The organism is Thermotoga sp. Mc24, assembly GCF_000784835.1.
Taxonomy (GTDB): domain Bacteria; phylum Thermotogota; class Thermotogae; order Thermotogales; family Thermotogaceae; genus Thermotoga.
In genome coordinates this window covers 1-57,671 of the sequence record NZ_JSFH01000002.1, presented here as the reverse complement: position 1 = coordinate 57,671, position 57,671 = coordinate 1, and the positions used below count along the sequence as shown (strand labels likewise).

General features: G+C 45.3%; 50 protein-coding genes, 1 tRNA gene and 2 CRISPR repeat arrays (1 of these 53 running past the window's edge). Of the genes, 22 read left to right on the top strand and 29 right to left on the bottom strand.

What is annotated here, in order from left to right; genetic code table 11:
- Positions 1-1,374, top strand: partial view of a methyl-accepting chemotaxis protein gene (locus MC24_RS00265; protein WP_038051468.1) — the 3' portion only. The gene continues 609 nt to the left of window position 1, outside the view; the window shows 1,374 of its 1,983 coding nt (coding positions 610-1,983); the start codon falls outside the window, past its left edge; the stop codon is at positions 1,372-1,374.
- 139 nt (positions 1,375-1,513) lie between these two features.
- Positions 1,514-2,623, top strand: coding sequence for an MFS transporter (locus MC24_RS00260; protein ID WP_011943172.1), 1,110 nt, complete (start codon positions 1,514-1,516; stop codon positions 2,621-2,623).
- Positions 2,624-2,632: 9 nt separating this feature from the next.
- On the opposite strand, the gene MC24_RS00255 is transcribed toward MC24_RS00260, so the two are convergent.
- Positions 2,633-3,076: a transcriptional regulator gene (locus MC24_RS00255; protein ID WP_012310618.1), complete on the bottom strand. Its 444-nt coding sequence runs from the start codon at positions 3,074-3,076 to the stop codon at positions 2,633-2,635.
- Positions 3,073-3,801 carry a KaiC domain-containing protein gene (locus MC24_RS00250; protein ID WP_011943170.1) on the bottom strand — a complete coding sequence of 243 codons (729 nt, stop codon included), beginning with the start codon at positions 3,799-3,801 and terminating at the stop codon, positions 3,073-3,075. The genes MC24_RS00255 and MC24_RS00250 overlap by 4 nt, the downstream gene beginning before the upstream one ends.
- A gap of 171 nt (positions 3,802-3,972) precedes the next feature.
- On the opposite strand from MC24_RS00250, the gene argR reads away from it, so the two are divergent.
- Positions 3,973-4,431 (top strand): arginine repressor, encoded by a 459-nt coding sequence (argR, locus tag MC24_RS00245; RefSeq protein WP_004083185.1) that lies wholly within the window; start codon positions 3,973-3,975, stop codon positions 4,429-4,431.
- On the opposite strand, the gene MC24_RS00240 is transcribed toward argR, so the two are convergent.
- On the bottom strand, positions 4,421-7,423 hold the full coding sequence (locus tag MC24_RS00240) for an efflux RND transporter permease subunit (RefSeq protein WP_012310617.1): 3,003 nt from the start codon (positions 7,421-7,423) through the stop codon (positions 4,421-4,423). The genes argR and MC24_RS00240 overlap by 11 nt on opposite strands.
- A gap of 233 nt (positions 7,424-7,656) precedes the next feature.
- Here MC24_RS00240 and dnaK point away from each other — a divergent pair, with 233 nt between their 5' ends.
- Both dnaK and MC24_RS00230 read left to right on the top strand, forming a co-directional pair.
- The gene (dnaK, locus tag MC24_RS00235) at positions 7,657-9,447 is read left to right on the top strand and encodes a molecular chaperone DnaK (protein ID WP_004083187.1); all 1,791 of its coding nucleotides are present in this window, start codon (positions 7,657-7,659) and stop codon (positions 9,445-9,447) included.
- A gap of 15 nt (positions 9,448-9,462) precedes the next feature.
- Entirely contained in the window at positions 9,463-9,906 is a 444-nt protein-coding gene (locus MC24_RS00230; protein WP_004083188.1) for an Hsp20/alpha crystallin family protein, read from the top strand.
- Between the two features lie 29 nt (positions 9,907-9,935).
- On the opposite strand, the gene MC24_RS00225 is transcribed toward MC24_RS00230, so the two are convergent.
- Together MC24_RS00225 and MC24_RS00220 are read right to left on the bottom strand one after the other, a co-directional pair.
- Positions 9,936-10,523, bottom strand: a complete 588-nt coding sequence (locus MC24_RS00225; RefSeq protein ID WP_008193527.1) for a phosphate propanoyltransferase — start codon at positions 10,521-10,523, stop codon at positions 9,936-9,938.
- Between the two features lie 74 nt (positions 10,524-10,597).
- Positions 10,598-11,326: a sulfite exporter TauE/SafE family protein gene (locus MC24_RS00220; protein ID WP_038051465.1), complete on the bottom strand. Its 729-nt coding sequence runs from the start codon at positions 11,324-11,326 to the stop codon at positions 10,598-10,600.
- Between the two features lie 626 nt (positions 11,327-11,952).
- Positions 11,953-13,051: a CRISPR direct-repeat array (repeat unit 30 nt; unit sequence GTTTCAATAGTTCCTTAGAGGTATGGAAAC).
- Positions 13,052-13,145: 94 nt separating this feature from the next.
- On the opposite strand from MC24_RS00220, the gene MC24_RS00215 reads away from it, so the two are divergent.
- The 3 genes from MC24_RS00215 to MC24_RS00205 are packed head-to-tail and all read left to right on the top strand — an operon-like array spanning position 13,146 to position 16,137.
- Positions 13,146-14,051, top strand: a complete 906-nt coding sequence (locus tag MC24_RS00215) for an ABC transporter ATP-binding protein (RefSeq protein WP_011943166.1) — start codon at positions 13,146-13,148, stop codon at positions 14,049-14,051.
- Positions 14,048-15,130 (top strand): ABC transporter permease, encoded by a 1,083-nt coding sequence (locus tag MC24_RS00210; protein ID WP_235280263.1) that lies wholly within the window; start codon positions 14,048-14,050, stop codon positions 15,128-15,130. Before MC24_RS00215 ends, MC24_RS00210 begins: the two co-directional genes overlap by 4 nt.
- Positions 15,127-16,137, top strand: coding sequence for an ABC transporter permease (locus tag MC24_RS00205; RefSeq protein ID WP_038051462.1), 1,011 nt, complete (start codon positions 15,127-15,129; stop codon positions 16,135-16,137). The genes MC24_RS00210 and MC24_RS00205 overlap by 4 nt, the downstream gene beginning before the upstream one ends.
- On the opposite strand, the gene MC24_RS00200 is transcribed toward MC24_RS00205, so the two are convergent.
- From MC24_RS00200 to MC24_RS00185, 4 genes are all read right to left on the bottom strand, one after another.
- A complete protein-coding gene (locus tag MC24_RS00200; protein ID WP_038051460.1) occupies positions 16,134-17,099 on the bottom strand; it encodes a nitroreductase family protein in 966 nt (321 codons plus the stop codon). The two genes, MC24_RS00205 and MC24_RS00200, sit on opposite strands and share 4 nt — an antisense overlap.
- 81 nt (positions 17,100-17,180) lie before the next feature.
- A complete protein-coding gene (locus MC24_RS00195; protein ID WP_011943163.1) occupies positions 17,181-19,136 on the bottom strand; it encodes an anaerobic ribonucleoside-triphosphate reductase in 1,956 nt (651 codons plus the stop codon).
- On the bottom strand, positions 19,102-19,647 hold the full coding sequence (gene nrdG / locus MC24_RS00190; RefSeq protein ID WP_235280267.1) for an anaerobic ribonucleoside-triphosphate reductase activating protein: 546 nt from the start codon (positions 19,645-19,647) through the stop codon (positions 19,102-19,104). Before nrdG ends, MC24_RS00195 begins: the two co-directional genes overlap by 35 nt.
- 131 nt (positions 19,648-19,778) lie before the next feature.
- A complete protein-coding gene (locus tag MC24_RS00185; RefSeq protein ID WP_011943161.1) occupies positions 19,779-20,279 on the bottom strand; it encodes a nitroreductase family protein in 501 nt (166 codons plus the stop codon).
- 28 nt (positions 20,280-20,307) lie between these two features.
- Here MC24_RS00185 and MC24_RS00180 point away from each other — a divergent pair, with 28 nt between their 5' ends.
- Positions 20,308-20,970: an endonuclease III domain-containing protein gene (locus tag MC24_RS00180; RefSeq protein WP_011943160.1), complete on the top strand. Its 663-nt coding sequence runs from the start codon at positions 20,308-20,310 to the stop codon at positions 20,968-20,970.
- Here MC24_RS00180 and lpdA read toward each other — a convergent pair.
- The 4 genes from lpdA to MC24_RS00160 form a co-directional block, all read right to left on the bottom strand.
- Positions 20,947-22,296: a dihydrolipoyl dehydrogenase gene (gene lpdA, locus MC24_RS00175; RefSeq protein ID WP_011943159.1), complete on the bottom strand. Its 1,350-nt coding sequence runs from the start codon at positions 22,294-22,296 to the stop codon at positions 20,947-20,949. The two genes, MC24_RS00180 and lpdA, sit on opposite strands and share 24 nt — an antisense overlap.
- A 45-nt stretch (positions 22,297-22,341) precedes the next feature.
- Positions 22,342-22,677 carry a carboxymuconolactone decarboxylase family protein gene (locus MC24_RS00170; protein ID WP_012310610.1) on the bottom strand — a complete coding sequence of 112 codons (336 nt, stop codon included), beginning with the start codon at positions 22,675-22,677 and terminating at the stop codon, positions 22,342-22,344.
- A gap of 24 nt (positions 22,678-22,701) precedes the next feature.
- Positions 22,702-24,033, bottom strand: coding sequence for an FAD-dependent oxidoreductase (locus MC24_RS00165; protein ID WP_012310609.1), 1,332 nt, complete (start codon positions 24,031-24,033; stop codon positions 22,702-22,704).
- Positions 24,034-24,140: 107 nt separating this feature from the next.
- Positions 24,141-25,106 carry an NAD(P)H-dependent glycerol-3-phosphate dehydrogenase gene (locus MC24_RS00160; protein WP_038051455.1) on the bottom strand — a complete coding sequence of 322 codons (966 nt, stop codon included), beginning with the start codon at positions 25,104-25,106 and terminating at the stop codon, positions 24,141-24,143.
- Positions 25,107-25,215: 109 nt separating this feature from the next.
- Positions 25,216-28,844: a CRISPR direct-repeat array (repeat unit 30 nt; unit sequence GTTTCCATACCTCTAAGGAAGTATTGAAAC).
- 656 nt (positions 28,845-29,500) lie between these two features.
- Here MC24_RS00160 and MC24_RS00150 point away from each other — a divergent pair.
- Together MC24_RS00150 and MC24_RS00145 are read left to right on the top strand one after the other, a co-directional pair.
- Positions 29,501-30,721, top strand: coding sequence for a glycosyltransferase (locus MC24_RS00150; RefSeq protein WP_008191941.1), 1,221 nt, complete (start codon positions 29,501-29,503; stop codon positions 30,719-30,721).
- Positions 30,722-30,725: 4 nt separating this feature from the next.
- A complete protein-coding gene (locus tag MC24_RS00145) occupies positions 30,726-31,841 on the top strand; it encodes an ROK family transcriptional regulator (protein WP_012310606.1) in 1,116 nt (371 codons plus the stop codon).
- Positions 31,842-31,867: 26 nt separating this feature from the next.
- Here the strand turns inward: MC24_RS00145 and MC24_RS00140 are convergent, their stop codons facing one another.
- The 6 genes from MC24_RS00140 to MC24_RS00115 all read right to left on the bottom strand — a co-directional run bounded on the left by MC24_RS00140 (position 31,868) and on the right by MC24_RS00115 (position 37,259).
- A complete protein-coding gene (locus tag MC24_RS00140) occupies positions 31,868-32,605 on the bottom strand; it encodes a hypothetical protein (protein ID WP_008191950.1) in 738 nt (245 codons plus the stop codon).
- Positions 32,593-33,870, bottom strand: a complete 1,278-nt coding sequence (locus MC24_RS00135) for an NAD(P)/FAD-dependent oxidoreductase (RefSeq protein WP_008191952.1) — start codon at positions 33,868-33,870, stop codon at positions 32,593-32,595. The genes MC24_RS00140 and MC24_RS00135 overlap by 13 nt, the downstream gene beginning before the upstream one ends.
- A complete protein-coding gene (locus MC24_RS00130) occupies positions 33,867-34,313 on the bottom strand; it encodes a 4Fe-4S dicluster domain-containing protein (protein WP_038051554.1) in 447 nt (148 codons plus the stop codon). The genes MC24_RS00135 and MC24_RS00130 overlap by 4 nt, the downstream gene beginning before the upstream one ends.
- Before the next feature lie 5 nt (positions 34,314-34,318).
- Positions 34,319-35,842 (bottom strand): glutamate synthase-related protein, encoded by a 1,524-nt coding sequence (locus MC24_RS00125; protein ID WP_004083229.1) that lies wholly within the window; start codon positions 35,840-35,842, stop codon positions 34,319-34,321.
- Positions 35,835-36,968, bottom strand: a complete 1,134-nt coding sequence (locus MC24_RS00120) for a class II glutamine amidotransferase (protein WP_012895854.1) — start codon at positions 36,966-36,968, stop codon at positions 35,835-35,837. The genes MC24_RS00125 and MC24_RS00120 overlap by 8 nt, the downstream gene beginning before the upstream one ends.
- Positions 36,969-37,185: 217 nt before the next feature.
- A tRNA-Gln gene (locus MC24_RS00115) sits at positions 37,186-37,259 on the bottom strand.
- Positions 37,260-37,374: 115 nt separating this feature from the next.
- On the opposite strand from MC24_RS00115, the gene MC24_RS00110 reads away from it, so the two are divergent.
- Both MC24_RS00110 and MC24_RS00105 read left to right on the top strand, forming a co-directional pair.
- Entirely contained in the window at positions 37,375-38,046 is a 672-nt protein-coding gene (locus tag MC24_RS00110) for a response regulator transcription factor (protein ID WP_011943151.1), read from the top strand.
- Entirely contained in the window at positions 38,027-39,244 is a 1,218-nt protein-coding gene (locus tag MC24_RS00105) for a sensor histidine kinase (protein WP_038051451.1), read from the top strand. Before MC24_RS00110 ends, MC24_RS00105 begins: the two co-directional genes overlap by 20 nt.
- Here the strand turns inward: MC24_RS00105 and MC24_RS00100 are convergent.
- A complete protein-coding gene (locus MC24_RS00100) occupies positions 39,228-39,782 on the bottom strand; it encodes a thymidine kinase (RefSeq protein ID WP_012310602.1) in 555 nt (184 codons plus the stop codon). The two genes, MC24_RS00105 and MC24_RS00100, sit on opposite strands and share 17 nt — an antisense overlap.
- A gap of 306 nt (positions 39,783-40,088) precedes the next feature.
- Between MC24_RS00100 and MC24_RS00095 the strand changes: the two genes are divergently transcribed.
- The 9 genes from MC24_RS00095 to MC24_RS00055 all read left to right on the top strand — a co-directional run bounded on the left by MC24_RS00095 (position 40,089) and on the right by MC24_RS00055 (position 46,535).
- The gene (locus tag MC24_RS00095; protein ID WP_029683380.1) at positions 40,089-41,396 is read left to right on the top strand and encodes an ammonium transporter; all 1,308 of its coding nucleotides are present in this window, start codon (positions 40,089-40,091) and stop codon (positions 41,394-41,396) included.
- Positions 41,397-41,409: 13 nt separating this feature from the next.
- Positions 41,410-41,751 (top strand): P-II family nitrogen regulator, encoded by a 342-nt coding sequence (locus MC24_RS00090; RefSeq protein ID WP_011943147.1) that lies wholly within the window; start codon positions 41,410-41,412, stop codon positions 41,749-41,751.
- A gap of 143 nt (positions 41,752-41,894) precedes the next feature.
- Complete coding sequence (locus tag MC24_RS00085) at positions 41,895-42,404, top strand: deoxycytidylate deaminase (RefSeq protein WP_004083243.1); 510 nt, start codon at positions 41,895-41,897, stop codon at positions 42,402-42,404.
- The gene (locus tag MC24_RS00080; RefSeq protein ID WP_004083245.1) at positions 42,401-43,201 is read left to right on the top strand and encodes a 2-oxoacid:ferredoxin oxidoreductase subunit beta; all 801 of its coding nucleotides are present in this window, start codon (positions 42,401-42,403) and stop codon (positions 43,199-43,201) included. Before MC24_RS00085 ends, MC24_RS00080 begins: the two co-directional genes overlap by 4 nt.
- Complete coding sequence (locus MC24_RS00075) at positions 43,198-43,800, top strand: 2-oxoacid:acceptor oxidoreductase family protein (RefSeq protein WP_004083247.1); 603 nt, start codon at positions 43,198-43,200, stop codon at positions 43,798-43,800. The genes MC24_RS00080 and MC24_RS00075 overlap by 4 nt, the downstream gene beginning before the upstream one ends.
- Positions 43,781-44,263 carry a diacylglycerol kinase family protein gene (locus MC24_RS00070; RefSeq protein WP_011943146.1) on the top strand — a complete coding sequence of 161 codons (483 nt, stop codon included), beginning with the start codon at positions 43,781-43,783 and terminating at the stop codon, positions 44,261-44,263. Before MC24_RS00075 ends, MC24_RS00070 begins: the two co-directional genes overlap by 20 nt.
- A complete protein-coding gene (locus tag MC24_RS00065) occupies positions 44,226-45,260 on the top strand; it encodes a protein-glutamate methylesterase/protein-glutamine glutaminase (RefSeq protein ID WP_008191974.1) in 1,035 nt (344 codons plus the stop codon). Before MC24_RS00070 ends, MC24_RS00065 begins: the two co-directional genes overlap by 38 nt.
- A 13-nt stretch (positions 45,261-45,273) precedes the next feature.
- Complete coding sequence (locus MC24_RS00060) at positions 45,274-46,089, top strand: peptidoglycan DD-metalloendopeptidase family protein (RefSeq protein WP_011943145.1); 816 nt, start codon at positions 45,274-45,276, stop codon at positions 46,087-46,089.
- Positions 46,086-46,535: a DUF523 domain-containing protein gene (locus MC24_RS00055; RefSeq protein WP_008191986.1), complete on the top strand. Its 450-nt coding sequence runs from the start codon at positions 46,086-46,088 to the stop codon at positions 46,533-46,535. Before MC24_RS00060 ends, MC24_RS00055 begins: the two co-directional genes overlap by 4 nt.
- A gap of 139 nt (positions 46,536-46,674) precedes the next feature.
- Here MC24_RS00055 and MC24_RS00050 read toward each other — a convergent pair whose 3' ends face one another.
- The 9 genes from MC24_RS00050 to MC24_RS00015 all read right to left on the bottom strand — a co-directional run.
- A complete protein-coding gene (locus tag MC24_RS00050; RefSeq protein ID WP_038051448.1) occupies positions 46,675-47,769 on the bottom strand; it encodes a glycerol dehydrogenase in 1,095 nt (364 codons plus the stop codon).
- Between the two features lie 368 nt (positions 47,770-48,137).
- On the bottom strand, positions 48,138-49,028 hold the full coding sequence (locus MC24_RS00045) for an AEC family transporter (protein ID WP_012310598.1): 891 nt from the start codon (positions 49,026-49,028) through the stop codon (positions 48,138-48,140).
- A gap of 12 nt (positions 49,029-49,040) precedes the next feature.
- Positions 49,041-50,027, bottom strand: coding sequence for a Gfo/Idh/MocA family protein (locus MC24_RS00040; RefSeq protein ID WP_038051447.1), 987 nt, complete (start codon positions 50,025-50,027; stop codon positions 49,041-49,043).
- On the bottom strand, positions 50,021-51,238 hold the full coding sequence (locus MC24_RS00035) for a Gfo/Idh/MocA family protein (protein ID WP_012310597.1): 1,218 nt from the start codon (positions 51,236-51,238) through the stop codon (positions 50,021-50,023). The genes MC24_RS00040 and MC24_RS00035 overlap by 7 nt, the downstream gene beginning before the upstream one ends.
- Before the next feature lie 17 nt (positions 51,239-51,255).
- Entirely contained in the window at positions 51,256-53,250 is a 1,995-nt protein-coding gene (locus tag MC24_RS00030; protein ID WP_038051444.1) for an FAD-dependent oxidoreductase, read from the bottom strand.
- On the bottom strand, positions 53,247-54,554 hold the full coding sequence (locus MC24_RS00025) for an NADH:flavin oxidoreductase (protein WP_038051441.1): 1,308 nt from the start codon (positions 54,552-54,554) through the stop codon (positions 53,247-53,249). The genes MC24_RS00030 and MC24_RS00025 overlap by 4 nt, the downstream gene beginning before the upstream one ends.
- A 143-nt stretch (positions 54,555-54,697) precedes the next feature.
- Entirely contained in the window at positions 54,698-54,925 is a 228-nt protein-coding gene (locus MC24_RS10015; RefSeq protein WP_416376430.1) for a DJ-1/PfpI family protein, read from the bottom strand.
- Between the two features lie 530 nt (positions 54,926-55,455).
- Positions 55,456-57,150, bottom strand: a complete 1,695-nt coding sequence (locus tag MC24_RS00020) for a glycoside hydrolase family 2 protein (protein ID WP_038051434.1) — start codon at positions 57,148-57,150, stop codon at positions 55,456-55,458.
- A 25-nt stretch (positions 57,151-57,175) separates the two neighbouring features.
- Positions 57,176-57,671, bottom strand: a 496-nt coding sequence (locus MC24_RS00015) for an oligopeptide/dipeptide ABC transporter ATP-binding protein (protein WP_038051432.1), incomplete at its 5' end; no start/stop codon positions are given.

Below are 57,671 nucleotides of genomic sequence, written 5' to 3'. Positions count from 1 at the left end.
GATGAAAATGGTACAATCACTCTTCACAGCAAAAAGGATTACATCGGCGAAAACATAAAAGACACGAATTTCTTCAAAAAGTGGCAAACAGGATCAGAGAGCGGCGTGTTTGGATACGTGTTCGATGGGATCCCAAGAAGAACCGGGTACAAGAAACTACCGAACGGCTGGATATACGCCATCGTAGTACCAGAAGAAGTCGTTTACAGTGAAGTGAAAGAATCCACAGTGGTTCTTATGACCATCACTCTTGTTTCTTTGGTTTTAGCAATATTCTTTGCGTTTTTCATGTCGAGAAGATACGTTTCAGAGCCACTCAAACACCTGGCATCAATCTCGGATAAAATTGCTGAAGGCGATTTGACTGTCGAAATCCAGCTCAATTCAAAGGATGAAATTGGAAAACTTGGAAATGCTCTGACACATATGGTTAAATCCCTTAGGGAGATAGTTTTAAACATAAAGAACAATTCATCTGAAATAAAACAAAACGCAGAAAGTGTGGCTTCCGTAGCTCAGGGAGTCAACTCAACGATCGAGGAAGTAACGGCACAGGTGGAAAGTGTAGAATCGAACGTGAGTAACACATCGGCATCGATTCAGGAAGTGACGAGTGGGGTTGAGGAAGTGGCAGCGAGCGCTCAAAACGTTTCCAGAGCAGCTCAGGATCTCTCAGAAAAATCTACACAGGTCAGCGAATCAGCAAAAGAAGGTGAGAAGGCCATCAAAGAAATAGTCGAGATGATAAAACAGGCAAGAAGCAGGGCAGAACAAACAGCAAGTGTTGTAGAGGAGTTGAACGAACACGCAAGGAACATAGGACAGATACTCGATACGATCAACTCGATAGCAGAGCAGACGAACCTTCTCGCCTTGAACGCGGCAATAGAGGCGGCGAGAGCGGGAGAAGCGGGAAGAGGATTCGCAGTTGTGGCGGATGAAATAAGAAAACTTGCAGAAGAGAGCAAGAGTGCGACGGAAAAAATAGGGCAGATATTGAATCAGATCAGCCAGGAAGTGGTGAAAGCGAACGAAGAGACGAGAGGAACGGTGCAGGCAGTGGAGAACATAAGCAGCAGTGCGGAGGTTGTAGCGAGCCAGTTTGACAAGATAGTTCAAGGAATATCTAGCATAGTGTCGCAGATCCAAAATCTTGCAGCAATAGCTGAGGAGCAGAGCGCGGCGGCGGAGGAGATGAGCAGCGCTATGGACAGCGCAAGCAGATCAATAGTAGAAATAGCAGAGCAAATGAGCGAAATCGTAGAATCGATGAAACAGCAGGCCAAGGCTGTTAACACACTGTCTGAAGTCATGAATAAACTGGATCAGATTGCAGAAAAATTAGAAAAAGGGATGGAAGTATTTAAATTGTAATCTTTAAAATGATCTTCAAATTCATTAGAAACCCGCTTCAGGCGGGTTTCTTCTACACTTCATTTTTCTGATGTTTGATGTTTCTCATTGTTGTGATAAAATAATTCACATGCCGAACTAATTGCTGGAGGGTTGAAGGATGTTCTTTCTCACCAATGTTTTTCGTTCTATGGGCACCATGAGTTTCAATCTTCTGATACAGCTTCGCATGAAAGAAATAGGAGCAACTCTCTTTATGATAGGGCTCCTTTCCAGTTTGCAAGGGGCAATGAACACCTTTTCTAACGTTTTCTGGGGAAGAATTTCGGACAAAATTGGGAAAAGAAAGGTATTCATCATATTGAGCCTCGTTCTAGCATCTGCTTTTTATCCTCTGTACGCGGTCATAAACGTTCCCTCTGCTTTTCTGTTCGTCTCTATGATCATAGCGTTCTTCAACGGAATGTATCCTCCCGCTGCCATGGCGCTCAGCAGCACTGCAAAGAGAATGTCACTTGGATTTTCACTTTACAACTCTTCAAATTCACTTGGGATGCTTCTGAGCAGGATTTCCATAGGTTTTCTGCTGATGTTCATGGATCTGAAACTCGCTTTTGTTTTCTTTTCGATAGTCGTGGCAGTATCCGTGATTCCTGCTCTCGGGTTGAAAGAAGAGAAGATCCAAAAGAAGAAAGAGGAAGACTTTCATTTTGGAAGGAAGGTAATGGAGCATGGAATCTGGGCACTGTACCTGGGGAGTCTCTTGAGGCAGATGGGAACTTCCGGCTCCATGTCACTGATAGCTGTCTATCTAAACGAAAGATTTCATTATAGTGCTTCAACGATAGGTTTCGTCACGGCTGTGAATCCACTCATCCAGATACCATCACATTTTTTCTTTGGAAAACTCGTTGAAAAAACAGATCCGAAATTCATAAGTGTTCTAGGCATTTTCATGTCTTCACTGGTTCCCTTTCTCATGATGATACCTGAGAACTGGGCACCAGTGCTGGCTTATGCCTTTTTGGGAGCGAGTTTTGGAGCTTTCATCAACGGATCGAACAATTTTCTTGGAAGAAGATTCCACTACCTTCAGAGGGGAAGAGCACTTGGTCTTTTGAGCTCTGCCAGATTTCTTGGAGCAACCATCGGACCTTTCCTGGCGGGATTGCTCGCAGAAAAGTCTTACTCTCTTATGTTTTCGACACTGGGTCTTGCTGTGCTTTCAGGAGGAATAGTGGTTCTTCTGTTCACAAAAGACGGGGATTGATTCCCCGCCTCACAGTTTCTGAATCACACTTTCAAGTTTCTGTTTGATTTCTTCGAGCTCTTTCTTGACTTCCTGGAGCTTTTCGTCACTACCAGTAGTAGTAGTGACTACCTTGATACCCTCACCTATCAATCCTTCCACACTCAACTTTCCTTCCTTCAGAAGTTCATAAGTTTCGTTCACCAGCTTTCCGGCTTTGGTTTCTCCCTTGACGTGTTCTCTGATTGTTGCTTCTGTCCTTCCGAGTTCCTCTGCTATTTCGGAAGCTGTCATTCCTGCCTTTGCCCTTGCGAGGGCACCGGCGGCCACCGCCAGGCTGTCAACCCAGGTGAGCCTCTCAGCAGAATTTCTGATCTCCTCGAGCACTTCCTTTCTGAAAAGTGTACCAACGAGCAAAGCGATCTCGAGCTGGTGAATCTCCTCTTTGGTCACGGGATTGAAGTTGAGTTTCATTTTTCTTCACCCCCCTCCGAAGGATGTATGACGATTCCTTTATCGGTTATTTCGAACGGATGCCTCCTCATCGAGTGAGACGTTCCTCTCATCTTCCAGACGATCAAACTTCTTTTGAGCTCTCCATCGATTTCATCAAGATCCAGTCTGATGATACCGTCCACTCCGTGTTCAACACCAGGACCTCCGAATCCCTTCTCAGTGACTGACACCTGACTCACAAAGAGCGATGTACATCCAAGACCGGAGAGTATTCTCTTGAGCTGGAAGATAATACTTCTTGCCATTGCGGGTTTCGTGATATAGAGAGTGGTTACAGAATCGATCACAACTCTTTTTGCCTGTGTTTCCTTCACCGCTCTCTTCAGCACTTCGGCGAGCTCTCTGACATCGTCTATGTCTTTTACGACGTATTTTTCTTTCTCGGCATATTCACCGATTCCACCAGTGAACGCGTCCACTATGGCGAACTTTCCTTCCTTCTCAAAAGGATCAACGTTCCAGCCGAAAACTTCCATGTTTTTCTTCACCTGAACGGGGTGTTCCTCGAGTGCAACATAGATGCCGGGTTCCCCCATCTGAAGTCCGTTCCATATGAACTGCTGAGAGAAGATCGTCTTTCCGGTACCGGGTCCTCCAGAGATGAGCACGATGTTTCTCTCAGGAATTCCGCCGTGAAGGATTTCGTCCATCCCCGGAATTCCCGTCTTGACCTTCTTGATCATATTCCCACCCCCCACAATTATCTTAGCAATCATTTTTTTCGTTTGATAAACCAATACGTTACTTTTTTGATAACAACATCATAAAAATTGAATTTTCTGTTCATATTTTTCATATTTATGCTATATATATAGTTGTATGCTTTCAAAAATGTTCTTCGGAGGTGTTTTCAATTGAAAATTTCAAAGAAGAGAAGACAGGAACTGATAAGGAAGATTATACATGAGAAAAAAATAAGTAATCAATTCCAGATCGTAGAAGAACTGAAAAAATATGGAATAAAAGCTGTTCAACCGACCGTCGCTCGAGATCTGAAAGAGATAGGTGCCGTGAAGATCATGGACGAGAGCGGAAACTACGTGTACAAACTTCTCGATGAAACCCCTGTGATCGATCCATGGAAAGAGCTGAAAAGAAACTTCAAATCCTTCGTTGAGAGTATAGACAGGGCAGGGAATCTCATCGTCATAAAGACGATACCAGGTACCGCAAGCGGTATCGCTCGGGTTATAGACAGACTCGACATAGACGAGATAGTGGGCACTCTCGCAGGAGACGATACCATATTCGTTGCTGTGCGCGATCCAGAAAGCTGTGAGAAGATAGTTGAGAAGCTCTCATCTATACTCTGACTTTTCTTCTGATCGCAGTGTAGATCACAGGGATCACAAACAAAGTGAACAGCATGGATATAAGCATTCCAAAGATCACCACCCACGATATTGGAGACTCTATTTCCGATCCTTCTGCGTGGCTAAGTGCAGTTGGTAGAAGCGCAACGATCGTGGTGAAGGTGGTCATCAGGATGGGTCTCAACCTGCTCTGAGCACCTTCAAGTGTGGCCTCTAAGAGACCTTTTTCCTGTCTTATCTGTTCTATTCTTGTCAGCATCACGATGGCGTTGTTCACAACCGTTCCCGAAAGGGTGAGAAGACCAACAAGAACGGGTACATTCAGTGAGTATCCGTTCACGAAAACCGCGAAGGCAACCCCAACGACAGCGAAGGGTATGGTGAAGAATATAATGAAAGGCAGTGTGAAAGACTCGAACTGCGCAGCGAGAATCATGTATACGAGTGCGATCGCTATGTAAACAACATACTGAAGCTCCGAAAACGCTTCGTCCATGAAACTTTTCTGTCCGGTGATTTCCACTTTTACACCAGAAAGATCAATTTCATTTAGAAGATTTTCTACTTTCTTTGCAACTTCGCCGATCGAACCTTCTATACTCACCAGATCTACGTAAACAACACGTTCTCCATCGGAGTGTTCCACTATAGAAGGAAGTGTTTCCCTCGATATGTTTGAAACTGCACCAAGAGAGACATCCCCTTTGAGACCAGTAAGCGAAATCTTCGATAAGTCTTCGGGAGATAGAGATTTTGCCTTTTTCAAAACGATGGGAAGTGTTCCTTCTTCCGTTCTCAGTGTTCCGATTTTCTTCCCGAGAAGGTAGGTCTGGAGATCCAAAAAGACCTGGCCTGTCACCACACCGTTCATGAGGGCTTTGTTCCGGTCTATTTTCACATGAAGGACTTCCTTTTCAAAGGAATTTCTTATCTGAATCTTTTTGACTTCCTGCAGTTCCCTTAAACGCTCGAAGATTTCTTTTGCTTTTTCCTGTATCAGAGAAAGATCATCTCCTCTCACTTCGATCGTCACAGGATAGCCCAGAATTTCGTATATCTGCTGTGATTGCTCAAGAACTTCTATTTTCGCTTCTGGAATATTCAGCTGGGAGATGGCATTCTTCAGTTTCTCTCTGTTTTTCGCGAATTCCCTCCTGCTTCCTCCGAGGTTCACCATTATTCTTGCTTCGTTCTGTCCCCTTCCCATTATTTGAGAGTAGATATTCGTTATTCCAACTTCCGAGTAGAAAGAAGAGATTTTGTACTCGTTTCTGTGTTTGTTCAGGTAATCTTCTATTTGCTCTACAGCTTCGGTGGTTTTTTCATAAGACGACTGAGAGGGAAGTTTCACATCTATCACCATGAGATTCGTCTGGAAAGACGGGAGAAAACCCAGAGGTTTCGAAAGAAGGTAAATCACGGAGATTGCAACCAGAGCAAAAGAAATCACCAGGACCAGTTTCTTTCTCTTCAAACACCATTCCAATGCCTTCCGATAATGCTTTTGCAGTGCTTCGGTGAGTTTTCCCCTTCTTGGCTTTATCCACCTTGTACCCGCTGGAACGACGACTGTAGATACGAACAGCGAAGAAGAAAGTGCGAAGACGAACGCAATGGCGAAATACTTGAACAGTCTCACTACAAAACCTGTGAAGAACACTATGGGAAGAAAAACAGAAACGGTTGTGAGTGTGGAAGCAAGAATCGCCAGCCACACCTCTCCCGCACCTTTTCTCGCAGCGTCCGGTATTGGATCACCGAGGGAGCGATGGCGGTATATGTTCTCAAACACGACTATGGAATTGTCCACCAGCATTCCCAGTGCCATGATGAGACCGCCCAGCGTGAGCGTGTCGAGGTTCAAGCCGAAGGCGTAAAGAAGAACAAAGGTGATCGTGAGGGACAGCGGAATGGAAAACGAAGTGACGATGGTTGACGTGAAATCCTTCAAAAAGATCAAAACCACCACGAAAGCCGCGATGAAGCCGTAGAGAAGATTCTTGAGAAGATTGTCGATCGCTCTTTCAGTGTAATAAGCCTGGTTCATGGCCTCTATGTAATTTATTTTGGAATCTCTCAGTATCCTCTTTATTTCACGGACAGTTTTGACGGTGTTCGCACCGCTTCTTTTGTAGATAGCGATGAGAGAAGCCTTCTTTCCGTTGACCCTGACTTCTCCCTGAACGCTTTCGTTCGTTATATTAACCTCGGCTATGTTTCTCAATCTCACGGGAACGAGTATGTTCGGTACCTTACCCTGCAGAAGGGACTGGTATTTCACTCCCCTGAAACCAACGATTGTGTTTTTGAGATCTTCTATGTTCTCAAACCGGCCATCGACGGAAACGGGGTAAATGTTTCCTTCAGAATCGCTCACATAGCCGAACGGGTAAACGAGATTCCCTGAAAGGATGGTCTCTATCAACGAAGGATCAACATCGAACCGTTTTATTTTCTCCTGATCAAGTATAACCTCGACGATTTTTTCTGGTTTTCCCATCAATTCTACACTGGCGACTTCCGGCAGTCTTTTGATTTTCGACACGACATCTTCGTAGTCATCTTCCGTTGAGAAAGCATACACGGGAAGTAAGGAAGGATCGAACTCTACGACCACAGGATTCGCACCCTCTGGCAGGTCGCGAGTGGCAAGATCTACGTACCTTGAGAGTCTTCCAACGGCTTCGGAGGTTTTCACATTCCAGTCGAACTCGACGAGGATGAAAGAAACGGAATCCATCGACATGGAGGTGAACCTTCTAACACCCGGAGTTGAGGAAATGTACCCTTCAAGAGGTTTGGTTACGAGTTCTTCGACTTCTTCCGTGCCCGCTCCCATGTACGTGGTTATAACAACAGCGTAAGGGTACTCTATCTGAGGAAGAAGATCCAGCTTGAGATGCTGAAACGAAATGAAACCAAGGAAGACAACAGCTGTCAACAGCATAAAGATGGCTATGGGTCTTCTCGAAGAGATTTCCGCGATCTTCACTTCGATCCCTCCCCGACAGAACAAATTATAGCTCACTTTCGATCTGAATTGTTATTATCATTCAAAAGTTTCATTTGCTATACGATATTGTTTCTAAAAAATTATATATTCGATTTCCATCATTATGAGACGAATATATGTTTGTACAAATTCTCATACGACCCCTTGACATCCCATTCTGTGCCTCACTATAATTTCTCATGGATGAGAAAAGGTTCTGAGGAGGTGGCACAATGGCAGAAAAGAAAGAATTCGTTGTGGGAATAGACCTTGGAACGACAAATTCTGTTATAGCTTGGATGAAACCGGACGGTACAGTTGAAGTGATACCGAACGCTGAAGGAAGCAGGGTCACACCATCCGTGGTTGCGTTCACAAAGAGTGGAGAGATACTCGTAGGAGAACCCGCCAAGAGACAGATGATACTCAATCCTGAACGAACGATAAAATCCATAAAGAGAAAAATGGGAACTGATTACAAAGTGAGAATAGACGATAAAGAATACACTCCTCAGGAGATCAGCGCGTTCATTCTCAAGAAGCTGAAGAACGACGCGGAAGCGTACCTCGGTGGTGAAATAAAGAAAGCCGTCATCACCTGTCCCGCTTACTTCAACGATGCCCAAAGACAGGCAACGAAAGAGGCTGGAATCATAGCAGGTCTTGAGGTCTTGAGGATCATCAACGAACCAACCGCAGCGGCCCTCGCTTACGGACTCGATAAAGCTGGAAAAGAAGAGAAAGTGCTGGTTTACGACCTCGGTGGTGGAACGTTCGATGTCTCCATACTCGAGATAGGAGAAGGTGTGATCGAGGTCATCGCGACAGCTGGTAACAACCACCTCGGTGGAGACGACTTCGATCAGAGACTCATCGACTGGATGGCAGAGGAATTCAAAAAACAGCACGGAATAGATCTCAGAGAAGACAGACAGGCGCTTCAGAGATTGAGAGACGCTGCCGAAAAGGCCAAGATAGAGCTTTCAACGAAGATGGAAACCGATGTGAGTTTGCCGTTCATCGCTGTTTCTCCGAGCGGACAGCCTCTGCACCTTGAAATGAGAATCACCAGAAGTCTCTTCGAATCGCTCACAAGAGATCTCGTTGAAATGACAAGAGGCCCAATCGAACAGGCACTGAACGATGCAAAGCTCTCACCACAGGATATCGACGAAATCATACTCGTCGGCGGTATGACCAGAGTTCCAATGGTGCAGAGGTTCATAAAGGAGTTCTTCGGAAAAGAACCCAACAAGAGCGTCAACCCGGACGAAGCAGTTGCTATCGGAGCGGCGATCCAGGCGGCGATACTTGCGGGCACCGAAGGAGCAAAGGGAAGAGATATCGTTCTCGTCGATGTAACACCACTAACACTCGGAATAGAAGTCAAAGGCGGACTCTTCGAACCGATAATCCCAAGAAATACCAAGATACCCGTGAGGAAGAGCAAGATCTTCACAACGGTTGAAGACGGTCAGACCGAAGTAGAAATCAGAGTCTATCAGGGTGAAAGGCCGATTGCGAGGGAAAACATCTTCCTTGGAAGCTTCAAACTCGTTGGAATTCCACCGGCACCGAGGGGTGTTCCTCAGATAGAGGTCACGTTCGACATAGACAGCGACGGAATAGTCCACGTTTCCGCAAAAGATCTCGGTTCTGGAAAAGAACAGTCCATGGTAGTCACAGGAAGACACAAGCTCTCCGAAGACGAAATAAAGAGAATGATAGAAGATGCGAAAAGATACGAAGAACAGGACAAACGTCTCAAAGAAGAAATCGAACTCAAGAACAGAGCAGACGATCTCGCATACAGCGTAGAAAAGACTCTGAAAGAACACGGAGATAAGATACCAGCGGATCTCAAGTCCAGACTTGAAGACATGATCAGAGAACTCAGAGACGCGATAAACAGAAACGACATACCAAAAGTGAAGATGCTCTTCGATGATCTCCAGAAGGAAAGTATGAAGATAGGAGAATACCTCTACAAATCTGCAACTGGTGGAGAAACATCGAACCAGTGAAAAGGGGGTGACACGATGCTCCTTGGAAGAAGAGAAGACATCTTCAGGCCGTTCAGGGAACTCCAGAGGGAGATCGACAGGCTCTTCGATGACTTCTTCAGGACGGAGGTCAGACCCGCTAAGGAGTTCTTTGCACCAGACATGGATGTGTACGAAACAGACGATGAAGTAGTGATAGAAGTAGAAATCCCAGGCATAGACAGAAAAGACGTCAAAATAACGGTTGAAGAGAACATTTTGAAGATCTCTGGTGAAAAGAAACTCGAAAGAGAACAGAAAGGCAAAAACTATTACTACGTTGAAAGAAGCGCTGGAAAATTCGAAAGGGCAATCAGACTCCCAGACTACGTTGACGTAGAAAAGATCAAAGCAGAGTACAAGAACGGTGTTCTCACGATAAGGGTACCAAAGAAAGAAGAAAGGAAGAAGAAAGTGATCGAGGTGGAAGTTCAAGAGTAAGGGGAGCGAACGCTCCCCTTTTTATTTTTTTAGAACTCCACGATATAAACGAAGTCCCCGGTGTTGAGCATCGCTGCGTTCGCTTCATCTGTGTCCACGTGGAATTCCAGTGCGAAGTCTTCCCTCACTCTTATGAGAACATCATCGAAGATCAGTTTTCTGTCTCCGCTTTCAACGATCACCTTCACAAGATCTTTGTCTTTAACTCCATAGTGTTCGGCATCCTTTGGGTGCATGTGTATGTGTCTTTTTGCTATGATGACTCCCTTCTCTTTAACCAGAATGCCGTTTGGACCTATGATGACTATTCCCGGTGTTCCCTCGAGATCTCCCGAGTCTCTAACAGGGGGTCTGAGTCCGAGTTTGAAGGCATCCGTTCTGGAGATCTCGACCTGTGTTTCTCTTCTGACAGGTCCCAGTACGCGAACGTTCTCTATCGCGCCTTTCGGTCCTACTATGGTCACTGTCTCTTTCGCTGCGTACTGACCGGGCTGTCTGAGATCTTTTATGGGGGTGAGTTCGTAGCCTTTGCCGAAGAGAATCTCCAGGTCCTCTTTTGAGAGATGGACATGCCTGTTGCTTACACCAACGATTATTCCAGGTTCTTTCTTTGTCACTGGTACACCTCCCTCACTTTATGCATTATTCCATCTTCTATCATGGCACACTTCTATTTCTTTTTGATTGAAAGTTAATTAAAAACGTATCTTATTCCAACCACGATTACTGCTGTAAAGACGATCCATCTCACCCAATTTGCACCTTTTTTGATGGAGAAAGTGGCAGCGAGCCACGCACCAGTCATATTCCCAAGAGCGAGAATGAAACCGTAGAGGAAGTTCACCTTTCCGTTCAGAATGAAGATCACAAGTGAGATTATATTGTAAGAAGCCACGATGAAGACTTTTACAGCGTTTGTTTTGACCAGTTCGTATCCAAGAAGAAGAGCGATCGCAGGCATGAGAAGAAAACCGACCCCCGCTTGAATGAACCCACCGTAGATACCGATCAGAAAAAAGACGATGTATATGAGAACCCAGTTTCTTTTGACGAATCTATCCTCAAGCCAGATTCTGGGTTTCCAGACAAGAGAAACGGCCATAACGAGGAAGATAACACCTACGATTTTCTGAAGCATCTCTTTTTCTATCTGAACCGCTATGGAGCTTCCCAGAATCGCTCCCACTATGGCCGGCAAAGCAACAAGAATCGCTTCTTTTATTTTCAAAACCTTCTTGGCTTTGAACCTTTCAATTGCCACAAGATTTTGAAGTATTATGGCGATCCTGTTTGTTCCGTTTGCAACATCTATTCCGAGTCCCAGAGCAGTTAAGATAGGAAGTGTGATCATTGAGCCACCACCTGCAAGAACATTTAAAAAGCCCGCGAGGATACCCCCAAGGAACACAAGAACGATCACCTCAGAACACCTCCAAAAAAGTTTTGAAAAATTTTACCACTCTGTTCTTTGCTTTTGTGTTAGTGTGAAATATATTTGTCTTAACATATTATATTTTATGCATACAAACCAGGTTAGTTCCAATCATTCACAAAGTAGGTGATGTGTGTATCTGGCACTGGAAGAACGATACAGAGTATGCAATTACCGGTAACGAAAAATTTCATGCAGGTTTGTGGTACCGGAAGCTATGCGTTAAAAAAGGAATAATGGATGATATTAAGAGACAATATGAAGAGAATTTGTGATAATCGATGACGTGTAAGTGCTTTGAATTCGAGAAATTAGTAGTTAACTTCTAACACACTGAGGAATACCTTCTTTCATCTATTTGTGAAACATGGAACTAATCGATTTTTACCAGAAACACCCCAAAATGCCCTGACGTAGGTTGATATAATTTATCTTCTGTTTTTTGCTTGTGTTCTTTTCTTGTTTGACTATGCAATTATTCCATTTTTCCAAACAGTACTTGAAGATGCTCTCTTGTGTGTTAGAATGGTTTATGGAAAGGGAGGATATGGAAGTTCAAAAAACATCTTGCTTTCAGAGTGTGTTTGTGGTATAATTTCTCTTGAACTCAACGGGTTTCAATAGTTCCTTAGAGGTATGGAAACCCATTGCTTTATTGTTTTGAAATATAGAGAGATCTAGTTTCAATAGTTCCTTAGAGGTATGGAAACACCTCTCAGAAAATTCGCAGACTGGTTCAAATCGCTCCGTTTCAATAGTTCCTTAGAGGTATGGAAACAAATTCTGACGATCATGAGTAGGTATATTGTAAATGGTTTCAATAGTTCCTTAGAGGTATGGAAACCGATGAGTCTGTCGAGGAGTTTGTGCTGTTCTTCTGGTTTCAATAGTTCCTTAGAGGTATGGAAACACTATGTCTTACCTGTTTCTTTACCGTCGCTTTATGTTTCAATAGTTCCTTAGAGGTATGGAAACAGAGTAAGTGACTGGTATGACACTTTTGCTATATTTATGTTTCAATAGTTCCTTAGAGGTATGGAAACTGACCGCATCCTTTACAGCACTGGTTCCTGCATCAGGGTTTCAATAGTTCCTTAGAGGTATGGAAACGTGGTTCTATGGAAGGACTTAGAGATGTAGTAAGAAGTTTCAATAGTTCCTTAGAGGTATGGAAACTCTGACAACCACAATCTGAATGATGTCCTACCATGGGTTTCAATAGTTCCTTAGAGGTATGGAAACTGTTTTCATAACGCTCGTACCCCCTTCAATCCGTGCCGCCGGTTTCAATAGTTCCTTAGAGGTATGGAAACAAATAGAACAAAAACGAAAGTGGATATATGTCTGGAGTTTCAATAGTTCCTTAGAGGTATGGAAACTGAGCGCATCCTTCACGGCGCTGATTCCTGCATCCGGGTTTCAATAGTTCCTTAGAGGTATGGAAACCTTCTGCAACGTAAAGAAACTCCTCTTCCTCGTCCTGTTTCAATAGTTCCTTAGAGGTATGGAAACTTTGCTGTTGCGATCCACACCAGGATGGCATGCCTTCTGGTTTCAATAGTTCCTTAGAGGTATGGAAACATATTCCCTTTGAGGTATCCCAATCCCAAGGTGGAGGGTTTCAATAGTTCCTTAGAGGTATGGAAACGGCTAACGGAAGGTATTTTGCTGGATCCCTGAGTAGTTTCAATACTTCCTTAGAGGTACGGAAACTTGTCTTGTATCGATGATCTCCGCTAAGCTCAACAAATTTCAATGCATCCTTTAAACAAAAGTGCCCGTGAGGGGCGCTTTTTTGTTTCAATGTATGGTAGTATTACATTCAAAGGGGGGATTTTTTCTGGAGATTTTGAAAGTCGTTGATCTGAAGAAACACTACGGTGACGTGAAGGCCGTGGACGGGATAAGTTTCACCGTGGAGCGTGGAACTGTTTTCTCCTTCCTTGGACCCAACGGTGCGGGAAAAACCACGACCGTTGAGATACTCGAAAGTCTCAGAAAGAAAGACTCCGGGGAGATCTACTATTTCGGTGAGAGAAAGGATGTCTTAGATAGAGAAACGAAGAGAAAAATTGGTGTGTGTCTCCAGAAAAGTGCCTTTTTTGAAAACCTCACCGTTTGGGAAACCCTCAAATTGTTCCGCGGGCTGTACGGAACGGGATTGGATCTCAAAGAAGTGATGGGATTGTTTTCTCTTGAAAACATAGAGAAAAAAATGGTGAAAACACTCTCTGGGGGCCAGCTTCAGAGACTCGCAGTGGCTGTGGCGTTCATCAACGATCCGGAGATTGTTTTCCTCGACGAACCAACGACAGGTCTTGACCCACAGGCGAGAAGGCAGATATGGGACACCATAGAACACTTCAAAAATCTTGGAAAGACCATCTTTCTCACCACCCATTACATGGAAGAGGCAGAGAGACTATCTGACCACGTCTGCATCATAGACCACGGGAAGATCATAGCAGAAGGGACTCCTTCCTCTCTCATAAGCTCTTCCGGGCTGAAAACCGTCGTCGAGTTTGACTGTGATCAGGACGTGAACGTGAGATACTTGGAGAAAAAAGAGAACCACTACGTTGTGGAAACTGATGCCCCAGAAGAACTCATAAAAGATCTCCTGAAAAATTGGAACGTTTCAAACATCGTGATAAGAAAACCGAATCTTGAAGATGTTTTCCTGAAGCTCACAGGCAGGGATCTCAGAGAATGAGGCATCTTGTTGTTTCCATTCTGAAAAACGATTACTTCAGAACTAAGAGCGTTCTTTTTTGGAATTTCCTTTTTCCAATACTCCTCTATCTCATTCTCGTATCCATCTTCGGAGATATGTCTTCTAACATGAACCTGAGGATAGGACTTGTGGGAGAGAGTAGTTTGGTAGAGAGTGTGTTCAGCCATCTCCCATCCGGTATCGAGATCATCAGAACACAGAACCCTGAAAGAGACCTCAAATACGGAAAGATCGATGTTTGTGTGATTCTACCGGAGAACTTCGACAATCTCTTCACAAAAGCTATCATCTTTTCCAAAACGAAGATCTCTGTTCCTGTGGAGATCACCATTCTCTACGCTCCGGAGAGGCAGGAATCCATTGTCCTTGCGAACGTTGTTTCTAACATACTCGAGTCGCTCGACCTTCAACTAAGAAAGGTAAAGGAGGTAGAAGTGGAGTACAGAAAAAAAGAAAGGCAGGCTATCAATTACTCTCACTACATTCTTCCTGCCGTTCTTCTTGTGGGTGTGATGTCCGTCGGCCTCTTCACTGTTCCGTATCAGCTCGCTCTCTACAGAGAGCAGGGAATTTTGAAAAGAATTCTTGCTTCTCCACTGAGAGGTCATCACTACTTTTTCTCCATAGTCGTCTGCGGACTTTTTGCCATGTCCATCACTTCCGCTTCTGTGACGCTCTTTGCACGTTTTGTGTACGGAGTAGAGTTCCCCATCAATGTATCCTTCTTAGGCGGTGTGCTTCTTTCCTTTCTTACGTTTCTGAGTGTGTCTCTGCTCATGGTGTCTCTGTTCAAAACCTTCTCCGCTTTGAGAGCAGCTTCGCAGGTGTTCAACCAGGTGTTCATGTTCCTCGGAGGTTTTTACTTCGATGTCTCCGGAATTCCTTGGCCGATCAAAGCGGTTGTTCTTGGAAATCCTGCAACCTACTTGGTGGATTATCTGAGGGGATCTTTCGGATACAGAACGATTTACTCGAATCACTTTTTAGTGCCGATCGTGTGGATAGTACTCTCTTTCGTTCTCTTTTTTTTTGAACTGGAGGAGGGTGATGATGGTTGAGTGAGTTTTTGGCTCTGTTCTCTGCTATGTGGAAAGAATCGTGGAGGGATAAAATTTCCACTTTTTTCAGCATTGCTTTTCCCGTCATGTTTCTTCTGATTTTTGGTTTTCTTTTTGGCGGTTCCGGCAATTCTGTGAAAACAGCAGTTGTGACCGTCGATTACGATCTTTCGGATTTTGGAGATGTTTACACCTCGCTCGAGGAGTTGAAGGGCTACTACCACGAAGTGGCGGTGGTGGAGAAAGAAAGAATCATCTTTATAAGAAACACAACGGACGAATACTATCAATCGCTTCTCGACTCCTGGGAGATCTCCCTCAAAAACAAGGTCACAAGGCTCCTCAACGGTCTGAATCCCGTCATCATGGTGAAAAAAGAAGTTCTGAAAGCCGCAAGAGAGCTCACATCTTTCGATTACACCCTCACGGGTGTGATCGCCGTATCTCTACTCTCGATCGGGCTCTTTGGAACCGTGGACGTGTTCTCCCGCTATCGTGAAAGAGGCTTTTTGAAGAGGCTCAAAGCAACTCCCGTTGGAAACTTTTCCTTTGTCTTTGGTCTCATCTCAGCGAGGATGTTCTACGGAATTTTGAGCACCGCTCTCATAATGCTGCTGGGAACTTTGATCTTTAAAGCAAGCTACGAACTGAACGTGTTCCTCTTTTTGATATCCGTCGTCAGTTCTGTTCTATCCTTCATCGTGCTTGGAGCTTTGATATCAATTCTGTTCAAGAAATCCGATGTGGCAACGAATGTTGCTGTGATTCTCTTCACCATTATGATGTTTCTAACAGGTGTTTATTTTCCGGTCTCGTTCCTCCCTGATTATCTGAGAGTTGTCTCACTCTTTCTTCCAGTGAAGTACGGTGTGGAACTCATCAGGTACTCATTGGGCTTTGAGATATTTCCGTTCAGCAGGTACCTTATCACCGCAGTGATCATGTTCTTAGCTGGTCTTATGTTTGTCTTTTACACCGCATCACTCGTTCTGAGAAAAGAGGACTAAAGGTTCCACCTGACGATCTCGGAGAGCTCTTTTCTCACCCTTTCTGAGCGTTCCAGCTCCCTGTGTTTCTCGGAAAGCTCACTTTCGTCTCCCAGGTATCCTACAGCGATCAAGGTTATCAGCACGTGATCTTCAGGGATTTTCAGGATCTCTTTGACCTTCACAGGATCGTAGCCTGCAACGGGATGAGCCACAAGGCCCATTTGTGTTGCTTGAACAAGAATGTTTCCCACGGCAAGCCCAGTGTCGAACAGGAAGTAATCTCTGTTATCTGGAAGTGCACAATCGAAGTCTTTTTTCGAATGAACCGCTATCAAAGCGGGTGCGTTCTTCATCCAGTAGTTTCCACCGGGAAGTGCTTCGTGTATCTTTTTGAGGAGTTCCTCTTCATCCACTACCACGAACCTCCACGGCTGGTTGTTCATGCACGAAGGAGCAAGATGAGCTGCTTTTATGAGAAGTTCTAACTCCTCTCTCGGTACTCTGTCTTTTTTCAACGCTCTCCTTGCCCTTCTCCACTCTATGTGTTTGTTCAGTGGAAGGTCTTCTTCTATCAGTCGATCTAAAGCTTCTCTCACTTCCTGAACATGTCCTTCGACCTTCACTCTTCTCCATTCTTTCCTCACAAAGCCCCATCTGTCTATCAAGAAGGTGGATCGAACTGTTTTTCCGTTTTCCAAAACGTTGAAAAACTCATGGAGAATTCCTTCTGGATCTGAAAGGAGAGTCACTTTGAGATCGTTCTTTTCTTTGAATCTCTTCAATGCTTCAACACTGTCTCTGGAGATCCCCACTACCTGGGCCTTCTCGAAGTTTTCCTTGGAGAATTCGACGGCTTCTCTCGTGCAGCCGCTCGTTCCTGCCTTAGGGAAAAAGAAGAGGATGGTGTACTTTCCGTAAAGATCAACGTGAGTAAAAGTTTTCCCTTCGTCTGTGAGGAGTTCAAAGTGCCTCACCCTCATGAAACTCACCTCCAACAAGTTGAAACTAATTCTCAATAATAATTGTACCACAAAAAACCCCCGCGTTGTGCGGGGGCTTGATCACCTTCTGATTGTCAGCGAATCGTAGAACTGTCTTCTGGGATACTCTATTTCTCTTCTTTCTTTGTTGAAAGCGGAAACCGGAACGAGATACCCTACGATTCTCATGTATTCATCTACTTTGGCTTTTCCGCAGGCCGGGCATCTCTCCCCGTAGAACGCGTGTCCATCCTCACACACGCTGATCTTCGTGTTGAACGCAAAGTACATTACACCCATGTCCGCGATCATTTTCACCATGTTGAAGGATTCTTCCTCCGTCTTGAAAGATTCTCCGAGGTTGATATGCAGAATCGCTCCTCCACTCACCTTTTTGTCCCATTTTCCGGAGTAGCGGATTCTGTTGAGAACATCCGTGTTCGCCATGAGAGGCACCCACTGGTTGGAGTAGATCTCGAACGGCTGTTTCTCACCGAAGAGAAATCTGTCTTTCTGAGCAAGAGTCACAGCCGCTTTCTCTGCGGGTACCTGTTCTATGTTGAAGGTGAAGCCGTACTCATGGTATCCCTTTTCCGCTTCTTCTCGGATGGTGTCCAAAACGTTGTCTACGAACACTTCTCCTTCTTCTGTGTACTTCAGACCGTCGATGTCTTCCGTGGTCAATCCCATGATCGAGGCGCTCTCCCAGACACCAGTGACACCGATGGTTCCGTACTGTCTGTTCAAAAGCATTAGACCGTTTTCGTAGAGAGGAAGAAGTCCTTCGGATATTCTCTCTTTTATGATCTCCCTGACTGCGGCGAGGGCTTTTTTGATGAGCTGAACGCGGTGCCTGAGAATCTGAAGATACTTTTCTCTGTCTCCGCCGCTTTCAAGAGCGATTCTTGGAAGGTTCATCGTGATCACTTTGAAGGATCCGATGTTCAGGTCCGATCCACCGATAGAGTTCATCCTTCCTTTCAGTTTTTCTTCTTCTTCGCTCGAGAGTGAGAACTTCTTCAGAGTTTGAGTAGACGATGTGAGCCTGCAGCAGGACGCCACAGCGTCTATTGAGTCGGAGATGTACCAGTTCGTGTCCTGCCACTTCATGTTGATTTTGTTTATGAAGCGAGCGCTGTCCTCGTCGAGGAACTTGCCGTCTCTATAGAGAAGGCTTGCTGTGAGTACAGGGAAAGTGAACATCTGGCGCTCTCTTTCCTTTGACACCCACTCCCAGTAGTGTTTCTGCAGAGCGATGATGTCTTCCACGTGGTCTGTGATCAAAGAACCATCTGGGTATCTTTCCCCTTCGAAAATCGCTTTTATGTAGTTTCTGTCGAGGTACGTGAAGTTCGTGTACGGAGACTGCGTTGTTCTGATGGGCTGGTTCAGCGAGTAGGTGAGTATCTGGAAATGCTGTTCTATGTACCAGTCGAGTTTGTCGCGAGGAATAATTCCTTCCTCGAGGTCTTTCTTGACGAAGTACCACATCCAGACGAAAAAGTCAGGAAGTCCAACCGCACCAGAGCTTTGGTTGGACGCGAACATCACGAACTGAATGACATGCTGAATGAATGTGGACAGGTGCTTTGCGGGCTCGGATTTTATGGTTTTTATGAACGGAAGCCCCTTCTCCACTATGGGCTGCAGGGTGTAGGCGAAACAGTAAGGCATGAGAGCTGCGTGGTGTCTGTCGTGAAGATAGACGGCACCGTTTATCTGCGCTTCAACAAACTCGTCTGCGACCTCTTTTCCGAACATCTCCTTCATCTTTTGCCAGATCCTGTACAGCGAGTAGAGGTACGTGTGCGGCTTAGATATCTCGATGAAGTAAGTACTGATGTTTGTGACCCTGACGTTCGCGTTTGCGTCGATCGTGGACTCGATGATTCCCCGTCTCACGAAGTCTTCTGTGAACTTTACCACATCGAGCTGGTCGCCGAGGCCGTCCATCTGGAACATCTCATAACCGTACTTGGAAAGAAGATCACTCATCAGTTCTTCAAATTCTCTTTCGAACGAATACTGAACCTTCATGGTGTTCCCTCCTCAACATTGCTTCTATCATTCTCTCAAAAGTTCTCCTGTCAATATGAATCTGGTTTTTAGAAGCTGGAAATCCATCTTGACGATAAGCGTGGAGGTACCTTCCCATGACAAACTCATCCACGTATTGAACGTACTTGAGAAGGTTCTCTTTTACGATGTCCTTCGGAAGCCTCCAGGTGAACAGCACTACCGTCAAGCGTTCTCCGTACTTTTCCTTGAACATCTTCGAAAGAGAAAGCGTCTCTTCTCTGTTGTACGGTGCGAGGGGTTCTCCCCCGAGAAAGACGAGGGTGACCTTTGGAAAGTATTTCAAAAGGCTTGAGAGTTTTTCATCGATGATCTTTGTCACAACCTCTGCGGGTCTTTTGTATTCTTCTGAAAGATGCCATGTTTCTGGATTGTGGCACATGTAGCACTTTGGTTTCGCATCGCACCCCTGGAAGTAAACCGACACCCCATAGAGATCTGGATGATCCCGGAAAGTTCCTATTCGGTTCACATACAAGGGAAGGACCCCCTTCCGGTGAGATCTGCTAAGATTTTACCACAATATATTGTGGTTTGTTTAGTTACATCTCAAAAAATTGTTGGTGGAGATTCTAAAAATATGGATCTGTTTGTTAATGTTTTTCACCACTTTTCGTAATGTATCCTTTCTGGTTTGAACCTGTCCACCTGGGCAGGTTGCTCTGCGGGGTATCCCACAGGAACAATGGCGAAAGGAACGACATGTTCGGGTATTCCAAGAAGCTCTCTGAAGGCTTTCACTCTTTCCTCTCTTGGATGAACTCCACACCACACGGCTCCAAGACCGAGTTCTGTCGCTCTCAGAAGAAGGTTCTCCACGGCGGCAGAGCAGTCTTGGACCCAGTAGCCTTTGCATTTTTCAAGTGTGGGATCTCCACAGACAAGGATTACAACGGGCGCCTCTGCAGACATTTGTGCATGAGGGTGGATCTCCGCGATTTTCTTTTTTGTTTCTTCGTTTCTGATAACAACGAAATGCCACGGTTGTTGATTGCACGCAGAAGGAGCGTGCATGGCGGCACGGATGATCTCTTTCACCAGCTCGTCCGGAACATCCTTTTTCTGATACTTTCTGATACTCCTTCTCCTGTAGATGATGCTCATCTGGTTCACCCCCCGTATAATTTTAAGTATGAGACTGACAGAACTCTACAGAAAGTTACTGGAAATACACGGATCGGTTGGGAAATGGTGGCCCGGAACACCTGAGGAAATCGCAATAACTGCCATCCTCACCCAGAACACGAACTGGAAGAACGTTGAACGTGTCATGGAAAACATCAAAAACGCAGTCAAAGGAAACAACCTGCTGAAAGAACTGGATTCTCTTCCCGAGGAGAAAGTAGCAGAGCTCATAAGACCAGCGGGGTTCTTCAACATCAAAACAAAGCGCCTCAAGGCACTGTTGAAATTTCTCAAAGAATACAACTACAATCTATCTCGTCTGAGAGATCTTCCAACACATATTTTACGAGAAAGACTCCTCAAAATAAAAGGCATCGGCAAAGAAACCGCCGATGCCATTCTGCTCTACGCCTTGGAAAAACCGATTTTCGTCGTTGACAGCTACACAAGAAGACTTTTGAAGAGAATCTTCAACATCGAACTGAACGACTACGACGAAGTGCAAAGGCTTTTCATGACTCACTATCCAGAGGATGTTCGTCTTTACCAGGAGTTTCACGGGCTTATCGTGGAACACGCGAAAAAATTTTGCAGCAAAACTCCGAAGTGCGGTGTCTGCCCTTTAAAGAAAGAGTGCTGCCATGTATCACAGATGAATGGGTTTTCCTGAGACCCCTTCAAGAGCCCCGAGGATGGTTTCTGTCAGCGTTGGATGCGGGTGAATGGCTTTCTCCAGATCTTCCGCTTTCATTCTGAACTTCACGGCTATGACACCTTCCATGATCATATCGGTAGCCGATGGTGAAACGATGCTCATGCCGAGAACTGTTCTATCCTTCTTGTCCGCTATGACCTTGGCAAACCCTATGTTTTCAAGCATCGTTCTTGCCCTTCCGTTTGCAGAAACCGGGAACTTGGAGATCACAACTTCTTCGGGGTTCACGTCTTTTTCTCTCACACCGACAGATGCCACTTCCGGAGAGGAGAAGATGATACTCGGAACGGCCGAGTAATCCATTTCTTCCTCTTCTCCCGCGATGTTCTTTGCAGCGACTATTCCCTCGTACATGGCCACATGAGCGAGCATGATTCCACTTCTGATATCTCCTATCGCGTAAACGTTTTCCACGTTCGTTCTCATCCTGCTATCAGTGACGACTCCTTTTTCTATCTTCACTCCGAGAGCCTTCACGTCCTCCGGTATGTTGGGCTTTCTTCCTGCGGCGAGCAGGACCTTTTCTGCCTTCAGGGTTTCTCCATTTTCGAGTGCGACTTCAAAGCCGTCATCGACTTTGCTCAGGGAGGAAACTTTTGTTTTTTCCAGGATCTTAACACCTTTCCTTTTGAGGGCCTTTTTCACTTCTTCTGCCACATCCGAATCTTCGTAAGGGAGGATGTGTTCTGCGATCTCCACGATCGTCACATCCACACCGAAAGAACCGAAGAACGTTGCGAATTCAACACCTATGACACCACCGCCTATTATCACAAGCGACTTTGGAAATTCTTTCAAATTGAACACGTCATCACTCGTCCAGACTCCGTCGATATCGAAGGGAGAAAAAACGGAGGGAACGGATCCGTGTGCGAGGACAAGATTCTTTGCTTCCAGTTTCTCTCCCGTTTCTTGGACGACAACCGTGTTCTTGTTTTCCACGACGGCCGTTCCTTTGAAGACTTCAACTCCGTTCTTGTTCAACAGATACTCTATTCCCTTTCTTGACATCATCACACTCTTTTGAACGTGTTTCATTATGGTATCAACGTCGTATTCGACTCCTGAGACTTTCAAGCCGTACTTTGAAGCTTTCTCTTTCATTTCATCCATGAGATGAGAGACTGTGAGCATCGCCTTCGTTGGAATGCATCCCCTGTTGGTACAGGTTCCCCCGAGGGCATCTTTTTCGACAAGTGCGACCTTCTTTCCAAGCTGTACAAGTTTTATGGCGCAGACGTAACCTCCGGGTCCTCCTCCTATGATTACCGCATCGTACATCCTCTTTCCCTCCTGAGAAAACCCCTCCCAAAGGGAGGGGTTATTTCATTTTCCGAGGAATTCGAGGGCGATTTCGTATGCCTTCAAACCATACATGAGTGCAGGACCACCGCCCATACAGACTGCCACTTTGATTGTGTCGAGGATCTCTTCTTCTGTCGCTCCCGCTTTCACTGCGGCTCCCGTATGCCAGACGATACACGGTTCACATCTCACTGCCACAGCTATTCCAAGAGATATGAGTTCCTTCGTTTTTGTGTCGAGTGCTTTTGTGCTTTCAGCCATGTGAACGTATTCTGCGAACTTTCCGATCTCAGGTGCCTTTCCGATGATCTCCTGAAGTTGCTTCTGAATCTGTTCCAGCTTTTCTTTCGCTGCCATGAGCAACACCTCCATATGAGAAATTTATAATACCATTTCAGCCGCTTTTGCCAATGGATACACCGTTGGAGCGGATGTGAGAAGTGGATGGGTCCCGATTTGCATGGTGAACAGATCGTTGGCTGTGATGCCTTTCTGTATGCCGAGGCTTATTAGGTTCACTATCTCACCGACGCTCTTTCCACCGCACACCTGCGCACCGAGCAGGATCTTGCTGTCTTCCGAGAAGATGAGTTTCACCACGAGTTTTGAGGTATCTTCGAACTTTCCAGGATGTCTGTCTGGTGCCTCTGCCTTTCCAACGACAACTTCGAATCCTTCTTCCTTCGCTATTCTCTCCGTTATTCCCACAGAGCCGAAGGCCTTGCTTCCTATGACGGTCGAGTACGCGTTCAGAGAACCCTTGTTCGTTCTGATCACCTTCAGACCGTACAGGTTGGACGCTGCAATTCTGGCATCAAAAACAGCAGCGGAGGCAAGCATAAGTCTGGAAGGCTTTCCAGTGAGGAAGTCTTTGTGCTGTACGCAGTCGCCTGCAGCGAAGATATCAGGTTTTGAAGTTCTCATGTACTCATCCGTTTCTATGAAGCCGAGTTCTGTCACCTTGAGTCCGAGTTTTCTGGCGAGTTCAGAATTCGGTTTGTAACCCGTTGCGAGCACGACCACATCGGCCGGGATCGTTTCTCCGCTGTCCAGCTTTACTCCCTCCACTTTTTCCGTTCCGAGGATCTCTGTTACTTTTCTTCCTGTGAGGACTTTGACGTTGTCCGATTCGAGTTCCTTTCTCGCGAGTTCTCCAAAATCCGGGTCGAACGACACGGGAAGGAGGCTGTCCATTATTTCCACGAGGGTGACGTTCTTCCCGGACTTTTTGATCTCGTCAGCCACTTCAACACCTATGAAACCGCCCCCGATGATGACCACATCGTTGGCATCCTTCACTTTCTCGTGCAGTAGTTTGAGATAGTCGGCCTCTTTTGGAACGGTGAACACGCCTTTTAGATCCACACCTGGGATCTTCGGTGTGTTCGGTGAAGATCCAGTTGCGATGATGAGCTTGTCGTAAGAAATCTCTTTTCCGCTCTTCGTGAAAAGCTTCTTTTCATCTGGGTTTCCATCGACAACTTCGTCTATCAGAAGATCTATGCCTGCACCTTTGAAGCGGTCTTCAATTCCCATGTAGTCGTTTTCCACACTGCCGAGAGTGTGAAAGATGTACGGTATTCCACAGGGTACCATTTCTTTCTCGGTCTTCTTGACAACAAGAATTTTTTTGTCTCCAAAGAATCTTTTTGTGGTGAATGCCGCCACAAGACCGGCTGGTCCACCTCCAACAACTACAACATCGTACCTCATGTTTTCCCCTCCAAAAGAGAAATTTTTCACGATCTTCCATTCACAATTCTACTACTTTTCGGATTAAATTTCAACTGCAAAGGTAGAGAAATTACGGTGTCTAATAATCAGCTCGCCCAGAATTCGTCTTTCAGGCTTCTTCTCATGAGATCTCTCATCGACTGAAGAGGTGGTTTCCCTTCGTAAACGACTCGGTAAACCTCTTCGGAGATGGGCATATCTATTTTGTTTTCTTTGGCTATCTTCATCACAGCTTTCACAGTGAAGGCACCTTCTACAACCTGGTTTGAGCTTTCAAGGAGTTTCAGCGGGTTGAATCCCCGCGCTATCAATTCTCCGAAGCGTCTATTTCTGCTGTAACGACTGTTGCAAGTGACCATGAGATCGCCTATTCCTGCAAGACCCATGAAGGTCTTCTGATCCGCTCCAAAAAACATTCCAAATCTTGCTATTTCGTATATACCGCGAGTTTCGAGTGCTGCTTTTGCGTTGTCCCAACCACCGAATCCATCCAGGATCCCCGCGGCGATAGCGATGACATTTTTCAATGCTCCAGCGATTTCCACACCCACCACATCTTCGCAGGTGTACACCCTGAAGTACTCGGTGGAGATCCTCTTTTGAAGTTCTTTCGAATTTTCTCCAGCGAGTGTGACGGCAGTTGGAAGTTTTTTTGCGACCTCTTCGGCATGTGAAGGACCGGAGAGGACAGCGTAAGGACAACCCAGTATCTCTTCAACGATCTCAGACACTCTTTTACCTGTTTTGATCTCTATTCCCTTTGAAAGATTCAGCACCATGGAAGGCTTCACAGGTAGTCTCAGAAGATGTTCTCTTATGTATTGAACGGGAATCGCTATAACGAGAATGTCTTCTTTTTTGATTTCTTCAAGATCGTTTGTGGCTCTTACGGTGATCTTCGATTCCTCCACATAAGGGCTCGTGTGTGAAACATTTATGAGATCGACGATCTCTTTCCTTCTTGCCCAGAGAACTACTTCTTCTCCGTTTTCATGCAGCATCTGTGCAAAAACTGTCCCCCAGCTCCCTGCACCGAGAACAAAAAATCTCATCTCCATTCCTCCTCGAAGATAGAATTCCCCAAGAATTTTAACAAAAAACAAAAAGCAGGGTTTTCCCCTGCTTCGTGAAATAGTGCTCTCATATCTCACGGAATTGGATGTTTCTGTACCTATAAGGAAGTGTTGAAACAATGAGGTTATCGCTTTTGAGTCGTATCACTGGTTTAGAGTTTCCATACCTCTAAGGAAGTATTGAAACCTCTACCACGTTGCTTGGAAGAAGCGGAAGGTACTCCGTTTCCATACCTCTAAGGAACTATTGAAACCGGTTGGTACCTTGTCTGTTTCTACGATTTTGACTACGGGTTTCCATACCTCTAAGGAACTATTGAAACCAACGTCTGCCTCGAACGAGATGAGATCTCCAACCAGTTTCCATACCTCTAAGGAACTATTGAAACGGTTTTCACTCACATATTATCACAAATTCCCGGGTTGGTTTCCATACCTCTAAGGAACTATTGAAACGACGAGTACGTTCACGCTTTGTAGCAAGAGTACGACAGTTTCCATACCTCTAAGGAACTATTGAAACGCCCATGTTACTTCATAGTTACCGCAGCGAATACTTGTTTCCATACCTCTAAGGAACTATTGAAACTGAAACGTGGTCCATTTCCACTATCAAGCGACTTCTGTGTTTCCATACCTCTAAGGAACTATTGAAACATTACTGGAATCTCGATCCCTTTTCGGTAGTAACTGGTTTCCATACCTCTAAGGAACTATTGAAACTAGATTTTATGAAGTATTCACAACACAAAAATCATTGTTTCCATACCTCTAAGGAACTATTGAAACCCCACTTCCAGGCGTGGGCATAGAAGTAGAAACTGAGTTTCCATACCTCTAAGGAACTATTGAAACTCTGTAGCTCCACCACAACATAATCCACAAGTGCATTATCAGTTTCCATACCTCTAAGGAACTATTGAAACATTATTCTTCAAAGGACAATTTACTTCTCAAGCACCTTGTTTCCATACCTCTAAGGAAGTATTGAAACGGTCCCAAGCAAGTGGTAGATATTTTGTTGGATCTCGTTTCCATACCTCTAAGGAAGTATTGAAACGTTTCCGTTCATTTTTATCCATGTCGCCCGCCGGTTGTTTCCATACCTCTAAGGAAGTATTGAAACGCAAACAGGAAGGTGGTTACACAGGGCCTGGTCCTGTGTTTCCATACCTCTAAGGAAGTATTGAAACGGGGGTGCTCCATGTATTTGTAAAAGGGAAGAACTAGTTTCCATACCTCTAAGGAAGTATTGAAACACGTTCTATACGTCGATTGGGAATTAGACAGGAACCGTTTCCATACCTCTAAGGAAGTATTGAAACCGGCGATAGGCATGCGGCGGATATATGCAAATTGTGTTTCCATACCTCTAAGGAAGTATTGAAACATAAAAACGAAACAGAACCGCAACCGTCGTGTTATGTTTCCATACCTCTAAGGAAGTATTGAAACACGGCGAAAGGATAGACACTTCTTCCTTCAGAGTGGTGTTTCCATACCTCTAAGGAAGTATTGAAACGATCTCCTGCGTAATTGCGCATGGTTGTGTTTTCGGTTTCCATACCTCTAAGGAAGTATTGAAACTGCAATGATGCCTGCCCCCGGTGTGTATGTAGCAAAGTTTCCATACCTCTAAGGAAGTATTGAAACTCTTTCACGACGGGATCTGCACGCCCGGAGCGTCTGTTTCCATACCTCTAAGGAAGTATTGAAACTGAGATGATGGGACTTTTTGCAAGAACTGACACCAGTTTCCATACCTCTAAGGAAGTATTGAAACTAAAAGCAAGTCAAAGGGGCGAAAAGCAAAGCTCTAGTTTCCATACCTCTAAGGAAGTATTGAAACTTCTGCTGTATCGAAAATGTACGTCTTCGGTGCAAGTTTCCATACCTCTAAGGAAGTATTGAAACGAAGTCTCGCTACAAAGGTAGTTTTTCCTGTTCCCGGTTTCCATACCTCTAAGGAAGTATTGAAACTTGAAGAATTTGAACAGAAAGTCACATCGGAAGCAAGTTTCCATACCTCTAAGGAAGTATTGAAACGAGCGAACAGAAGAAGCTGAGGAGAAACGAGAGGAAAAAGAGTTTCCATACCTCTAAGGAAGTATTGAAACGTAGATAAGCTGATTGACAGAATTGAAGCAGGAGAAGTTTCCATACCTCTAAGGAAGTATTGAAACTAGGAAGGTATATCCGGCCTGGTATGAAGATTTGAGTTTCCATACCTCTAAGGAAGTATTGAAACTTTCTGCAAAATAGTGCCATTTCCGTGACGTTTCCTTGTTTCCATACCTCTAAGGAAGTATTGAAACTTTGAGTCCGACCCACAGCATTGTTCTAAGCTCTTGTTTCCATACCTCTAAGGAAGTATTGAAACTCAGAATGCAATTGAAACAAACAAAACTGTGCAGGAAGTTTCCATACCTCTAAGGAAGTATTGAAACCTTGCCTTGGTACCTTCCAAGCAATTATGGGTGTAGTTTCCATACCTCTAAGGAAGTATTGAAACAATCTTTATTAGCCAAATAATTCCCAAATAAGCCAAGTTTCCATACCTCTAAGGAAGTATTGAAACGAACAACAGATTCTGTGCTTGTCGCCTGTGTGGCTGGTTTCCATACCTCTAAGGAAGTATTGAAACCACGCTGATCAAAGATAGAATTACTTTTCAACTCCTGTTTCCATACCTCTAAGGAAGTATTGAAACCTTTGTTGCAGAAGGTGAAGCGATCATCACTTCTCTGTTTCCATACCTCTAAGGAAGTATTGAAACTTCGTGTAGTTCAGTACGAAAAGGTTTCCCTTGTCAGGTTTCCATACCTCTAAGGAAGTATTGAAACTTTTTACCGATCCCGCACTTGCATTAACACAAAAATTGTTTCCATACCTCTAAGGAAGTATTGAAACGTAGTCAAAACGGTATGCTTCTCTACCACGAGCAGTCGTTTCCATACCTCTAAGGAAGTATTGAAACCCAATGTCGAATCCTTCGAGCACGTATTTCTTTTCGTGTTTCCATACCTCTAAGGAAGTATTGAAACATTGAAACCTTGATCTCATTGGGTGTAGATGCAATAGAATATTGTTTCCATACCTCTAAGGAAGTATTGAAACTGGGCTCGGGGGCCCACGGAAAAATCTCGTTCAGACTAGTTTCCATACCTCTAAGGAAGTATTGAAACAAAACAAAGAAAATGAATTTACAGTTGAATGCAGTGATGTTTCCATACCTCTAAGGAAGTATTGAAACAATAAAAGAATATGTGGAAAAAGTCAAGGGAAAAAGTGTTTCCATACCTCTAAGGAAGTATTGAAACAATGCCATCGATCGGTTTCAAGCTCATTTTCGAAGAGTTTCCATACCTCTAAGGAAGTATTGAAACTTGGAAAAGGTATCGAAGCGCTCGGAAACAAAATAGCGTTTCCATACCTCTAAGGAAGTATTGAAACTCAGTATTTCGAGAAATACCCCGTCGATTATGTCAGTTTCCATACCTCTAAGGAAGTATTGAAACCTGTGTTGGTAGAGCATTCTGTTTTTCGAGAATTGTGTTTCCATACCTCTAAGGAAGTATTGAAACATGGAAAGGTGTCACCTGATGTGCTTGACAATTTACTGTTTCCATACCTCTAAGGAAGTATTGAAACTGATTTCTTTTGTTTGAGGGTCGAATTGTAAGATAGGTTTCCATACCTCTAAGGAAGTATTGAAACCCGTTGAGTTCAAGAGAAATTATACCACAAACACAATCTGAAAGCAAGATGTTTTTTGACCTTCCATATCCTCCCTTTCCATAAACCATTCTAACACACAAAAGAGCACCTTCAAGTACTGTTTGGAAAAATGGAATAATTGCATAGTCAAACAATGAAAGAACGCAAGCAAAAAACAGAAGATAAATTATATCAACCTACGTCAGGGCATTTTGGAGTGTTTCTGGTAAAAATCGATTAGTTCCATGTTTCACAAATAGATGAAAGAAGGTATTCCTCAATGTGTTAGAAGTTAACTGTTAACTTCTCGAATTCAAAGCACTTACACGTCATCGATTACCACAAATTCTCTTCATATTGTCTCTTCATATCATCCATTATTCCCTTTTTAACGCATAGCTTCCGGTACCACAAACCTGCATGAAATTTTTCGTTACCGGTAATTGCATACTCTGTATCTATCTTCCAGTGCCAGATACACACATCACCTACTTTGTGAATGATTGGAACTAACCTGGTTTGTATGCATAAAACAATATTGTTCAAAACTACCTTTATTTTCGCTAACTCGAAAAAACCTCTTGAAACATTTCCATCCTGTGGTATGATTAATTGTGTATTAATTCAAGTTACGAATAAATTCGGGAGGGATCACCGTGGATGTTGTGTTGAGAGAGCGAAACATAGAGGAGTACCGCACCATAATCGGAAACGAGGTGGACGAGATAAAAAAACTTGCAGAACCTCTTAAAGGAAAAAAGGTTCTTCACGTCAATGCGACTGCCTACGGTGGAGGAGTTGCCGAAATCCTCCACAATCTCGTTCCGCTTATGAGATCGGTTGGTCTGGATGCCAGGTGGAGGGTCATAGAGGCACCCGATGAGTTCTTCAACGTCACAAAAAAGTTTCACAACACGCTTCAAGGTGCGGATATAGAGATTTCAGAAGAAGAGTGGAACCTTTACGAAGAGGTCTGTGGAAAAAACGCAGAACTGATCCAGGACGAAGAGTTATTCGTGATCCACGATCCCCAACCAGCAGCTCTGAGAAAATTCGTGAATTTGAACGACAGAAAGTGGATCTGGAGATGTCATATAGATCTATCCACTCCAAACATGAAGGTCTGGCAGAGATTTTCCCAGTATTTGGAGGGATACGACAGACTTGTTTTCCATCTTGAGGAGTATTTCCCGCAGGGATGGGAAGAAAGGAGCATAGCTTTCCCACCGAGTATAGATCCCCTGAGTGAAAAGAATCGAGATCTTGATGAAGACACAATAAGAAAAACTCTCGAAAGACTCGAAATAGACCCGGAAAGGCCTCTGATAACTGTTGTGGCTCGATTTGATCCATGGAAAGATCTCTTCAGTGCCATCGACGTCTATAGACTGGTGAAGAAAGAGATCCCGGAGGTTCAGCTTGCCGTAGTTTCCGCCATGGCAACAGACGATCCGGAGGGATGGTTCTTCTTTGAAAAGGTCCTCAGATACGCTGGAACGGACGAAGATATAAAATTCTGCACGAACCTGAAAGGTGTTGGAAACAAGGAAGTGAACGCTATTCAGAGGGCCACGACTGTCGCTCTGCACACGGCAACAAGAGAAGGCTTCGGTCTCGTCATAAGTGAAGCACTTTACAAGAGAGTTCCGGTCGTAGCAAGGCCAGTTGGTGGTGTTAAGATACAGGTGAAACATGGAGAAAATGGTTATTTGGCATGGGAAAGAGAGGACCTTGCAGGATACGTGGTAAAACTCATAAAGGATGAAGAACTCAGAAGAAAAATGGGAGAAAAAGGAAGGCAAACTGTGGTGGAGAATTTCATTATCACGGTGCATCTGAAGAACTATCTGAAACTCTTCTTAGATCTGTTGAGGTGAGAGAGTGCCTTCACCGCTTCTTCGAAGAGAGAACAAGATAAAGATTTTGAGGTACATACTGAGAAATGGAAAAACTACCAGAAACCAGCTTGCCAGCAATTTGAACCTCGCACACAGCACTCTGAGCTACATAATCGACGAGTTGCTCGATGAAGGTTTCCTCGTCTTTGAAGAGATCAGGAAGAGGAGAGGAAGACCATATCAGATTTTGAAAGTCAATCCAGAAAAATTCACCGCGATCGGGGTGAAGGTGGGTCGCGAAGAGGTACGGGGTGTACTCTTTGACGCAAGCATGAATCCTTTGAAAGAACACAGAGTGCAGATTCTGTCCGGTATGAGAAACAACGACGGTTATACTCGTGCTCTCAGAGAAACCATCGAACAACTTCACAGTGAAAATCTTCTCGGAGTGGGTATTTGCTCTTCTGGAATCGTGAAAGAAGGAAAAGTGATCGTTTCCCATGTGATGAACGTGAAAGACTGGGATCCAAGGAAAGTCCTGAAAGATCTTGAAAGGATCCTCGTCATGAACGATTCGGATGCTCTCTGCCGGGAAATTTCCCAGAGAGTGAACGCAGACTTTCTTCTGGTGAGCTACGGCATCGGCATAGGTGCGAGTCTCTGGAAAGATAAGAGGATTCATCACTTAGAAATGGGACACATGCTGGCTTCTTCAGAAGGAAAGTGCTACTGTGGACAGACAGGTTGTCTGGAGTATCATTCTTCAGAGTACGCTGTTTTGAAGTCTTGCCTTGGAAAAGAGATTGATTTCGAAGATTTCATCACAAGCGAAGAAGAAAAGTACAGGCAGACAATCGAAGAATTGAGAGAAAAAGCCAGAAAGGATTTTGATTCTGTGAAAGTGCACTACGAAAAGGCATTCAAAACCTTTTCTGTGGTCTTGGGGAACGTTATCATGGGTTCGGGTGTTTCTCGGGTGTTCTTCGCGGGAGAGGGTGTGGTCAACGAAGAAATGATCAAGATCTTGGAAGAGATGGTTAGAGCTCGATTCAATCGCGATTTTGTGGGAGAAGTGCAATTTCAGGTGGCCAATGCGAACTGGATGCTCGGCGCGGCTCGGGCGGTTGTTGACAAATACCTTCCTTATATTGTGAAATAAGCTCCCGGAATCCCGGGAGCTCTTTTTTAATACGCATACAATCTTCCGTACGGTCTGTGTGTGTAGGGTTTGAGGATGATGAATTCTCCGTTCAGAATCTCCTCTGAGTCGTAGTCAAAGAGTCTGCAGAACTCTTCAACATAAGGCTTGATCCTGTTGATATCCTCTTCGGTGGGCTGGAAGATTTTCACTTCTTTTCCGAGTTTGTGCTCTTCTACGGTTCCTCTGAGAAAGATCTCCCCACCGTGCATTCCTGTTCCAACGTAGTTTCCTGCGATGTTTCCATCTTCATCTTTTTCCAGTCCCAGCACTATGAGAAGTCCTCCTGCCATGTATTCTCCGAGGAAGTCTCTCGCAAAGCCTCCTATGACGACAACGGGGTAATTTTCTTTGTAGGCCTTCATGTGTATTCCCACTCGATATCCAGCATTTCTTTTTATGTAGATGTGTCCACCCCTCATGGCGTATCCTATGATGTCGCCCGCGTGCCCGTGAACCACGATTTTTCCTGCGTTCATGGTGTTTCCTACACCGTCTTGTGCGTTTCCGTTCACGATGATTTCAGGACCGTCCATGAAAACACCAAGATCGTTCCCCGGAACGCCGTTTATTTCTATTTTTACTTTCTTTCTGATTCCGGCTCCGATGTATCTCTGACCGCAAACGTTGTCCAGAACTATTTCTTCTTCTCCGTTTTCTATCGCTTCCCAGATCAAGTCGTTCAGTTTTTTGTAGTGGAGGCCTTTCGCGTCTATTCTAACCATATCTTGATTTCCCCCTCCAGCATCTTCTTTCTGAACTCTTTTGGAAGGTAAACGAGGCCGAAGTTCTCGTCGAGTAGTCTGTCTTTGAAAGAAGACACGTCGAGTTTTTGAAGGATGAGGCCTGTGTAGATTCCGGCCCTGTCTATGTCGTTCACAAGGATGGCACCTATGAGTCTGTTGTCCTTCAACACCATTTTTTTGTAGGTGTTTCCTTCTTCGAAGGTGAGGATTTCATACCCATCGTCTTCCACGTTCGAGTGCCCGACCGATATGGTTGGAATACCGGCGAGTTCAACGGAGTTCATCGGGATACCGCCGGGATACCTCACGTTTCTCCCAGCCATGTTGTAGCCAGCCACTCTTCCCTGCGCAACAGCCACAGGCCAGATGGCGATCGTTTTTCTCTGACCATCTATCAGATCGTAGAATTCAGTGCAGTCTCCCGCAGCGTAAACACCTTCCACGTTTGTTTCCATCTTTTCGTTCACCACAATACCGCGGTTTATTTCTATCCCGGAGTCTTTGAGGAATTCCACATTCGGTCTCACACCAATTGCGATGACGAGAAGCTTTGTTGGGATCTCCTTTCCGCTTTTTAGAACAACGGAGGAAACCGTGTCGTCACCGTTCACTTTCACCACTGTGTCGTTCGTTATAACGCTGCATCCTTCTTTTTTCAAAGCTTCGGTGATGATCTCAGATGCCTTTCTGTCGAAGGTAACGGAGAGTATCCTGTCTGCCAGTTCAACGATGGTGACCTTCACTCCGAGTTCCATCAGCGCTTCCGTTGTTTTAAGACCGATCAGACCTCCACCGAGCACCACGGCTTCTTTCACATCGTTTTCTTCTATGTACTTTTCTACCTTCTCTTCGTCTTCCCACGTGGTGAATGTGAACACACCTTTCTTTCCAGTGAGTCCTTCTATGTTTGGAACAAACGGCTTTCCACCGGTGGCAATCAGGAGTTTGTCGTAGCGAATTTCTTCTCCGCTGTCTGTTACTACTGTTTTCTCCTCTGGTATCACCTTTTCGACTCTTGTAGCGGGTTTTATATCGACCCTCATTTCTCTCAGATAGTCTTCCGTTCTGTAATACATCTTCTCCTCTGTGACCTTTCTTCCAAGCAAGTAGGTGATCAAAGGTCTTGAGTATCCCACGTATTTCTCTGCCGTGATCAGAAGGATTTCTCCTTCTTTGTCAACTTCTCTGATCGCTTCTATCGCGTTCAAACCGGCTGGTCCGGATCCAACTATCACGTACCTCATTCTCTCACCTCAACCAGAACGAGCGCTTCGTTTGGACAGCCTTCGACACAGCCAGGAGTTCCTCTATCGGCACAGAGATCACACTTTGAGGCAACTTTCTTTTCTTTCGTGTTCCTTCTTATCACACCGAAGGGACAGGCCATCACACACATCCAGCATCCTACACACTTTTCTTGATTCACTCTGATGGCTCCTGTTTTTGGATCTCTGTGCATCGCGCCCGTCATACAGGCCTTCAGACAGGATGGATCATCACAGTTTCTGCACTGAAGTGCGAAAGTGACGTAATCGTGCTCTTCCACTATCACGTTTGGTTCGGGAAGTTCCGGGACGTATCTGTACACCTTTATGAGGTTTCCCGTTTCCACCTGCGCGGCGACACAGTTTATCTCACACAGCTTACATCCCATGCAGTACTCTTCCCTGATAAGTATTCTTCTCACCGCTATCACCACGCCTCTCCTGCGGGTTTAATACCAAGGAGTTTCAACTCGTATTCGTGGAGTCCCACACCCCTGAGGACTTCCCTGTTGCCTCTCAGTGACTCTATGGCGTTGATACCCATTCCACCGAGGATTTCTTTTATCTCATGAGCCCAGGCTCTCAGAAGGTTCGCGGCTCTTCTTGCGCCTATCTCTGGATTCAGTCTCTTTGTGAGTTTTGGATCCTGGGTGGCGATTCCCCAGTTACACTTTCCAAGGTAACACGTCTGACAGAGATGACAGCCGAGTGAAATGAGAGCGGCCGTTCCTATGTAAACCGCGTCCGCTCCGAGTGCGATCGCTTTGATCACATCGGCACTGTTTCTGATTCCACCCGCAACCACGATAGAGGCCATGTGCCTTATGCCTTCCTCTCTGAGCCTCTGATCAACAACGGCTACAGCGAATTCTATGGGAATTCCGACGTGATCTCTTGTTATCTTGGGAGCGGCTCCTGTACCACCCCTTATACCGTCTATCACTATGTAGTCCGCACCGGCTCTGACTGCACCGGCAGCGATTGGAGCCACGTTGTGGACTGCAGCGATCTTGACACCAACTGGTTTTTCGTATCTTGTGGCTTCCTTTATGGCGTAGATGAGCTGTCTCAGGTCTTCTATGGAGTAGATGTCGTGGTGCGGTGCGGGAGAGAGAGCATCGGTTCCAACGGGAATCATTCTGGTTTCCGATATGGGCTCGGTGACCTTTTCTCCCGGAAGGTGTCCACCGATACCCGGCTTTGCACCCTGCCCTATCTTTATCTCAACCGCAGATCCAGCGTTCAGATAATCTGCACTCACACCGAAGCGTCCGGATGCAACCTGAACGATCATGTTGTCCTTGAACTCTCTCAGTTCTTTCGGGAGTCCTCCTTCACCTGTGTTGAAGAAGGTTCCCACGGTCCTTGCAGCTCTTGCGAGTGAAAGGATTGCGTTCAAACTGATCGAACCGTAGGACATGGCGGTGAACATGACTGGAACTTCCAGTTTGAGCTGAGGAGCGATCTCTGTTTTGAGTTTCACTGTTCCATCCTCGTCTTCTTCAATTTCCAGTTTTTCTTCTTTTCTTCCGATGTACGTTCTGATTTCCATGGGTTCTCTGAGGGGGTCTATCGAAGGATTCGTCACCTGACTCGCGTTGAGCACTATGCGGTCGAAATAGCTGAAATAAGGTCGGTCGTTGCCCATGCTGGTGAGAAGAACTCCTCCGGTTTCTGCCTGCTTCATGATGCCTATGAGATGCTCTGGAGTCCAGTGGGCAAGAGGTCTGATGTCGAAATCGTTCTTTCGAACCGTGATGGCCTCTGTTGGACAGATAGCCTCACAGAAGTGACATCCAACACACTTGGTGTTTTCTGTGTACACTCTGTTGGCGTTTTCATCGTAGAAATTCGCACCGTAGGAACAAACCCTCACACAGGCGAGACACCTTATACATTTATAATCATCGCGTTCCACAACAAATTCGGGGGGTACTTTTCTCTTAGCCATTTTCTCCCTCCAGTACCACCTGAGTTTTCCTGGCGGATTTCAGCACTCCAACGACGGGATCACCGGCTTTTGGAGCCCAGACCTCATCAGGTTCCGGACAAACAACTCTTATAGCGGACTCCTCGGAAGCGATGTATAGAAAGTCGTCTTTTGTAGCGGCGACGAGTGGTCTGAGCTTTATTCTGTCGTTCAGCCCCATCATCATGTTGTTGTTCGCAACGATAATGGCAAACGGTCCGTTCAAAAGTGCTCCTCCGTAGTTCATTCTCAAAGCGGTGTAGAGTTTTCTTTCCTCTTCTGGCATGAGGTCTATATCTTTCCAGAGAGGCGCTGCGAGGATCTTTGCCGTGAGCTGAGGACTGTAGCCGAACCGTCTCATGAAGAGATCCACCAGGTACGCCACCACTTCAGTGTCCGTCATGAGTGTACATTTGTAGCCGTACGCTTCCAAAAACCTTCTGTTTATACCGTAGGAAGATATTTCTCCGTTGTGAACGACCGTCCAGTCGAGAATACCGAACGGATGTGCTCCTCCCCACCATCCGACGGTGTTCGTGGGGAACCTGTTGTGCGCGGTCCAGATGTAACCCTTGTACTCGTCTATTCTGTAGAAATCAGCGATGTCTTCCGGGAATCCCACTCCTTTGAAAACACCCATGTTCTTTCCACTGGACATGACGAAGGCTCCGTTAATTTTTTCGTTTATGAACATGACAGTGCTGACGACAAAGTCCTCTTCGCTCATGTCTTCAGGAATGAATTTTGGCTTCAAAAAGTATCGCCAGAGGATGTGGACTTCCTTGATGTGGGGATTTTTCCTGGTGGGGATGGGTTCACTTTCGATGATTTCGTAGTGATCTTTTATGTATTCTTCGGCATTTTTCTTATCGAGATCGCTGTCGTAGAGCATGTGGAAACAGTAAAGATCTTTCAACTCCGGATATATTCCATACGCAGCGTATCCAGCCCCAAGCCCGTTTCCTCTTTCTCTCATGAGCGCCATGCTTTCCACGATCATGTTTCCACTGAATCTCTTTCCAGAGGTGTTCATTATCCCGGAGACTCCACAGGCGGATGGGACTTTGAAATCTTTATCTGGTATCAGACGGGGAAGGTCATAGGACAAGGCATTCACCTCCTGAAGGAGAAGAGCATGAATATAAAATCTTGTGTATAACATTTATACCATATGTGTTCTCTCAATCAAAGGACTGTATCAGTATTGTTTCGTTTGAGAAAAGTAAAAGTCTGTTATGAAACATCCGTGTAATTATTCCAGTTATGGCATAAAAATTAATTTAGTCTGTGGATAAAGAAAAAGGGGATGCATTGCATCCCCTTTCTGGCTGGGAGGGGAGGACTCGAACCTCCACCAGCGGATCCAGAGTCCGCCGTCCTACCGTTAGACGACCTCCCAACGGCCTTTCAAATTATACATCAAGAACAGGGATAGTTCAAGGGGTGGTGTTTCACGTTTTTTTCACGTTCAAACTGATAGAATTTGATCAAGGTCAAAAATCGGGGTGATGAACGTGAGAGTTCTTGTGGTAGAAGACGAAAGAGATCTCGCCGATCTGATAGCCGAGGCTTTAAAGAAAGAAATGTTCACCGTCGATGTTTGTTACGATGGAGAAGAGGGTATGTACATGGCTCTGAACGAACCTTTCGATGTTGTGATTCTTGATATAATGCTTCCCGTCCACGATGGGTGGGAGATCCTGAAGTCTATGAGGGAAAACGGAGTGAACACTCCTGTTTTGATGCTCACAGCTCTTTCAGATGTAGAGTACCGTGTGAAGGGTCTCAACATGGGGGCGGACGATTACCTTCCCAAACCTTTCGATCTCAGAGAGCTCATAGCCAGGGTGAGAGCTCTCATCAGAAGAAAAAGCGAAAGCAAAAGCACAAAACTCGTGTGCGGTGACTTGATTTTGGATACAGCCACTAAAAAGGCATACAGGGGCGGTAAAGAAATAGATTTGACAAAGAAGGAGTACCAAATTTTGGAATACCTTGTGATGAACAAAAACAGAGTTGTCACAAAGGAGGAGCTCCAGGAACACCTGTGGAGCTTCGATGATGAAGTTTTCTCCGATGTTTTGAGAAGTCATATAAAGAATTTGAGGAAGAAAGTGGACAAAGGGTTTAAAAGGAAAATAATTCACACGGTGAGAGGTATCGGTTATGTTGCCCGTGACGAATGAGAAGAAGGCCTTCAGAAAAACACAGCTCATCTGGACGGCCGTGTTCACACTCTCTATAGTTCTCATAGTGGCCATCACGGTGGGCGCTGTTTTTATTGTAGAAAAGAGAAGAATAACCACCCAATTCGATGGTGAGCTGAGGAGAACAGCGGATCTCATCGAAAGAAGACTGAGAGCGCCTGGAATGATGGGCATGCTCCGTACGTTTAGAGGAGTGGATCCTCTCTTTGTTCCACGTGGTGAAGCGTTCCAGTTCCTGTTTCCCTCGGGAGAGGTCTTTCTGGAGGTGGGAGAACAGATAGGAACTCCCGAAACTCCCGTGGAAGAGGGGTTTTCCACGGAAGGGAACTACAGGATTTTCACCAAAAAGATAGATCTGGGAGACACCACAATATTCCTGAGGGTGGGAAAGGACATCTCCGATCTCATAGAGCGAAGCAGAAGACTTCTTTCCATGTATTTGCTCGTGATTCTGTTTTCTGCGGGGGGAGCCGCTGTATTCGGATATTTCGTGTCCAGCCTGGCTCTGCTTCCCGTGAGGAATGCCTACAACAGCCTGAAAAGATTCTCGATGGACGCCTCCCATGAACTGAAAACGCCTCTCTCTGTTCTGAGAACAAGTCTCGATGTTTTGAAGTATCGAGAAGATTTACCAGATGATGTGAAAAACAAACTTGGCATAATGGAAAAGAACGTCGAGAAGATGAGTAAACAAATAAATCAGCTGCTTCTTCTCGTGAAAAGCGAAAGTTCTTTCAACGGTGTTGTGAAAGAGAGAATAAACCTCAAGGAGTTTCTCCAGCAGATCGTGAATGAATTCAAACCGAAAGCAGAATCAAAGGGTTTGGTGCTGGAAATAGATTGCCCAGAAGATCTATTTTTAGAAACCGAGAAAGATACCTTGAGGGTGATACTGGAGAATCTGATCGATAACGCTGTGAAGTTCACAGAGAAAGGGAAAGTGATCGTCGGTGCAAGAAAGGAAGGTAGATTAACCATCTACGTTCAGGACACAGGACCTGGAATTCCGAAAAAAGAACAGAAGAGAATCTTTGAGAGATTCTACAGAATATCCAGAAACACAGAGGGTTCTGGACTTGGCCTTTCCATAGTCAAAGAACTCGCTTCCAGATTGAAAGCGAAGGTAATTCTTGAAAGCGAAGAAGGAAAAGGTAGCACCTTCAAACTCGTTTTTTGAGGGTGTTGTAACAATCCCTGCAGACCGCAATGTATTTCTCCTGTCCCCCAACGTCTATTTCTTCTTCGCCTCCTGCTACTTTTAATGTGAGAGTAGCGTTGTACTCACCACATCGGTGACAGACTGCCTTCTTTTTGATCACGGTGTCGGCGAGGCTGAGAAGCAGAGCGGTTGTTTCAAAGGGATTTTGCTTGTGTGTGAGATCGAGTCCCGCACAGAAAACATCTATTCCTCTGTCAAGGAGGTCTTTCACCACTTCAAACAAACCGGGGCTGAAGAACTGCACCTCATCTATGAAAACTCCCCGGGTGTCTTCTTCGATGTACTTTCGCATTTCTTCAGGACGTTCTATCACGTGTGCTTCAACACCGTTTCCAGAATGAGAGACGATCATGGTGGAGTGATATCTGCTGTCGATTTTTGGTTTAAAAACAGCGACTTTTTTCTTTCCCAGTTTGTATATCTCCACAAAGGAGAGAAGCTCGGTTGTCTTTCCGGAGTACATGGGACCCGTGATTACGGTCAATTTTCCCGACATGTCGATCCCTCCCCGACGATTATACAACCCGGAGTGTTAACAATCTTCCCAGTCAAACTGAAACATTCTCATAATTGACAGCGGTTTTTTGAATTGATAGTATTGAGACATATAAAATCCTCCAGAAATTTATTCCCGGAAATTAGTAATAAATATCCAATCCAACATGGGGTTTGTACCCTCAAGAAAACGAACCCCATGGTGTTTGTTTTTTGTTTTTCAAGAATATTGTTTATTTGTATCATATTGATAGAGAATTAATCTTAAAAGAGTCAACAAACATATTTACCAAAAGGAGGTGTTTTTATGCGAAAGAGAGTTTTTTCCTTGTTGCTAGTTCTTGCTTTTCTTTCTGTGGGTTTCGCCCAGAACGGTGTCACAGATGTCGGCTGGTCACTCGACATGGTCTGGATCCTCATTTCCGCAGCGCTGGTCTTCTTCATGCAGGCGGGTTTTGCCATGGTAGAGTCCGGTTTCACCCGCGCAAAGAACACGGTGAATGTGCTCATGAAAAACCTCATGGATTTTGCGATCGGATCTGTGGTCTTCTTCATCTTCGGTTACTGGATTATGTTCGGGAAACATCCTCTCACCTTTGATCCCTCCACAAAAGAAGGTCTCTGGGATTTTGCCATGTGGATGTTTCAGATGGCTTTCGCAGGTACGGCCGCGACGATTGTGTCCGGAGCGATGGCAGAGCGCACTAAGTTTTCCGCGTACCTCGCTTACACAGGTTTCATAACAGGAATCATCTATTCGGTTGTTGGAAGGTGGATCTGGGGAGGAGGATGGCTTGCACAGAAAGGTTTTATCGATTTTGCAGGTTCCACAGTTGTTCATTCTGTTGGTGGATGGGCTGCCATGATAGGTGCGGCTCTTCTTGGGCCCAGGTTTGGAAAGTACGACAGTCAGGGGAATCCCATGCCTATTCCAGGGCACAACATTCCTCTTGCTGCTCTCGGAACCTTCATCCTCTGGTTTGGATGGTTCGGGTTCAATGGAGGGAGTACCCTTGCCGGAACGAACGGTGCGATAGGGATGATCATATTGAACACCAACCTCGCTGCCGCCACTGGAGCACTTGCCGCGATGTTCACCGTATGGGCAAAATATGGAAAGCCGGATGCGAGTATGACGATGAACGGTGCTCTTGCTGGCCTTGTTGCCATCACCGCACCGTGTGCTGTGGTGTCTCCTGTGAGTTCTTTGATCATAGGAGCGATCGGAGGGGTGCTCGTAGTGTTTGCGGTTGAGTTCTTCGACAAAGTTTTGAAAATCGACGATCCCGTTGGGGCCATATCCGTTCACGGTGTCAACGGTGCTTGGGGGACTCTCGCCGTGGGGCTCTTTGCGGAGAGCAAGTACGCTCTTGCAAGCGGGATGGGGGATGTGAACGGACTCTTCTTCGGAGGAGGAGTGCATCAACTTGGAGTTCAGTTTCTGGGGGTGGTCAGTGTGTTTGCCTGGACAGTAGTGACCAGTTTCCTTGTTTTCTGGTTCATCAAAAAGACAATTGGTTTGAGGGTGGACAGAGACATAGAGTTGAAGGGGCTGGATATAGAGGAGCACGGCATGGAAGGATACGCTGATTTTGAAATCTTCACCACAAGATGAAGGAGGTGACAGTATGAAACTGATCATAGCTGTTATACAACCCCACAAGTTACCGGATGTGAAAAAGGCACTTTTCGATGCTCAGATTTACAAGATGACTGTCATGAACGTTCTTGGATGTGGTCAACAGAAGGGATACACAGAAACGTATCGAGGTGAAGTAGAAGAGGTGAATCTTCTCAAAAAGGTGATGCTTCTCATAGCGGTCAATGAAGAATTCGTTGAACCAACTATCGAGGCGATTCAAAAAGGAGCAAGGACAGGAAACATAGGAGATGGGAAAATTTTTGTGCTGGATCTGCTGGATTGCATTAGGATCAGAACGGGAGAAAGAGGACGGGAGGCCATAGGATAAGGTTTCCTTTCGGGAGGAGAAACCTCCTCCCCTTTTTTCGGCCTCCCTTGAAACGACGTCTGGGATTGAAATTATACTACAGAAGGCGAGGGCACGTAAAGCCCTCGCTTTTGTTTGTGATACAATCTCATAAGGGTGAGTTTGTGAAAGACAGGCTGGAGGAATACCTGAACAATCTGAAAATAGAGAAGAAACCGGATAGTAGAGAATCCTGGGACTCCTACTTCATGAGGATTGCCAGGATGGTTAGTGAGCGATCGACCTGTGTTCACAGAAAAGTGGGAGCTGTGATTGTGAAAGATCACAGAATCCTCGCCACCGGATACAACCAGCCTCCCTCGAAATTTCCCCACTGCAACGAAATCGGATGTATCCGCGATGACCTTGAAATAAATTCTGGAGAACACCAGGAGATATGCTACGCGCTACACGCGGAGCAGAACGCATTGATGCAAGCGGCAAAGTTCGGTATAGCGGTCAACGGTGCTACCATATATGTCACGCACAAACCGTGTTCAATCTGTGCAAGACTCATAGTTAACGCTGGAATAAAGAGAGTCGTTTACGAGAAGGATTATCCTGATCCTCTGACAGATTTCTTCTTCAAGTTCACGGGAGTGGAAAGTGTTCGCTTTGTAGGTGATGAGATGTGAAGACGGAAAGACTCATTTCTTACCTCAGGCCGGGCAGGTGGCCGAGCGTCTGGTGCCCGGGTTGTGGGAACGGAATAGTCCTGAAAGCGTTCCTGGAAGCCGTGGATGACCTCGCACTTCCAAAAGAAAAAGTGGCTGTGGTGTCTGGAATCGGTTGTTCCTCGAGGGCTACAGGGTACCTCGATTTCAACACGTTGCACACCCTTCATGGAAGGGCAATCGCCTTCGCAACGGGAGTGAAGCTGGCAAAGCCGGATTTCGAAGTGGTTGTGATGGGAGGAGACGGAGACATTCTCTCGATAGGTGGGAACCATTTCATACACGCGTGTAGGAGGAACATAGATATAACCGTTGTCATTTTCAACAACATGATATACGGCATGACAGGTGGCCAGGTTTCTTCAACGACTCCTCAGTATTATCAGACTTCGACAACTCCTCTTGGGGCCTTTGAAAAACCGTTCGACGCGGTGGAGATAGCTCTCTCCGCTGGAGCCACTTTCGTTGCGAGAAGTACCGTTTATCACTACGATCACCTGGTGAGAGTCCTAAAAAAGGCCCTTCAGCACCGGGGAATTTCTGTTGTTGACGTTCTAACGAACTGTCACACCTACTTTGGACGGTACAACGGCATGCCCGAACCTCATCAGATGATGGAATACTTCAAGAACAACACGTGTTTTCTGGAACGACCCGAAGAAGGTAAAATAAAGATAGGAATCTTCCGTGAGGAAGAAAAAGAAGACTTTCTGACTGTTTACAGGCGTTTGACCAGAAAAGAAGGTGCGATGGAATGACAGAGCCTGTTTCCATACGAATAGCGGGTATCAGCGGACAGGGAAACATACTGGCGGGTTTGATACTCGCGAAGGCTCTCGTTTATGAAGGTAAATGGGTTGTCCAAACGCAGTCTTACAGCGCTCAGGTGAGAGGAGATGTCAGTTACTGCGACGTGCTTTACGACGACTCACCGATAGACTATCCAGAGAGTGAATATTTCGACATTGTGTGTATTCTTCATCAGAAAGCGATGGACGAGCTTTACAAGTCGGTGAAAGTAAACGGTGTGGTCATTCTCGATCAAACTTTTGTGAAGAACGTTCCTGACTTCGTAAAGAGAATAACCCGAAAGATTCTGTTTGTACCCGCTACAGAAAGGGCCATTTCAGAATTCAAGACGGCTATGGTTTCTAACGTCATAATGGTGGGGGTACTTGCCAAAGTTTGTAACATAGTGAAGCTCGATTCTTTGAAAAGAGCACTGAAAGATCACGTGAGGAGGCCTCTGTGGGACATAAACCTGAAGGCTTTGGAGTTCGGCTACAACATGTTCGAAAAACAGTTCAAGATAAAAACAGAGAGGGTGTGGAAGAGGCTTGCAGCGGGATTCGAATAATATTTTGAAATCCTTCAAAAACGCCTTTGAAGGAATAGAAAATGCCTTAAAACTGGAAAGAAATCTCAAAATACATTTCTTCATAGGGATCGTTGTGGCTATTTTTTCTCTCTTTTTGCCGTTGAGTGCGAATGATCTTTTGTGGATATACTTTGCCATATTCTCTGTCATTGGAGCGGAGCTTCTCAACACGGTGGTGGAAAAATTTCTCGATCTTTTCTTCAAGGAGTACAGTGAATCGGTAAAGCTCGTGAAAGATATAGCGGCCGGTGTGGTTCTCTGGTATTCACTTTTTTCAGTGGTTGTGGGTATTTTGATACTGGGAAAAGCTCTTTTCTCCTGGGAACCTTCGTTTGCCAAGTTCTTCGTTTCTGGTGTTTTGATATTCTTTCCTGTAATCTCTTTTTCCATGAGGAGGTACAGAAATGACAGACAGGGTGATAAGAGTACTGGTGGTAGATGACTCGGCGTTCATGAGGATGGTACTCAAAGATATCATAGATTCTCAGCCAGACATGAAGGTAGTGGGATTCGCTAAAGACGGTTTGGAAGCCGTTGAAAAGGCTGTAGAACTCAAACCAGACGTCATAACCATGGACATCGAAATGCCGAATCTGAACGGAATTGAAGCGCTGAAACTCATCATGAAAAAAGTCCCCACACGAGTCATCATGGTGAGCAGTTTGACGGAAGAAGGCGCGGCGATCACAATAGAAGCTCTCAGAAACGGTGCGGTGGATTTCATCACCAAGCCGCACGGTTCGGTTTCTCTCACTTTCAGACAAGTTGCCCCGGAACTTCTGGAAAAGATCAGACAGGCGATGAACGTGGATCCACGCACTCTCCTCTTTAAGCCGAAGGTTTCACGGCTCACCATAACCAAACCAGCTGTAAGTGGGAAAATCGTGGTTATAGGTTCCTCAACCGGAGGGCCCAGATCGCTCGACATGATCATCCCAAACCTTCCGAAAAACTTCCCAGCTCCAATAGTGGTGGTCCAGCACATGCCTCCTGGTTTCACAAAATCGCTCGCAATGAGGCTGGACAGCACCTCTGAACTCACAGTGAAGGAGGCCGAAGACGGAGAAGAGGTCAAGCCCGGTTTTGTTTATATCGCTCCCGGGGACTTCCATCTTGGTTTGAAAGCCCAGAACGGCAAGGTTTTTTTCTTCCTGGACAAGTCTGATAAAATAAACAACGTGAGGCCATCGGTGGATTTCACCCTGGACAAAGCAGCGGAGATATACAAATCCAAAACGATAGCTGTAATTCTCACGGGTATGGGCAAAGATGGCACCAAGGGAGCATTCAAGGTCAAGTTTTACGGTGGAACGGTAATAGCCGAAGATAAAGAAACATGTGTCGTCTTTGGAATGCCCAAGTCGGTGATCGAAGAAGGTTACTCTGATTACGTTCTTCCGGCCTATAAAATACCTGAGAAGCTGATAGAACTCGTATGAAAGGATGGGGAGGATGAAGAGAGGCTTCTTTTTGCTTTTTCTTGTTGTCTTTTTCGTACACGGATTCTCATCCTACTTCCTGATTCATTACAAGGTCCAGAAGAACGACACCCTTTACAGTATATCCCTCAACTTTGGGATTTCCCCCTCTCTTCTTCTTGACTGGAATCCCGGACTCGACCCTCACAATCTCAGAGTGGGGCAGGAGATCGTGATTCCTCAGCCGCCTGGCTACCTCTACACAGTAAAAAAAGGAGACACCCTCGATACTATTGCAAAAAGGTTCTTCACAACCGCTACTTTCATAAAGGAAGCGAATCAGCTCAAGTCTTACACCATATATGCGGGACAGAAGCTGTTCATACCTGAAAGTATCATTGGAAAGGCGTTCAACGATGAGAAATTCTTCATCTGGCCTGTTTATGGTGTCATTTCCTCCGGTTTTGGCTGGAGGATTCACCCCATAACCGGGAAATATTCCTTTCACTCAGGAATTGATATATCGGCACCTGAGGGTACACCCATATTCGCTGCTGAAAGCGGAGTGGTGGAGTTCGCCGGGGAAAACGGCGGGTACGGTCTCATGATAAAAATAAAATCTGCTTCTTACGAACACATATACGGGCATCTTTCCCAAATAGATGTATACGAGGGTCAGTACGTAAAGAAAGGTCAGATAATAGGAAGGGTTGGAAACACCGGTTTGAGTACAGGGCCTCACCTTCATTTCGAGGTTAGAGTGAATGAGAAAGCCGTGAATCCGATCAATTACCTGCCAAACCAGATCTGGGTGTTGAAAAAAGAACTCATAGGAACCGGTGGAGAATGAAGATCCTGGTAAGCGCGTGCCTTCTGGGACTTCCCACAAGATACGACGGACGTTCAGCAGCAGATGAAAGAGTTCTTTCGCTGCTGGAAAGGCACGATCTGATACCTGTCTGTCCCGAGCAACTTGGTGGTCTTCCAACTCCAAGGCCCCGGTGTGAGATTTATGGAGGCTGCGGATGGACCGGGAAGGAAAGAGTTCTCGATGAGTTTGGAAGCGACAGAACTGAGAATTTTTTGAAAGGCGCGGAAACCACCCTCAAGGTTGCTCGCCTTCTGAAAGTAGACCTCGCCATTCTGAAATCTAAAAGTCCCTCCTGTGGAAAAAAATTCGTCTACGATGGAAGTTTTTCCGGAAGATTGGTTCCGGGAAAGGGAGTTACCGCTTTCGTTCTGGAAAGAAACGGTGTGGAGGTACTGGACGAAACAGAAATACCAGGTGATTTGTAGAACTGGGATTTGTCAAAGAAATTGGAGTAGATAAACTCCATGGACAGATTCGCTGATGAGTATGCGGACTCCCTCAACCTTCTGAGAAGGCGTCTGATTCTTGCAGCAGACAACAACAAGACTAAAAAAAGAAGAAAGGTCAAGTGAGGTTTTTTCTCATCCTTCCGTACCTGTCTGCTGCTTTTAGGGCGAAAAACACATCTTTTGATGTCAAAGGTTGGGGTTCGTTGTGTATTGTTTCATTCTTGTCACAGGCTTTCTCAGCCACTTTCATCAGATCCTCGTCCGAAACACCATCAAGTCCTATCTCTGCCAGAGTAGTAGGTAATCCCACTTCTTCACAGAAAGAGTAGACCTCTTCGATCATCTTTCTGGGTTTGTCAGTCAAAAACAGTGATGCGAGAACTCCTATGGCCACTTTTTCCCCGTGTAAATACTTGTGGGTATTTTCCAGAACGGTGAGACCGTTGTGAATAGCATGTGCAGCTGCCAGTCCTCCACTTTCGAATCCTAGACCACTCAGCAGCGTGTTTGCCTCAACGATTTTTTCAAGGGCAGGTGTGACAGACTTTTCCTCCACCGACCTTTTTGCGAGTACACCGTATTCTAGAAGTGTCTCATAGCAAAGTCTTGCGAGTGCGTAGGCTGTCATCGAACCTAGTCTTCCCGTCATATTTGGAGCGTATTTCTGTTTACAAGATTCTGCCTCAAACCACGTGGCAAGGGCATCTCCCATTCCAGCCACGAGAAATCTCGTGGGGGCTTTCGCCACAATCTCCGTGTCTACCAGAACGACATCTGGATTCTTTGGCAAAAACAGGTATCTTTTGAACTCCCCGTTTGGTGTGTAAATCACGGAAAGGGCGCTGCATGGAGCATCTGTAGAAGCAATAGTTGGAACAATCACAACAGGCTTTTTCAATTTATAGGCGACCACTTTAGCGGTATCGAGTGTTTTTCCACCACCTATACCCACCACCACGTCTGTTTCTTCCTCAACAAGACCTGAAAGTCTCTCTATCTCTTCATCTGAGCACTCTCCACCAAAGGTCTGTTTGTTTACCCTGACTTTTGTGAAAGAGCTGAAGAAGTTTCCCCCTAGCACGTTTTTGTCCACAAAATCATCAATCACCACGAATGCCTTTTCTCCAAAACGAGAAAGTTCTTCTTCTAGAATATTGATAGCACCTGTCCCCTGAACATATCTACCTGGAAATATGGTGGTTGTTATCATGATTATCACCTCCTACCGTTATTATCAACTTTAATTGTTAAATTTTTCACGAAGTATAGAAAAATTTTTATTAAGACTTGCAAAAAAGGCTCCATTTTTTACAAGGACGTGACAAAAATGCTTCGAACCTACAATTCAGAATCTATCCTAACCAGATTCGTGTACAACTTCTTTCTGAGCTATGCCACGGCTTGAATGTTAGAGAATGGACGTGAAGTGCATGTGGAACGCATCACGATAGGGACAGGAACCGTCCGAGTTCATGCCCGTGGAACGTACTCTGGCGGCAGAACCCGAAAAGAGGCTACGATCTATCACGGGTCGAAGCGGAGAGCCTTGCCTCCTATGGAACAGGGTAGCTGACAATATCAACTGAATATTCTCTCTAAGATGACAGCCCAGACAGGAAGAGTGAAGATGGCAAAGAAAGTGGTGAGAGTAACACCGTAACCCACTGTTTCACTGTCTCCACCGAGGGCAGAAGTGAGAACCACTGCGTTCACAGCAGCAGGCATCGCGGTTTCCAGCACGAAAACCTTGGCTGTGAGTCCTTCAAGACCGTAAATCAGAGCGAAAACCAGTGCAATGAGGGGGGCAAGGAAGAGCTTATTCACAACGATGATCCCGCCAATCTTCGAAAGATGTCTTCCCAGTTTCAGTTTGGAAACAGACAATCCCACGTAAAGAAGAAGGTACGGTATGGCAGATTGCTTCAACATCAAAATAGCATTTACAAGCCATTCGGGAAGTTCTCGAAAACTCCAGCCCAATTTTCCGGTTAGAAATCCTGCAATCAGAGCGTACACGTAAGGAAGTCTGAACAGATTTTTAATGTTCACTTTCTCACCAAGGAACATGGGAAGAACTGCGGAGAACATGATGATGTTCAGGGTGGCGTAAACCACTCCGAGAGAAAGTGCTTCTTCTCCCCACAAAGAAAGAAGGATAGGATATCCCAAATAGCCAACGTTTGCGGTAACTGCGGTGACGTGAATCACTTCTTTTTTCTCCTTGAAGAGTCTGGAATAAAGATAGAAGATAACAAAAATAATAGCCACTCCAAGTCCGAATTCTCCAAGAGTTGAAAAACTGGGAGTGTATTCGTTTATAAAGGTAAACGTTACCGTTGGAACCATGACCCAGATTGCAACTTTTGAAGCAAGACCCATTGTTTCTTCAGAAAAAACTTTCCCCAAAGTGTAGCCGATGAGGATTATGAGAAAAGAAGGAATTATCGCCGAGAACGTCGTATAGAGCATTTTTTTCCTCCTTCAAATCCTAACGATTTGCCCTGTATCTGCTGAAAGTCTTGCTTTCAATGCGATCTCGGTGGTGAGAATAGAGTCTTCCGGGGTTACCATGCACTTTCCTTGACCACGAATTTCCCTCAAGAAATCTTCGAAAATCTGCCCTTTTTCAACGAGTGGTACTTCTCTGTGTCCTTTCTCGTCCGTGAGAAACACTCTTTCATTAATGACCTCGACGATTCCCTTGGTCCCCACTATTCTCATTCTGTCGTCGTCGTGGGTAGGGGCACCCTGGGGTCTGAGATAATCTATGGAAAGGGATGCGAAAACTTCGTCTTCCAATGTGAAGTGGCAGAGTGCCGTCGTTTCGAGTTCTCCATGGCCTGAATTGTGAAGACGTGAGTGGGTAGCGTAAACGGAGAGAAATTTTTTTCCGGTGATCCAGTGGATCCAGTCAATCGCGTGTATTCCAACCCAGGGAATGGTCCCTCCGTATGTTTCCCTCTTTTTGTAAAAATCTGGTCTTTGTCCGAGTTTGTATGACTTCTGTGTGTTCACGAGTCTGATTTCACCCACAGCACCTTCACTGACAAGTTTTTTGGCGGTGAGAAAATGTGGCCGGTATCTGATACCAAACATGGCTGTGAAGAAAACCTCGTTCCTCACCTTCTGATAGACAGACCTGATCTTTTCCAGATCTTCGAAGGTGGTAGCTATGGGTTTCTCTACGAAGGCATGGATTTTTCTCTCTAAAGCTTCTAGCAGGATCTTTCCGTTCAGAGAAAAAACGGTATTTATAACCAGAATATCGGGTTTTTCTTTTTCTAACATTTCCCACCAGTTGTTGTATTTCTTCGGTTTTATGTTCATTTCAGATATAGCTTTTTCCAGCTTTGACAAATCTTCTTCTGGTACCCCTGGTGCGATTCCGGTAACGGAACACTCCTCGTCGAGTCCTTCTAAAGCATATCTGAAATGACCAGAGGAGCCAATTACGCATATCTTCAGCATGTTATCTCCCCTTCGAGCCCCTCGAAGTTTTCAAGCTTTACTTCTTCACCACGCTTCGCCCACGGTAGATTCAGTTCAGAAAAGATTTTTTCCTCCTCGTAGGCTCTCTCCATGGCCTCTTTTAATCCTTCTACCCAAATCAGAGGAGGTTCTCCCTCTACTCTTTTCAGTTCTGTTGGAAAATCCTGGATTTCTTTCATGGAAACGTGTGCTTCATTTATAGCAATTGTGTGGGCCATGGCCGATTCAAGGGTACAGATGAATTCCTTTTGCCCCCTCACTGCATCTACCACAACCCAGAGTTTTCTCATACTACCGTGATCTGTTGGACCGTAAATCTCTTTTCTGCCATCTTCATAAACAACGAGAAGATTCTCTTCACTTTCAGGATATTCCGGGTAATTACATATGACCCGGGCCTTTTCAAATCTGTATTCAAAAACAGGTCCTTTACGTTCTTTTACAGCGTGTGTTGCGAAGAAAAGAACGGGTATCTTTCTCACAGTCATTTTCAAAGCACAGGTGTCGAAACTTTCTATGTCGTTGGCTCTGTAGAGCTCCGCAACTATACTTTCAGGATACGCACTTTCTTCCATTTTTTCACCCAGCAAGAAAAGCATGTTGTGCAGAAAGTGTGCTGTAGCGTTTCCCGCCACACTGTCTAAAACCCATCGATTGTTCACCTTCAATTTTCCTGCCCAGGAGTTTCTTCTGTAATAAGCCGTATCTCTTGGCCAGAGGACAAGAGTTTTAAAAAGAACCGGCTTTCCAAATTTTCCAGCGAGAATATCCTCCTTGAGCTTGAGAACCGCAGGATTATAGGACCACTGATAACCTATCGCTACGATCTTTCCGTATTTTTCTCTGCATTCGATCATCTTTTTTACTTCCTTTACAGTAGCTGCAGCGGGTTTTTCACAGAGCACGTGACTTCCGTTTCTGACTGCCGTACAGGTTTGCTCGCAGTGATAATGGATAGGAGAAGAAATGATAGCAAGATCTGCTGTATGGTGAGAGTAAAATTCTTCGAGTGTGTTGTACATAGGAACGTTTAACGAACGGAGTTCATCATAGAACCTGCTGTTCTGTGGATACGGATCTACCACACCAGATATTCGAACACCTTTTTCTCTTCCTTCTCTCAGTATGTACTCTACATATTTGTTACCGTAACCCCCGATGCCTACGAGAACCACAGAGACTTCTTTCATGAGTTGTTGCCTCCTTCTCATCTGAGAACTTCTCTCCTCATGAAGCTATTCCATACCGTTTCGAACCAGGTATCTTCCCTTGGAATTTCCTTCACAGGATCCCAGAAAAATTCACACCTGTTTTCTTTGCAACGAACTCTCTGAATTTTCTTGTTAAAAGATTCGCCAGCCAGGCTGTATCTGAACATCTCTGGTAGATTCGGGATGGGAAGTTCTCCGGTCGGATCGTGAACGATGTAAGAACCTCTACTCTTTCCACCCGATTCTATGTAATTTTCAACTGCTGAAAGATACACGTATTGTGTGAGAAGAACGTCGTAAAGTCTGAATGCGAAAGGAAGTTGTCTTATAGAGGAGAGTTCTACTTTTTCAATCAGATTATTGAAATCTCTGAGGGTCTCGTTTTTCCCTTTTCTCGCTTCTTCAAGAGATCTCACTATACCCATACTTCTCATGGAACGCTCGCTTATCTCTTTGAGAATGGATGACACATTGGATTTTCCAGTGATTCTTTTCACAAAACTTTCGCCCAGTTCAATTTTTTTGAGGATTTGATCTTTCGCCTCTTCCAGAATTTCCTCTTCGCACAGAGGATCACCAGAGTAGTTCTCTACTATGTACTGGGCGGCCCTCACTCCTCCCACCTGTCCAGAGTTCAGAGCGCTACCACCGGGTCTGTATACTCCATGGGATCCGTTCACTTCTCCCACCGGGAAGAAATGTTTCAGATTGCTTTCCCACCAAATGTTTCCATGAAGACCTCCGTTGTTATGCTGGGCGCAGACTCCGATTTCTAAGTATTCTTTTCTCAGATCTATTCCGTGCTGTAAATAGACTTCTATCGCGGGTCTGTTCATTTTTTCAAGCCTGTCTATGGGTCGACCGAAGAGAGCACCTGAATTTTTCAGGTATTCGTACGCTTCTTTTCCAAGAAGGGAGAAGTCCAGTTCCCCGTTTTTGCTTCCCCAGCTGGGGTTTCTTGTGAAATCCAACCAGACCCTTCTACCTTTGATTACTGTTTCGTAGAACACGAGGATATCTATCAGAGAGGAACCGTAGTTTTTTATCTTTCTCACATCGAACGGCCACTGGTAACCTTTCAGAAAAATGGCGTTCAGCATCGTGGAAGGATCCGGGAAGTACTCTTCAAGGAACTCTCTTTCATCGTTTCCATTTTCATCCGTAGAAACGTACCTCGGTATGACCTGTTGATAGGTACCAGACAGGTTCCATCTGAACTTTTTGGAAGCGATTCCAAACTGCCATTCCGTCAGATTCTTCCCCATAACCCCCGCTTCGAAAGCGATACCAGTGGCTCCAAAATGCACAGGAGGATAAACCGAGTGGAAATAGAACATTCCCGCAGGTCCACCGGTTGCATAGATTATGTTTTTCACGTTGAAGAGAACGTATCTCTTTTCCGGATCATAGAGGTTGTTCAGATCGAGCGCGATGAGACCAATTGTTTTTTCTTCGTTTCTGTCTGTTAAGATACCAATCGCCTGGTAACCTTCAAAGATCTTTATACCCTTTCTTCTGATCTCCTCCAGGAGTTTTTCGCACATGTAATAGGAAGTCAGAGGACCTGCAGAGGTAGCGCGCTGTTTGGGATCATGATCTGTCTTGTATCCAACGTACTCACCGTACCTCGAATGGGGAAAAGGAACCCCAAGTTCCACGAGCCTGAAAAACGCCCGGGCCGAAAGGGCAGCTTCAACGAGTGCGATGTCACCGTCCATACTTCCTCCGTTGAACAATGTTTCAGCAAGTTCATAAACGGAATCAGGTACATTACCTGCGAGCGTGAGCTTGTAGTATGTTTGCTTGTCAGAGCCAGTGTTTCTGGATGTTCCCCATTTCAGGTTGTCCGTTAAAAGTGCCACATCTTTCTGACCAAAAGAGAAAACCCTGTCTACCGCATTCAAACCCGCAGCACCAGAACCCACCACGATAGTATTGAGAGAGAAAATTCTCAGGGTGTGTTCGTTTAACTTAACAACCGACTCTCTCATGATTTCTTGTTCTCCTCCATCTTTCTGTATATGGGAAGGTACACTTCACTGTCTCTGACAACGCAACCACAGCTTTCTCCCGCGGCTTTCAGTTCTGCACATTTGTTACAGGTGATACAGACCTTCTTCGGATCGAGTTCCCCCTTTGTCAGTATGTCTTTTGGATAGTCTGGATAAGCGAATGTCATTCTTCCAAAACCCACAAGGTCGCACCAGCTGTTCTTCAGCATACCGGCTGCAACGTAGGGTGCGAACTGTCTGAACCAGGTGAAGCCGCTCGCAACAACGAGCGTTCTTGAAAGAGTTTCTTTGGCCAGTTTCGCCAGGTTCAGAAGTCTCATGGCTCCAACGATGGGATGCTCAGGGGGATTGTACTTTCCCATTTCATCATACGGTCTGTTTATATGAGGTTTCAGATACGGTGTGGAAGCGGTCACGTTGATTATTTTCACACCGAGTTCTTCCAGTTCTTTCAGAAGTCTTCCAGGTTCTGTGAAATCGAGTGTTCCTTCTTCTGTCGATCCCCATCCGTATGGGTAAGGAATGAAGTCAGAAAGGTTCAATCGCACGGTAATATCTATTTCGACTTCCTCTCTAACGAGTCTTACGATGTCTTTCAGAAGTTTTGTTCTGTTTTCGTAGGAACCCCCATATTTTCCCTCGCGTGTGTGTGCTGCAAGTAGTTCGGAAAGAAGGTATCTGTGACACGCTTTGATATCAACCGCATCGAATCCAGCTATTTTTGCGAATTTTGCAGCTCTCAGGTACTGTTCTTTCAAGCTGTCCAGTTCTTCATCGGACATGAGGGGGAAATCTTCTGTTATACCGTATTTTTCATCCAAGAATTTATCGTGGAAGAGAATCTTTCTGTTCTTTCCAAATCTTCCAGGATGGGTAAGCTGGGCTACAACGTACGGTTCAAAGTTGTTTGTTTTCAAGGAAGCACTTTTTATCTCTGCAACAAAGCTTCTGAAAGAGTTCACAGTTTCTTCTGTTAACATTAGTTGTCTGTCGTTTCCCCTCGCTTCCCTAGAAATGGCGATGGCTTCCACCCATATCACACCAGCTCCACCTTCGGCGAGTCTTCTGTAACGTCTCAGTGTGAGGGGACCAGGGGTTCCATCGAGCTGTGCGTCGTTTCCTTCCATGGGTTGATCAACGAACCTGTTCGGTATTGTCTTTAAACCAAGATCAACAGGATCTCTGAAAACATCGAAATCATCCAACAGTGGAAGATCCATTCCCAACGTAATAGCTTCCCAGCGCATCTCTTCGAGTGTTCTGTATTTGAACCTTTTTTTCACTCAGATTCACCTCATATTTTAAGTTTCTTATCATAATTCGAAAAACTTTCAGAAAAAAACGCACAGCTATTTTCGTGAGAAAGAACTTTTGCTTTTTAAGACAATAACTGGCTTAGTTTAACTGTTTACTATCTTTTTTTCTTTTAAAACTCATTCAACAAAGTAACAGTGCGAATATCCACAAATTCTGGTATTTCAGGAGGAGTTCTGACGCTGACTATACGACCACAAATAACCGCTACGTGTTCTGGAACAAATTCTACTCCCATAATTTCGATAGGGTCCTTACAGGCAAACCACCCAGTAAGCTTTTTACCTGCTACTATATCAGCTACCGCCAGAGCAATCAGACCATGACAAATAGTTGCTATTATTTTTCTAGGTACTTCATTACAGCTTTTATAAAGTCCACAACCTTATCTTTTTCATATAAAACGTCTCCAGACCAACCGCCTACAATAATGAGCGCATCATAATCATCGGACTTTGCCGTTGGGAATTCTCATGGCCTTTGCCTGGCTGCAGGAGGACAGGAGAAATTATTCTTGCCTCTTTAAAACCAAGTCCCACATTGAATGTATAACCCTGTTCGTCCAGTTGGTTCTATTGGTGCTTCGCTTCCAAAAAGAAAACGAGAAACTTTCCAGAGATGATTATTATCAAGAATGAATTGAAGCATGCCACCATATTCTCCGATGTAAACTGCTAGATAATATGCCTATCAATCTCTGAAATCACTTTCCACTATTATACTGATCTTTTTCCAGCAAGAGTACTATTGGGGTTCATTCTTCCTCCATATGGTCCCGACCAAAAAATTGTGTTGCCTTCCTTCTTAATACCTATGCCTAACTCAGACATTTTTTGGAGAAGATCACTGGTGTCAAGTATGTTTCTTCTTCTAATCACCATCACTCCACAGTCTTCTCAGTACATGAGCAACGAGTTTGGGTTGTCTGTCTCTTGTGAAAACACCTTTGTGGTTGAGAATGGGTCTTCTCACATTCTGAGGAGTCTTGAAATCTGCAAAGGCCCACACGTGCGTTCCAATGATGTAGTCTTTCTTCAAAAGAAGTCTGATCGTCTTTTCAACGAGCTCTGCTTGGTACTCTTCGGAGAACATCTGAGGTGGGTCGTAGTGGATGCCGGCTATAGCATCTGCGCCGAACTCTGTGACAAAGATAGGTTTTCTGTGCCTTGCATAGAGCTCTTCTATGTCTTTTTCCAGAGCTTGAAGTCCTTCTTCTATCCTTCCCTGATAGATGTACCAGCCGTAGTACCTGTTCACACAGACGATGTCGAAATACTTCAGCGCCACGTCTCTTGTCCTCTCGTCTGGTGCGTCCATCATGCTCACCATGACCACGGGACGTGTTCGATCCATCTCTTTGGCAGTCTCATAAAGGGCTTTGAAGAAACTCTCCGCGTCTGGATGGTTGGACTCGGGTTCGTTCGCCACACTCCACATGATCACGCTGGGATGGTTCTTGTCTCTGTCGATCATTCTTCTTATGTTGTCTTCTGCTATCTTTTGGGTCTCTGGGTTGTAGTGATACCTTGTGATACCAACGTGCGGGGCTTCGTCTATCACGAGGATTCCGAGTCTGTCGGCAAGATCCAGCCACTCTTCACTGTAAGGATAGTGAGAGGTCCTGAAAGAATTCGCGTTGATCCACTTCAGAAGGTTGAAGTCTTTTATCATCAGTGGATAGAAAGTACCCTGCCCCAGAACGGGGAATTCCTCGTGCTTTCCAAAGCCCTTCAGAAAGACGGGTTTCCCGTTCAGGTAGAGCTTTTTCTCGTCCCAGCTGATCGTTCTGATTCCGATGTCCAGAGTGTACTCGTCTCTTTCGAGTTCCACCTTGAGAGGATAAAGATACGGATCTTCGAGGCTCCAGAACCTGGCGTTTTCGAGGATGAACTCCTCTTCGACGAATCTGTCAGATGTTCTGACCTTTTTTTCTGCCTCTCCAAGTTTGATCGTCATCTCCTGTCCCACCGCTTCTTCTGAGACTTCTATCTTCACTTTCACTTTTCCAAGTTTCTTCTCTGGTTCAGATTCACTCGTGTCCACCCAGATGTCAAGTATCCTCGCGTGGTCTGTGAACTCTATCAGAACAGGTCTTATGATTCCTCCGTAGGGAAAGAAGTCGAAGTTTGCAGGTGGAAAGCTTCCAAAGAATCCCACGGTGTGCGTGCCACTGTCTGGAACCTTCGAGGGAAATCCTCCCACCTTTAACCTGTTCTCAACAACCACTCTGAGTTCGTTCTCTCCAGGTTTCACTTTCCCTGTCACATCTACTTCGAAGGGAAGGTATCCAATGTGATTCTCTCCCACTTTCTCTCCGTTTAGGAAGACATCGCAGTCTGTGTTCACGGCAGCAAAGTAAAGTCTGATGTGTTTTTTTGAAAGTTCCTCTGGAACGTAGAAGGTGGTTTTGTAGGTGAAGGGTCCTTTTTCGTAGCACAGATCCTGGTACTGCTCATTCCAGCTTCCAGGAACGGCGATGGGCCTTTCCTCCCCGTTCACTTCAAGGGACCAGATACCAATCAAGACTTGAATCTGTCTTCTTGCATTCCTCTGGCTTCTCAACATTTACATCCCTCCCAAACTTTGTTAATTATTTATACAACCAGCACTTCACCTGCACACCATCTACTTCAAAATATGGAGGAGGCTCCTTTCTGCATATATCCATGGCCTTTGGACATCTTCCTGCGAACTTGCAGCCCTGTCTCAGATACTCTGCCTGCTCTGTCTCGGACAGTTTTATCCTGATGTCCCACTTTTTCTTCGGATCCGGTTCTGGAACGGATTCCCTCAAAAGCTGGGTATATGGATGCTTTGGTTCCATGAGAACTTTCTCTGCAGGTCCCAGTTCCACTATGTTTCCTCTGAACATGACGGCGATTCTGTCAGAGACGTAGTAGGCCGTTGTGAGATCGTGGGTGATGTAGAGCACGCTCACACCGTACTGTTCTTTGAGATCCTTGAAGAGGTTCACGATCGACATTCTCAAAGAAGCGTCGACCATCGAGACGGGTTCGTCTGCGACAAGAAGAGAAGGATTCGTGAGAAGCGCCCTTGCGATGGAAATTCTTTGAAGCTGACCTCCC

Excerpts from the sequence above, each read along its gene's own strand:
- MC24_RS00260 (WP_011943172.1), top strand. The coding sequence starts at position 1,514 with ATGTTCTTTCTCACCAATGTTTTTCGTTCTATGGGCACCATGAGTTTC.
- MC24_RS00255 (WP_012310618.1), bottom strand. The coding sequence starts at position 3,076 with ATGAAACTCAACTTCAATCCCGTGACCAAAGAGGAGATTCACCAGCTC.
- MC24_RS00250 (WP_011943170.1), bottom strand. The coding sequence starts at position 3,801 with ATGATCAAGAAGGTCAAGACGGGAATTCCGGGGATGGACGAAATCCTT.
- dnaK (WP_004083187.1), top strand. The coding sequence starts at position 7,657 with ATGGCAGAAAAGAAAGAATTCGTTGTGGGAATAGACCTTGGAACGACA.
- MC24_RS00230 (WP_004083188.1), top strand. The coding sequence starts at position 9,463 with ATGCTCCTTGGAAGAAGAGAAGACATCTTCAGGCCGTTCAGGGAACTC.
- MC24_RS00215 (WP_011943166.1), top strand. The coding sequence starts at position 13,146 with ATGGTAGTATTACATTCAAAGGGGGGATTTTTTCTGGAGATTTTGAAA.
- MC24_RS00210 (WP_235280263.1), top strand. The coding sequence starts at position 14,048 with ATGAGGCATCTTGTTGTTTCCATTCTGAAAAACGATTACTTCAGAACT.
- MC24_RS00200 (WP_038051460.1), bottom strand. The coding sequence starts at position 17,099 with ATGAGGGTGAGGCACTTTGAACTCCTCACAGACGAAGGGAAAACTTTT.
- MC24_RS00195 (WP_011943163.1), bottom strand. The coding sequence starts at position 19,136 with ATGAAGGTTCAGTATTCGTTCGAAAGAGAATTTGAAGAACTGATGAGT.
- MC24_RS00185 (WP_011943161.1), bottom strand. The coding sequence starts at position 20,279 with ATGAGCATCATCTACAGGAGAAGGAGTATCAGAAAGTATCAGAAAAAG.
- MC24_RS00180 (WP_011943160.1), top strand. The coding sequence starts at position 20,308 with ATGAGACTGACAGAACTCTACAGAAAGTTACTGGAAATACACGGATCG.
- lpdA (WP_011943159.1), bottom strand. The coding sequence starts at position 22,296 with ATGTACGATGCGGTAATCATAGGAGGAGGACCCGGAGGTTACGTCTGC.
- MC24_RS00170 (WP_012310610.1), bottom strand. The coding sequence starts at position 22,677 with ATGGCAGCGAAAGAAAAGCTGGAACAGATTCAGAAGCAACTTCAGGAG.
- MC24_RS00165 (WP_012310609.1), bottom strand. The coding sequence starts at position 24,033 with ATGAGGTACGATGTTGTAGTTGTTGGAGGTGGACCAGCCGGTCTTGTG.
- MC24_RS00160 (WP_038051455.1), bottom strand. The coding sequence starts at position 25,106 with ATGAGATTTTTTGTTCTCGGTGCAGGGAGCTGGGGGACAGTTTTTGCA.
- MC24_RS00140 (WP_008191950.1), bottom strand. The coding sequence starts at position 32,605 with ATGGTTAGAATAGACGCGAAAGGCCTCCACTACAAAAAACTGAACGAC.
- MC24_RS00135 (WP_008191952.1), bottom strand. The coding sequence starts at position 33,870 with ATGAGGTACGTGATAGTTGGATCCGGACCAGCCGGTTTGAACGCGATA.
- MC24_RS00125 (WP_004083229.1), bottom strand. The coding sequence starts at position 35,842 with ATGGCTAAGAGAAAAGTACCCCCCGAATTTGTTGTGGAACGCGATGAT.
- MC24_RS00105 (WP_038051451.1), top strand. The coding sequence starts at position 38,027 with ATGTTGCCCGTGACGAATGAGAAGAAGGCCTTCAGAAAAACACAGCTC.
- MC24_RS00100 (WP_012310602.1), bottom strand. The coding sequence starts at position 39,782 with ATGTCGGGAAAATTGACCGTAATCACGGGTCCCATGTACTCCGGAAAG.
- MC24_RS00095 (WP_029683380.1), top strand. The coding sequence starts at position 40,089 with ATGCGAAAGAGAGTTTTTTCCTTGTTGCTAGTTCTTGCTTTTCTTTCT.
- MC24_RS00090 (WP_011943147.1), top strand. The coding sequence starts at position 41,410 with ATGAAACTGATCATAGCTGTTATACAACCCCACAAGTTACCGGATGTG.
- MC24_RS00075 (WP_004083247.1), top strand. The coding sequence starts at position 43,198 with ATGACAGAGCCTGTTTCCATACGAATAGCGGGTATCAGCGGACAGGGA.
- MC24_RS00065 (WP_008191974.1), top strand. The coding sequence starts at position 44,226 with ATGACAGACAGGGTGATAAGAGTACTGGTGGTAGATGACTCGGCGTTC.
- MC24_RS00060 (WP_011943145.1), top strand. The coding sequence starts at position 45,274 with ATGAAGAGAGGCTTCTTTTTGCTTTTTCTTGTTGTCTTTTTCGTACAC.
- MC24_RS00055 (WP_008191986.1), top strand. The coding sequence starts at position 46,086 with ATGAAGATCCTGGTAAGCGCGTGCCTTCTGGGACTTCCCACAAGATAC.
- MC24_RS00050 (WP_038051448.1), bottom strand. The coding sequence starts at position 47,769 with ATGATAACAACCACCATATTTCCAGGTAGATATGTTCAGGGGACAGGT.
- MC24_RS00045 (WP_012310598.1), bottom strand. The coding sequence starts at position 49,028 with ATGCTCTATACGACGTTCTCGGCGATAATTCCTTCTTTTCTCATAATC.
- MC24_RS00040 (WP_038051447.1), bottom strand. The coding sequence starts at position 50,027 with ATGCTGAAGATATGCGTAATTGGCTCCTCTGGTCATTTCAGATATGCT.
- MC24_RS00035 (WP_012310597.1), bottom strand. The coding sequence starts at position 51,238 with ATGAAAGAAGTCTCTGTGGTTCTCGTAGGCATCGGGGGTTACGGTAAC.
- MC24_RS00030 (WP_038051444.1), bottom strand. The coding sequence starts at position 53,250 with ATGAGAGAGTCGGTTGTTAAGTTAAACGAACACACCCTGAGAATTTTC.
- MC24_RS00020 (WP_038051434.1), bottom strand. The coding sequence starts at position 57,150 with ATGTTGAGAAGCCAGAGGAATGCAAGAAGACAGATTCAAGTCTTGATT.